This is a genomic window from Dechloromonas denitrificans (assembly GCF_020510685.1).
In the GTDB taxonomy this organism is placed as follows: domain Bacteria; phylum Pseudomonadota; class Gammaproteobacteria; order Burkholderiales; family Rhodocyclaceae; genus Azonexus; species Azonexus denitrificans_A.
This window is the reverse complement of the sequence record NZ_CP075185.1, coordinates 1,137,606-1,195,018: the sequence shown is the minus strand read 5'-3', so window position 1 is coordinate 1,195,018 and position 57,413 is coordinate 1,137,606. Positions and strand designations below refer to the sequence as shown.

At 63.5% G+C, this 57,413-nt stretch carries 54 protein-coding genes (2 of these 54 cut by a window edge); 26 read left to right on the top strand and 28 right to left on the bottom strand.

Annotated features, from left to right (window positions below; translation table 11 throughout):
* From KI611_RS05775 to secF, 9 genes are all read left to right on the top strand, one after another.
* Nucleotides 1-546 carry the end of a TolC family protein gene (locus KI611_RS05775; RefSeq protein WP_226418875.1) on the top strand. The gene continues 696 nt to the left of window position 1, outside the view, so only the last 546 of its 1,242 coding nucleotides appear in the window; the start codon falls outside the window, past its left edge; its stop codon occupies nt 544-546.
* Entirely contained in the window at nt 543-1,667 is a 1,125-nt protein-coding gene (locus KI611_RS05770; protein WP_226418874.1) for an efflux RND transporter periplasmic adaptor subunit, read from the top strand. The genes KI611_RS05775 and KI611_RS05770 overlap by 4 nt, the downstream gene beginning before the upstream one ends.
* The gene (locus KI611_RS05765) at nt 1,664-4,753 is read left to right on the top strand and encodes an efflux RND transporter permease subunit (RefSeq protein WP_226418873.1); all 3,090 of its coding nucleotides are present in this window, start codon (nt 1,664-1,666) and stop codon (nt 4,751-4,753) included. The genes KI611_RS05770 and KI611_RS05765 overlap by 4 nt, the downstream gene beginning before the upstream one ends.
* Nucleotides 4,750-5,322 carry an SRPBCC family protein gene (locus KI611_RS05760; protein ID WP_226418872.1) on the top strand — a complete coding sequence of 191 codons (573 nt, stop codon included), beginning with the start codon at nt 4,750-4,752 and terminating at the stop codon, nt 5,320-5,322. The genes KI611_RS05765 and KI611_RS05760 overlap by 4 nt, the downstream gene beginning before the upstream one ends.
* A gap of 243 nt (nt 5,323-5,565) precedes the next feature.
* Entirely contained in the window at nt 5,566-6,624 is a 1,059-nt protein-coding gene (queA, locus tag KI611_RS05755) for a tRNA preQ1(34) S-adenosylmethionine ribosyltransferase-isomerase QueA (RefSeq protein WP_226418871.1), read from the top strand.
* Nucleotides 6,614-7,723, top strand: a complete 1,110-nt coding sequence (tgt, locus tag KI611_RS05750; protein ID WP_226418870.1) for a tRNA guanosine(34) transglycosylase Tgt — start codon at nt 6,614-6,616, stop codon at nt 7,721-7,723. Before queA ends, tgt begins: the two co-directional genes overlap by 11 nt.
* 46 nt (nt 7,724-7,769) lie before the next feature.
* Complete coding sequence (yajC, locus tag KI611_RS05745; protein ID WP_226418869.1) at nt 7,770-8,093, top strand: preprotein translocase subunit YajC; 324 nt, start codon at nt 7,770-7,772, stop codon at nt 8,091-8,093.
* Between the two features lie 48 nt (nt 8,094-8,141).
* Nucleotides 8,142-10,019 carry a protein translocase subunit SecD gene (secD, locus tag KI611_RS05740; RefSeq protein WP_226418868.1) on the top strand — a complete coding sequence of 626 codons (1,878 nt, stop codon included), beginning with the start codon at nt 8,142-8,144 and terminating at the stop codon, nt 10,017-10,019.
* 11 nt (nt 10,020-10,030) lie between these two features.
* On the top strand, nt 10,031-10,975 hold the full coding sequence (gene secF / locus KI611_RS05735) for a protein translocase subunit SecF (RefSeq protein WP_226418867.1): 945 nt from the start codon (nt 10,031-10,033) through the stop codon (nt 10,973-10,975).
* A gap of 65 nt (nt 10,976-11,040) precedes the next feature.
* On the opposite strand, the gene KI611_RS05730 is transcribed toward secF, so the two are convergent.
* The 5 genes from KI611_RS05730 to purB form a co-directional block, all read right to left on the bottom strand.
* Nucleotides 11,041-11,730, bottom strand: coding sequence for a cytochrome b/b6 domain-containing protein (locus KI611_RS05730; RefSeq protein ID WP_226418866.1), 690 nt, complete (start codon nt 11,728-11,730; stop codon nt 11,041-11,043).
* A gap of 72 nt (nt 11,731-11,802) precedes the next feature.
* Entirely contained in the window at nt 11,803-12,258 is a 456-nt protein-coding gene (locus KI611_RS05725) for a c-type cytochrome (protein ID WP_226418865.1), read from the bottom strand.
* Nucleotides 12,259-12,391: 133 nt separating this feature from the next.
* Nucleotides 12,392-12,709, bottom strand: coding sequence for a DUF2322 family protein (locus tag KI611_RS05720; RefSeq protein WP_226418864.1), 318 nt, complete (start codon nt 12,707-12,709; stop codon nt 12,392-12,394).
* Complete coding sequence (locus KI611_RS05715; RefSeq protein ID WP_226418863.1) at nt 12,709-12,984, bottom strand: zinc ribbon domain-containing protein; 276 nt, start codon at nt 12,982-12,984, stop codon at nt 12,709-12,711. Before KI611_RS05715 ends, KI611_RS05720 begins: the two co-directional genes overlap by 1 nt.
* A complete protein-coding gene (gene purB, locus KI611_RS05710) occupies nt 12,985-14,367 on the bottom strand; it encodes an adenylosuccinate lyase (RefSeq protein WP_226418862.1) in 1,383 nt (460 codons plus the stop codon).
* 95 nt (nt 14,368-14,462) lie between these two features.
* Here purB and KI611_RS05705 point away from each other — a divergent pair, with 95 nt between their 5' ends.
* The gene (locus KI611_RS05705) at nt 14,463-15,071 is read left to right on the top strand and encodes a glutathione S-transferase (protein ID WP_226418861.1); all 609 of its coding nucleotides are present in this window, start codon (nt 14,463-14,465) and stop codon (nt 15,069-15,071) included.
* 217 nt (nt 15,072-15,288) lie between these two features.
* Complete coding sequence (locus tag KI611_RS05700) at nt 15,289-15,867, top strand: HD-GYP domain-containing protein (protein WP_226418860.1); 579 nt, start codon at nt 15,289-15,291, stop codon at nt 15,865-15,867.
* Between the two features lie 6 nt (nt 15,868-15,873).
* Here the strand turns inward: KI611_RS05700 and mnmA are convergent, their stop codons facing one another.
* The 3 genes from mnmA to KI611_RS05685 are packed head-to-tail and all read right to left on the bottom strand — an operon-like array spanning nt 15,874 to nt 17,964.
* A complete protein-coding gene (gene mnmA, locus KI611_RS05695) occupies nt 15,874-16,971 on the bottom strand; it encodes a tRNA 2-thiouridine(34) synthase MnmA (protein ID WP_226418859.1) in 1,098 nt (365 codons plus the stop codon).
* On the bottom strand, nt 16,964-17,518 hold the full coding sequence (locus KI611_RS05690) for a hypothetical protein (RefSeq protein WP_226418858.1): 555 nt from the start codon (nt 17,516-17,518) through the stop codon (nt 16,964-16,966). The genes mnmA and KI611_RS05690 overlap by 8 nt, the downstream gene beginning before the upstream one ends.
* Complete coding sequence (locus tag KI611_RS05685; RefSeq protein ID WP_226418857.1) at nt 17,518-17,964, bottom strand: NUDIX hydrolase; 447 nt, start codon at nt 17,962-17,964, stop codon at nt 17,518-17,520. The genes KI611_RS05690 and KI611_RS05685 overlap by 1 nt, the downstream gene beginning before the upstream one ends.
* An 89-nt stretch (nt 17,965-18,053) precedes the next feature.
* Between KI611_RS05685 and KI611_RS05680 the strand changes: the two genes are divergently transcribed.
* The 8 genes from KI611_RS05680 to KI611_RS05645 all read left to right on the top strand — a co-directional run bounded on the left by KI611_RS05680 (nt 18,054) and on the right by KI611_RS05645 (nt 24,862).
* Nucleotides 18,054-18,974: a branched-chain amino acid transaminase gene (locus KI611_RS05680; protein WP_226418856.1), complete on the top strand. Its 921-nt coding sequence runs from the start codon at nt 18,054-18,056 to the stop codon at nt 18,972-18,974.
* 16 nt (nt 18,975-18,990) lie between these two features.
* On the top strand, nt 18,991-19,179 hold the full coding sequence (locus KI611_RS05675; protein ID WP_226418855.1) for a zinc-finger domain-containing protein: 189 nt from the start codon (nt 18,991-18,993) through the stop codon (nt 19,177-19,179).
* 73 nt (nt 19,180-19,252) lie between these two features.
* Nucleotides 19,253-20,263, top strand: a complete 1,011-nt coding sequence (gene waaF / locus KI611_RS05670) for a lipopolysaccharide heptosyltransferase II (RefSeq protein WP_226418854.1) — start codon at nt 19,253-19,255, stop codon at nt 20,261-20,263.
* Entirely contained in the window at nt 20,260-20,691 is a 432-nt protein-coding gene (locus KI611_RS05665) for a YybH family protein (protein WP_226418853.1), read from the top strand. Before waaF ends, KI611_RS05665 begins: the two co-directional genes overlap by 4 nt.
* Nucleotides 20,688-21,644 (top strand): YheT family hydrolase, encoded by a 957-nt coding sequence (locus KI611_RS05660; protein WP_226418852.1) that lies wholly within the window; start codon nt 20,688-20,690, stop codon nt 21,642-21,644. Before KI611_RS05665 ends, KI611_RS05660 begins: the two co-directional genes overlap by 4 nt.
* A gap of 104 nt (nt 21,645-21,748) precedes the next feature.
* Complete coding sequence (locus KI611_RS05655; protein WP_226418851.1) at nt 21,749-23,125, top strand: phosphomannomutase/phosphoglucomutase; 1,377 nt, start codon at nt 21,749-21,751, stop codon at nt 23,123-23,125.
* A gap of 9 nt (nt 23,126-23,134) precedes the next feature.
* Entirely contained in the window at nt 23,135-24,379 is a 1,245-nt protein-coding gene (locus tag KI611_RS05650) for an EAL and HDOD domain-containing protein (RefSeq protein ID WP_226418850.1), read from the top strand.
* A gap of 138 nt (nt 24,380-24,517) precedes the next feature.
* A complete protein-coding gene (locus KI611_RS05645) occupies nt 24,518-24,862 on the top strand; it encodes a hypothetical protein (RefSeq protein WP_226418849.1) in 345 nt (114 codons plus the stop codon).
* Nucleotides 24,863-24,920: 58 nt separating this feature from the next.
* Here KI611_RS05645 and KI611_RS05640 read toward each other — a convergent pair whose 3' ends face one another.
* The 5 genes from KI611_RS05640 to KI611_RS05620 form a co-directional block, all read right to left on the bottom strand.
* Nucleotides 24,921-25,517, bottom strand: coding sequence for an OmpW/AlkL family protein (locus KI611_RS05640; protein WP_226418848.1), 597 nt, complete (start codon nt 25,515-25,517; stop codon nt 24,921-24,923).
* A 149-nt stretch (nt 25,518-25,666) separates the two neighbouring features.
* On the bottom strand, nt 25,667-25,975 hold the full coding sequence (locus KI611_RS05635) for a hypothetical protein (protein WP_226418847.1): 309 nt from the start codon (nt 25,973-25,975) through the stop codon (nt 25,667-25,669).
* A complete protein-coding gene (gene alaS / locus KI611_RS05630) occupies nt 25,972-28,593 on the bottom strand; it encodes an alanine--tRNA ligase (RefSeq protein ID WP_226418846.1) in 2,622 nt (873 codons plus the stop codon). The genes KI611_RS05635 and alaS overlap by 4 nt, the downstream gene beginning before the upstream one ends.
* Before the next feature lie 161 nt (nt 28,594-28,754).
* Nucleotides 28,755-29,498 carry a glycerophosphodiester phosphodiesterase gene (ugpQ, locus tag KI611_RS05625; RefSeq protein ID WP_226418845.1) on the bottom strand — a complete coding sequence of 248 codons (744 nt, stop codon included), beginning with the start codon at nt 29,496-29,498 and terminating at the stop codon, nt 28,755-28,757.
* The gene (locus tag KI611_RS05620; RefSeq protein WP_226418844.1) at nt 29,498-30,805 is read right to left on the bottom strand and encodes an extracellular solute-binding protein; all 1,308 of its coding nucleotides are present in this window, start codon (nt 30,803-30,805) and stop codon (nt 29,498-29,500) included. The genes ugpQ and KI611_RS05620 overlap by 1 nt, the downstream gene beginning before the upstream one ends.
* Nucleotides 30,806-30,900: 95 nt before the next feature.
* On the opposite strand from KI611_RS05620, the gene KI611_RS05615 reads away from it, so the two are divergent.
* The 3 genes from KI611_RS05615 to KI611_RS05605 all read left to right on the top strand — a co-directional run bounded on the left by KI611_RS05615 (nt 30,901) and on the right by KI611_RS05605 (nt 33,509).
* Nucleotides 30,901-31,341, top strand: a complete 441-nt coding sequence (locus tag KI611_RS05615; protein WP_226418843.1) for a hypothetical protein — start codon at nt 30,901-30,903, stop codon at nt 31,339-31,341.
* A gap of 202 nt (nt 31,342-31,543) precedes the next feature.
* A complete protein-coding gene (locus tag KI611_RS05610) occupies nt 31,544-31,906 on the top strand; it encodes a response regulator (protein ID WP_226418842.1) in 363 nt (120 codons plus the stop codon).
* A 151-nt stretch (nt 31,907-32,057) separates the two neighbouring features.
* On the top strand, nt 32,058-33,509 hold the full coding sequence (locus tag KI611_RS05605) for a DEAD/DEAH box helicase (protein WP_226419878.1): 1,452 nt from the start codon (nt 32,058-32,060) through the stop codon (nt 33,507-33,509).
* Between the two features lie 61 nt (nt 33,510-33,570).
* Here KI611_RS05605 and KI611_RS05600 read toward each other — a convergent pair whose 3' ends face one another.
* The 6 genes from KI611_RS05600 to hyi all read right to left on the bottom strand — a co-directional run bounded on the left by KI611_RS05600 (nt 33,571) and on the right by hyi (nt 40,293).
* Entirely contained in the window at nt 33,571-34,368 is a 798-nt protein-coding gene (locus KI611_RS05600; protein WP_226418841.1) for a PP2C family protein-serine/threonine phosphatase, read from the bottom strand.
* Between the two features lie 91 nt (nt 34,369-34,459).
* A complete protein-coding gene (gene glcF / locus KI611_RS05595) occupies nt 34,460-35,698 on the bottom strand; it encodes a glycolate oxidase subunit GlcF (protein WP_226418840.1) in 1,239 nt (412 codons plus the stop codon).
* Nucleotides 35,698-36,747, bottom strand: a complete 1,050-nt coding sequence (glcE, locus tag KI611_RS05590) for a glycolate oxidase subunit GlcE (protein WP_226418839.1) — start codon at nt 36,745-36,747, stop codon at nt 35,698-35,700. The genes glcF and glcE overlap by 1 nt, the downstream gene beginning before the upstream one ends.
* Nucleotides 36,747-38,228 carry an FAD-linked oxidase C-terminal domain-containing protein gene (locus tag KI611_RS05585; protein WP_226418838.1) on the bottom strand — a complete coding sequence of 494 codons (1,482 nt, stop codon included), beginning with the start codon at nt 38,226-38,228 and terminating at the stop codon, nt 36,747-36,749. Before KI611_RS05585 ends, glcE begins: the two co-directional genes overlap by 1 nt.
* A 5-nt stretch (nt 38,229-38,233) precedes the next feature.
* Nucleotides 38,234-39,496 (bottom strand): glycerate kinase, encoded by a 1,263-nt coding sequence (locus KI611_RS05580; protein WP_226418837.1) that lies wholly within the window; start codon nt 39,494-39,496, stop codon nt 38,234-38,236.
* The gene (hyi, locus tag KI611_RS05575; RefSeq protein WP_226418836.1) at nt 39,493-40,293 is read right to left on the bottom strand and encodes a hydroxypyruvate isomerase; all 801 of its coding nucleotides are present in this window, start codon (nt 40,291-40,293) and stop codon (nt 39,493-39,495) included. Before hyi ends, KI611_RS05580 begins: the two co-directional genes overlap by 4 nt.
* 62 nt (nt 40,294-40,355) lie before the next feature.
* Here hyi and KI611_RS05570 point away from each other — a divergent pair, with 62 nt between their 5' ends.
* The 3 genes from KI611_RS05570 to KI611_RS05560 are packed head-to-tail and all read left to right on the top strand — an operon-like array spanning nt 40,356 to nt 42,057.
* On the top strand, nt 40,356-40,934 hold the full coding sequence (locus tag KI611_RS05570; RefSeq protein ID WP_226418835.1) for a cob(I)yrinic acid a,c-diamide adenosyltransferase: 579 nt from the start codon (nt 40,356-40,358) through the stop codon (nt 40,932-40,934).
* Entirely contained in the window at nt 40,931-41,218 is a 288-nt protein-coding gene (locus tag KI611_RS05565; RefSeq protein ID WP_226418834.1) for a DUF1330 domain-containing protein, read from the top strand. Before KI611_RS05570 ends, KI611_RS05565 begins: the two co-directional genes overlap by 4 nt.
* A 17-nt stretch (nt 41,219-41,235) precedes the next feature.
* Nucleotides 41,236-42,057 (top strand): crotonase/enoyl-CoA hydratase family protein, encoded by an 822-nt coding sequence (locus KI611_RS05560; protein ID WP_226418833.1) that lies wholly within the window; start codon nt 41,236-41,238, stop codon nt 42,055-42,057.
* Nucleotides 42,058-42,065: 8 nt separating this feature from the next.
* On the opposite strand, the gene KI611_RS05555 is transcribed toward KI611_RS05560, so the two are convergent.
* The 7 genes from KI611_RS05555 to KI611_RS05525 all read right to left on the bottom strand — a co-directional run bounded on the left by KI611_RS05555 (nt 42,066) and on the right by KI611_RS05525 (nt 53,782).
* Complete coding sequence (locus KI611_RS05555; RefSeq protein WP_226418832.1) at nt 42,066-44,720, bottom strand: cation-translocating P-type ATPase; 2,655 nt, start codon at nt 44,718-44,720, stop codon at nt 42,066-42,068.
* A gap of 183 nt (nt 44,721-44,903) precedes the next feature.
* Nucleotides 44,904-45,983 (bottom strand): 3-deoxy-7-phosphoheptulonate synthase AroG, encoded by a 1,080-nt coding sequence (gene aroG / locus KI611_RS05550; RefSeq protein WP_226418831.1) that lies wholly within the window; start codon nt 45,981-45,983, stop codon nt 44,904-44,906.
* A 107-nt stretch (nt 45,984-46,090) separates the two neighbouring features.
* Complete coding sequence (locus KI611_RS05545) at nt 46,091-46,873, bottom strand: type IV pili methyl-accepting chemotaxis transducer N-terminal domain-containing protein (RefSeq protein WP_226418830.1); 783 nt, start codon at nt 46,871-46,873, stop codon at nt 46,091-46,093.
* Nucleotides 46,874-46,977: 104 nt separating this feature from the next.
* A complete protein-coding gene (locus KI611_RS05540; RefSeq protein WP_226418829.1) occupies nt 46,978-47,601 on the bottom strand; it encodes a c-type cytochrome in 624 nt (207 codons plus the stop codon).
* A 28-nt stretch (nt 47,602-47,629) separates the two neighbouring features.
* Nucleotides 47,630-49,075, bottom strand: a complete 1,446-nt coding sequence (gene tldD / locus KI611_RS05535; protein ID WP_226418828.1) for a metalloprotease TldD — start codon at nt 49,073-49,075, stop codon at nt 47,630-47,632.
* Nucleotides 49,076-49,085: 10 nt separating this feature from the next.
* Complete coding sequence (locus KI611_RS05530; protein ID WP_226418827.1) at nt 49,086-49,895, bottom strand: carbon-nitrogen hydrolase family protein; 810 nt, start codon at nt 49,893-49,895, stop codon at nt 49,086-49,088.
* Nucleotides 49,892-53,782 carry a YhdP family protein gene (locus KI611_RS05525; RefSeq protein WP_226418826.1) on the bottom strand — a complete coding sequence of 1,297 codons (3,891 nt, stop codon included), beginning with the start codon at nt 53,780-53,782 and terminating at the stop codon, nt 49,892-49,894. The genes KI611_RS05530 and KI611_RS05525 overlap by 4 nt, the downstream gene beginning before the upstream one ends.
* Before the next feature lie 102 nt (nt 53,783-53,884).
* Between KI611_RS05525 and glnE the strand changes: the two genes are divergently transcribed.
* A complete protein-coding gene (glnE, locus tag KI611_RS05520; RefSeq protein WP_226418825.1) occupies nt 53,885-56,593 on the top strand; it encodes a bifunctional [glutamate--ammonia ligase]-adenylyl-L-tyrosine phosphorylase/[glutamate--ammonia-ligase] adenylyltransferase in 2,709 nt (902 codons plus the stop codon).
* 75 nt (nt 56,594-56,668) lie between these two features.
* On the opposite strand, the gene mscL is transcribed toward glnE, so the two are convergent.
* Entirely contained in the window at nt 56,669-57,094 is a 426-nt protein-coding gene (mscL, locus tag KI611_RS05515) for a large conductance mechanosensitive channel protein MscL (protein WP_226418824.1), read from the bottom strand.
* Between the two features lie 80 nt (nt 57,095-57,174).
* Nucleotides 57,175-57,413 carry the 3' portion of a pyridoxal phosphate-dependent aminotransferase gene (locus KI611_RS05510; protein ID WP_226418823.1) on the bottom strand. Its footprint extends 937 nt past the window's final position, so 239 of the gene's 1,176 nt are visible here — the last part of the coding sequence; the start codon falls outside the window, past its right edge; it ends in the stop codon at nt 57,175-57,177.

Sequence of the window (57,413 nt, the reverse complement as noted above, 5' to 3'; positions counted from 1 at the left end):
AGTCAGGCACCGCTCGACCAGCGCCCCGACCTGGCCGCCGCCCAGCGCCGCCTGGCCGCCGCCGAGGCCGAGCGCGACCTGGCCAAGGCCAAGAAGAGCCGCGACGTGACGATCGGCGTCCAGTACGAACACAACCTGCAGAATGCGCCGACCAACAGCTACGGCTTAGGGGTCAGCGTGCCGCTCTTCATCTGGCACGAATACGAAGGCGACATCGCCCGAGCCGAGGCCGATCTCGACGTCGCCCGACTGCAATACGAACAGCAGCAGGCGCAGGCGCAAGGCCAGGTGGCGCAGGCGAAGAATGCCCTGCTCTCGGCGCGCGACCGTTACCAGCGGCTGGAAGGCGGCCTGCTGGCCGATGCCGAACGGGTCGCCAAGGCTGCCGAATTTGCCTACAACAAGGGCGCCATGGGCCTGATGGACCTGCTCGACGCCCGGCGCACCTTGCGCCAGATCCAGATCGAGGCCGCCAGTGCGCGCGCCGATTACGCCAAAGCATTGTCGGACTGGCAGATCCAGGCCGAATTCAGGAAACTCAAATGAAGCAGAATCTGATTCTCATCGCCGTGATGCTCGCGCTGGCCGGCTGCTCCGGCGAACCGGAAGCCGTCAAGGAAGCCACGATCAAGGTCGACGGCGAACACGTCATCCTCAGCGAGCCGGACAAGGCGACCTTCCTCAAGGTGGCGACGGTCGACCAGGACAAGGGCGGCATGCTGCGCCTGCCCGGCCGGCTGGTCTGGAACGAGGAAAAAACCGTCCGCGTCTTTCCGCAACTGGCTGGCCGGGTGCTCAGCATTGCGGTCGATGTCGGGGCGACGGTAAAGGCCGGCCAGCCGCTGGCCGTGCTCAGTTCTCCCGATTACGGCCAGGCGCTGGCCGACGCCCGCAAGGCCAAGGCCGATGCCCAGGTGGCGACGCAGGCGCTGGAGCGCAATCGCCAGTTGCGCGAAGCCGGCGTTATTGCCGAGAAGGACTGGCAGCAAGCTGAAGCCAGCGCGGTAGCGGCACGCGCCGAAGCCGAGCGGGCCGGCCGCCGGCTGGCCGGCCTGGGTGGCGACGGTGACGGTTCCTACGTGCTGCGCAGCCCGCTGGCCGGGGTGGTCGTCGAACGCAACCTCAATCCCGGCATGGAATTCCGCCCGGAACAAGCGGCCGCCGCGCTGTTCGTGATCACCGATCCGGCCAGTTTGTGGGTCCAGGTCGCTGCCGGCGAAGCCGATCTGGCCAACCTGAAAAAAGGCGAGACGCTGTTGATCGAGTCGAAGCAGTACCCGGGCGAGCGCTTCACGGGCACCATTCGCCATGTCGCCGATTTCGTCGATCCGGCGAGCCGGACGATCAAGGTGCGAGGTGAGTTGCCGAATGCCGACCGCCGCCTGAAGGGCGAAATGTTCGTCAATGCCCTGGTCGAACTGCCGCTCAGCTCGGCGCTGCGCGCCCCGGCGGCGGCGGTTTTCCTGTTCAGCGACCAGCGCTATGTCTTTGTCGAAGAGGCACCGGGCCACTATCGACGCCAGCCGGTCGAGGCCGGCGCCGAGCGCGACGGCTGGATCGACATCCACAGCGGCGTGCACGCAGGCGACAAGGTGGTTACTGAAGGCAACCTGCATCTGCTCAAGTTCTTCAAGCCGCAGGTCGCCGACAAACAGGCTACCAAATGATCAAGCGCATTGTCCATTTCGCGCTCAATCAGCCGCTCTTCATCATTCTCGGGCTGGTGCTGTTCATCGGCATCGGCACCGTCGCTTTCAAGAACCTGCCGATCGAAGCGTTTCCCGATGTGACCGACACCCAGGTCACGGTCATCTCGCTCAATCCCGGACGAGCCCCGGAAGAGGTCGAGAAGCAAGTCACCATTCCGCTCGAAATCGCCCTCTCCGGCGTGCCAAATTCGATCCGCATGTTCTCGCACACGCAGTTCGGCCTTTCCTTCATCGTCGTCACCTTCGACGAAAAACCCAGCCTGTTCATGGCCCGCCAATTGGTCGAGGAACGCCTGCGCGGCCTTGACCTGCCCCCCGGCGTCGAGCCGGAACTGGCGCCGCCGGCGACGGCGACCGGCGAAATTTTCCGTTATCGCCTCGACGCTCCCGGCCTGAAGCCCAGCGAAGTACGCGCCATTCAGGACTGGACCGTGGCCCGCCAGATCAAGCAGGTATCGGGCATTGCCGACGTGGTGTCGCTCGGCGGCCCGATCCGCCAGTACGAGGTGCAACCGAATCTGGCCAAGCTGCGCGATTACAAGATCACCATCGGCCAGTTGTTCACCGCCTTGCAGCGGGCCAACGCCAACGCCGGCGGCGGTTCGGTGGCGCAAGGGCGGCAGCAGTTCCTGATCCGGTCGCTTGGCCTGTTGCGCTCCTCGGCCGATATCGGTCAGGTGGTCGTCGCCGAAAACAGCGGCACACCGGTGCTGGTTCGCGACATCGCCAATGTGGTCGAATCGCGGGTCCCGGAACAGGGTATCGTCGGCATCAGCGACGCCAACGGCGACCAGGACGACGTGGTGTCCGGCATCGTGCTGCTGCGCAAGGACGAGAACCCCTCACTGGTGCTCGATGCGCTGAAAGCCCGGGTCGATACGCTGAACGCCGGCGGCCTGCCGCCGGGCGTCAAGATCGTGCCGTTCTACGACCGCTCATGGCTGATCAGCAAGACGCTGAAAACCGTCTTCATGAACCTGCTCGAAGGCGCGCTGCTGGTCACGCTGGTGCTTTATCTCTTCCTCGCCGATTTGCGGGCGGCAGCCATTGTCGCCTCGATCATTCCGCTGGCCCTGCTCGGCACCTTCATCGGCCTCTCGGCGGTTGGCATTCCGGCCAACCTGCTGTCCTTGGGGGCGATGGACTTCGGGATCATCGTCGACGGTGCGGTGATCGTCATCGAGAACATTTTCCGCCGGCTCGGCGAAGCCAAGCAGAACCAGGATCACCGACCGCATACCCGGACCATTCAGGAAGCGGTGGTCGAAATCGGCCGGCCGACGGTGTTCTCGATGGTCATCATCATGGTTGCCCACCTGCCGATCTTCACGATGCAGCGCCATGAAGGCAAGATTTTTGCGCCGATGGCCTATTCGGTCGTTGCAGCGCTGATCACCTCGCTGGTCCTGTCGCTGACCCTGGTGCCCTTCCTGAGCAAGATCGCCTTCAAGAACAACGTGCCGCACGAAGAAACCAAGCTGATGCACTGGTTCATGCAGAAGTACGAACCGGCGCTGAAGTGGGTCCTGGCCAATACCAAGCGCGTGCTACTGATCGCCCTTGGCGCGCTCGCCATTACCGCGGCGATGGTGCCGCAGCTCGGCACGGAATTCCTGCCCGAACTGAACGAAGGTTCGATCTGGATCAACATCACGCTGCCGACGTCGGTTTCCGTCACTGAAGCAAAAGCCGAACTGCGCCAGCTGCGCCGGATCATTGCCGACTTCCCCGAGGTCAACGCGGTGATTTCCAAGGGCGGCCGGCCGGAAGACGGGACCGATCCGAAGAACATCAACATGACCGAAATGCTCGTCGACCTGAAACCCGACTCGGCCTGGCGCAAGGGCATGACCAAGGAACAGCTGGTGCGCGAGATGGAGGACAAGCTGAACGACGTGCCGGGCATCGAGCCGACCTTCAGCCAGCCGGTGCGCGACCAGATTCTCGAATCGATCTCGCAGATCGACGGGCAGATCGTCGTCAAGCTGTTTGGCGACGACACCGCCACGCTGAAACTGCACGCCAACCAGCTGCTCGACAAGATCGGCAAGGTGCCGGGCGTCGTCCGCGCCTTCATCGACCGCGACGGCGATCTGCCGCAATACCGGCTGGAAATCGATCGGGCCGCCGCCGCCCGCTACGGCCTGAACGTGATGGACGTCCAGGACGTGGTCGAAACGGCGCTGGCCGGCAAGGCCGCCACCGAGTTGTGGGAAGGCGACCGGCATTTCAGCGTCGTCCTTCGTCTCGACGAACCGTCCCGCCAGCTCGACAAGCTGAAGGACGTGCTGGTGCCGACGCCGTCCGGGGCGCAGGTGCCCTTGTCGGCGCTGGTCGATTTCAAGATGGGCAGCGGCGCCATGAACATCGCCCGGGAATCCGGCCAGCGCGTCGTCGCCATCGGCGTCTTCATCCGCGATCGTGATATGGGCAGCGTCGTTGCCGACATGCAGGTGCAGGCCCAGGACATCAAGTTGCCGCAGGGTTACTCGATCACCTGGTCGGGCGAGTTCGAGAACCAGGAGCGGGCGATGAAGCGCCTGATGCTGGTGGTGCCGCTCTCCATCCTGTTCATTTTCGTACTGCTGTTCGATGCCTTCGAGTCCTTCCGCGACGCGCTGATCATCATCTGCAACATTCCCTTCGCGCTGATCGGCGGCATTTTCGCGCTGCTCATCTCGGGCATCCCGCTCTCGGTGTCGGCGGCGATCGGCTTCATCGCGCTGTTCGGGCAGGCGGTGCTGAACGGCGTGGTGATGGTCAGCTACATCAACCAGCTGAAGCAGCAGAAGCTCGACAGCTACCAGGCGGTCTTCCAGGGCGCCCTGTCCCGCCTGCGCACGGTGCTGATGACCGCCATGCTGGCCATGCTCGGCCTGTTGCCGATGGCGCTGTCGCACGGCATCGGCTCGGAAACCCAGCGGCCGCTGGCGCTGGTCGTCATCGGCGGCCTGATCTCGGCGACCCTGCTGACGCTGTTCGTGCTACCGGCACTCTATTACTACGTGGCGACCCACCCACGGCTGGCCAAGGCCCTGCATTGAACCTCGGCAAGCTCGGCCTGGTGGCGCTGGTCCTGCAGGCGGTCAGCCTCGGCCCGGCGCTCGCGGCCGCTGCCGTCGACTACGATGACGTGGTCGTCGAGCAGCGGGAGGGGGTCTATCACGGCAACTTCAGCCTGCAGATTGCCGTGCCGCCGGCCGTCGCGCTCGAGGTGTTGACCGATTTCGAGCACATGGCCGAATTCGTGCCCAACCTGAGCGCCAGCCATATCATTTCGCGCGCCGGCAACGTCTATCGGATCGCCCAGCAGGGCAAGGCGCGTTTCGGCCCGTTCGGCTACCCCTTTGAATCGGAACGCCAGATCGAGGTCTTACCGGACGGCCGCATCCTCTCGAAGGCGCTGTCGGGCTCGACCAAGTACATGCGCAGCGAAATGCGGCTGCAGGCCAGCAGCGGCGGCACCCGGCTGGATTACCGGATCGAGATGATTCCCGACCGCTGGGCGCCGGCGCTGCTCGGCGTCGGCTTTCTGCGCCACGAACTGGCCGAGCAATTTTCCGCGCTGATCAACGAGATGCAGCGCCGCCAGGCCAACCGGCCGGTCCGTTAAGCAAGGCGGCGCCGCGTGACGCCGGACAACGAACCCGATTTTTCACCCTGATATAATTCGCCGCCTTCAACCCTGTCAAAAGCCAAGCACGCTGGCCTTGGTCGGGACAATTCCAAAATTTCAAAAAGCCAAACACCTGTCCTGCCATGGAAAGCGATGCTTGTCCGGTGCCCTCCCGGCCCGGCACGCCAGCAGCGCTCCTGCCCGGAAAGCCGTTTCGCTTGTAACTCCGGACCTTAGCCCATGTCGTTCTCCGTCGACGACTTCGACTTCCCCCTGCCACCCGAACTGATCGCCCAGCACCCGGCGCCCGAACGCGCCGGCAGCAGGCTGCTCCACGTCTGCGGCGAACAGCTCGTCGACCGCCGCTTCGCCGCCTTGCCGGAACTGCTGCGGGCCGGCGACCTGCTGGTTTTCAACGACACCCGGGTGATCAAGGCCCGGTTTTTCGGACAGAAGGACACGGGCGGACAGATCGAGGTTCTGCTCGAGCGGATCATCGATGCGACGCACGCCATCGCCCAGGTGCGGGCCAGCAAGTCGCCCAAACCGGGCACCCGGTTGATGCTGGCCGACGCGTTCACCGTCGTCGTCACCGGCCGGGCCGGGGCCAGCGGCGAATTCTTCGCGCTGGAACTGGCGCCGCCGGCGATCGGCGGCAGCGACCTGTGGGAACTGGCCGAGCGCCATGGCAAGCTGCCGCTGCCGCCTTATATCGAACACCCGGCCGAAGGCGCCGACGAGACGCGCTACCAGACCGTCTATGCCCGCGAACCGGGGGCCGTGGCGGCACCGACCGCCGGCCTGCATTTCGACGAAGCGATGCTCGAAACGCTGCGCGCCGGCGGGGTGCACACCGCCTTCCTGACCCTGCACGTCGGCGCCGGCACCTACCAGCCGGTGCGCGTCGACAAGATCGCCGAGCACCGGATGCACAGCGAGCGTTTCGACATCCCAGCCGCCACGGCGGAAGCCATCGCCGCCACCCGCGCTGCCGGCGGCCGCATCATCGCCGTCGGCACGACCAGCCTGCGCGCCCTCGAATCGGCCGGCAATGCCGATGGCACGGTCAACGCCGGCCCGGCCGAAACGGCGATTTTCATCACGCCCGGTTACCGCTTCAAAGTCGTCGACCGGCTGATCACCAATTTTCATCTGCCGAAATCGACCCTGCTCATGCTCGTCTCGGCCTTTGCCGGCTACGACCACATCCGCGCCGCCTATGCCCACGCCGTAGCCGAGCGCTACCGCTTCTTCAGCTATGGCGATGCCATGCTCCTGGAAAAATCCGATGCAATTTGAACTCCTGAAAACCGATGGCGCCGCCCGCCGCGGCACCCTGACGCTGGCCCATGGCCAGGTCCAGACCCCCGTCTTCATGCCGGTCGGCACCTACGGCACGGTCAAGGCGATGACGCCGCAAGGCCTGCACGACATCGGCGCGCAGATCTGCCTGGGCAACACCTTCCACCTCTGGCTACGCCCGGGCCTCGAGGTGGTCGCCGCCCACCACGGGCTGCACGACTTCATGAACTGGCAAAAGCCGATCCTCACCGATTCCGGCGGCTTCCAGGTCTTTTCGCTGGGCGCCATGCGCAAGATCACCGAGGAAGGCGTCAAGTTCAGCTCGCCGCACGACGGCGCCAAGCTCTTCCTGACCCCGGAAATCTCGATGCAGATTCAGAAGGTCCTGAATTCCGACATCGTGATGATCTTCGACGAATGCACCCCCTACCCGGCCAGCTACGACGAAGCCGCCAAGTCGATGCGCCTGTCGATGCGCTGGGCGCAGCGTTCGCGCGACGAACACAACAAGCTGGAAAACCCTAACGCGCTGTTCGGCATCGTCCAGGGCGGCATGCACGAAGCGCTGCGCGACGAGTCGCTGGCCGGCCTCGACGACATCGGTTTCGACGGCATGGCGATCGGCGGCCTCTCGGTCGGCGAACCGAAGGAGGACATGGTGCGTATCCTCGCCCACACCGCACCGAAGATGCCGACCGACAAGCCGCGCTACCTGATGGGCGTCGGCACGCCGGAAGACCTGGTGCATTCGGTACAAGCCGGCATCGACATGTTCGACTGCGTGATGCCGACGCGCAATGCCCGCAATGGCCACCTGTTCACCCGCTTCGGCGACGTCAAGATCAAGAATGCCCGGCACAAGACCGACACCGGGCCGCTCGACCCGTCCTGCTCCTGCTACACCTGCAGCCAGTTCAGCCGCGCTTACCTGCACCACCTGTTCCGGACCGGCGAGATCCTTGGCAGCATGCTCAACACCATCCACAACCTGCAGTTCTATCAAACCATCATGGCCGAAATGCGCGCCGCCATCGAGGCCGGCACGCTGCGCGAATGGGCGTCGAGCTTTGCCCGCGACCGTTCCTCGGGCGGGTGATAGAATCTTGCGTTCTGATTTTCTTTAGCTTCCCCGGAGTAATTCAATGATTAGTCTTGCCCACGCTCAAACCGCCGGCGCCGCCGACCCGACCAGTGGTCTCATGCAAATTCTGCCGATGATCCTGATGTTCGTCGTGCTGTGGTTCCTGATGATTCGCCCGCAGATGAAGAAGGCCAAGGAACACAAGGCACTGATCGCTGCCATTGCCAAGGGCGACGAAGTCGTCACCGGCGGCGGGTTGGTCGGCAAGGTTGTCAAGGTCGGCGACAGCTACGTCACGCTGGAAATCGCCGAAGGCACGGAAGTCGTCGTGCAGAAGCCGGCCATTGGTCTGGTACTGCCGAAGGGCACGCTGAAGTCGCTGTAATCACCCCAGAAGGCGGCCGCTGGCCGCCTTTTTAGCTTTAAAGCCACTATGAATCGCTACCCACTCTGGAAGTACATCATCGTCGCCGTGGCGCTGGTGCTGGGCTTCATCTACACCCTGCCCAATTTCTTCGGCGAATCGCCGGCCGTCCAGGTTTCCAGCGCCAAGGCCACCATCAAGGTCGATGACAAGGCGAAAAGCCGCGTCGAGGAAGCCCTGAAGGCTGCCGGGATCGCCCATGACGGCATCCAGCTCGACAACGTCGGCGTCAAGGCCCGGTTCAAGAATACCGACACCCAGCTGAAGGCCAAGGATATCCTGGAAAAGACCTTCAACCCGGATGCCGCCGAACCGCAATACGTCATTGCGCTGAACCTGCTGGCCGCCTCGCCGAGCTGGCTGACCGCCCTGCATGCGCTGCCGATGTACCTCGGCCTCGACCTGCGCGGCGGCGTGCACTTCCTGCTCCAGGTGGACATGAAGGGCGCGCTGACCAAGCGCCTCGACTCGACCTCCGGCGACCTGCGCACCGTGCTGCGCGACAAGAACCTGCGCCATGCCGGCATCAGCCGCGAAGGCGACCGTCTGGTCGTCCGCTTCCGCGAGGCCGACGTCCGCAGCAAGGCGAAAAGCGCCATCGGCGACAGCCAGCCCGACCTGCTGATCACCGAGCAGGACGACGGCACCGACCTCAAGCTGGTCGCCATGCTGAAGCCGGAAGCGCAGAAGAAGATCGGCGAATTCGCGCTCAAGCAGAACATCACCACGCTGCACAACCGGATCAACGAACTCGGCGTCGCCGAGCCGGTGATCCAGCAGCAGGGCGCCGACCGCATCGTCGTCCAGTTGCCCGGCGTGCAGGATACGGCCAAGGCCAAAGACATCCTCGGCCGCACCGCGACCCTGGAAATCCGCATGGTCGACGATTCCCCCGGCGCGCTCGAAGCCGCGCTGGCCGGCAATCCGCCGTTCGGCACCGAGGTGTACAACGAACGCGGCGGCCAGCCGCTGCTCGTCAAGAAGCAGGTCGTCCTGACCGGCGACCGCCTGACCGACGCCCAGCCCGGCTTCGATCACCAGACCAACGAAGCCGCCGTGCACCTGACGCTCGACTCGGCCGGCGCCCGCATTTTCAAGGACGTCACCCGCGAAAACATCAACAAGCGGATGGCCATCCTGCTCATCGAAAAGGGCAAGGGCGAAGTCGTTACCGCACCGGTCATCCGCAGCGAAATTGGCGGCGGCCGCGTGCAGATCTCCGGCCGCATGACGACCAGCGAAGCCAACGATACCGCGCTGCTGCTGCGCGCCGGTTCGCTGGCCGCGCCGATGGACATCATCGAGGAACGGACCATCGGCCCCAGCCTCGGCGCCGACAACATCCAGAAGGGCTTCCATTCGACGCTCTGGGGTTTTGCCGCAATTGCCGTTTTCATGATCATCTATTACCAGGTCTTCGGCGTCGTTTCGGTACTCGCCCTGGCCGCCAACCTGCTCTTCCTGATCGCCCTGCTGTCGCTGCTGCAAGCCACGCTGACCCTGCCCGGCATCGCCGCCATCGCACTGGCGCTCGGTATGGCCATCGACTCCAACGTGCTGATCAACGAACGCATCCGCGAAGAGTTACGTGCCGGCATGCCGGCCCAGGGGGCCATTTTTGAAGGCTACGAGCGCGCCTTCGGGACCATTCTCGACTCCAACGTCACCACGCTGATCGTCGGCCTGATGCTGCTCATCTTCGGTTCCGGCCCGATCCGCGGCTTTGCCGTGGTGCACTGCCTCGGCATCCTGACCTCGATCTTCTCCTCGGTCGTCGTCTCCCGCGCCCTGGTCAACCTGATCTACGGCCACCAGAAGAAGCTGGGCAAAGTCGCCATCGGCCAGATCTGGAAGCCCGGCATCGCAGCGACAAACGGTCAGAAATAAGGAACACGACCATGGAATTTTTCCGCATCCACAAAGACATTCCGTTCATGCGCCATGCGCTGACGTTCAATGTCATCTCGTTGATCACCTTTGTCCTCGCCGTGGTCTTCCTGTTCAGCAAGGGCCTGCACCTGTCGGTCGAATTCACCGGCGGCACGCTGATCGAAGTCGCCTACCAGCAGACCGCCGACCTTGAAAAAGTGCGCGGCTCGCTCGGCAAGGCCGGCTTTACCGACTACGCGGTGCAGAACTTCGGCTCCTCGCAGGACGTCATGATCCGCCTGCCGCTGAAAGGCGACCAGAACACCGCCCAACTCGGCGAAGCGGTGATGAAATCGCTGGAAGCCGACGCGCCGGGCGCCAGCCTGCGCCGCGTCGAGTTCGTCGGCCCGCAGGTCGGCAAGGAACTGGCCGAAAACGGCGCACTGGCCCTGCTGCTGGTCGTCATCGGCATCGTCATCTACCTGGCGTTCCGCTTCGAATGGCGCTTTTCGGTCTCGGCGATCATCGCCAACCTGCACGACGTGGTGATCATCCTCGGCTTCTTTGCCTTCTTCCAGTGGGAGTTCTCGCTGTCGGTACTGGCGGCGGTGCTGGCGGTGCTCGGATACTCGGTGAACGAATCGGTCGTCGTCTTCGACCGGGTCCGCGAAACCTTCAAGCGGGTACGCGGCATGACCACGCCACAGGTTCTCGACCACGCCATCACCAGCACCATTTCGCGGACGATCATCACCCACGGCTGTACCCAGATGATGGTGCTGTCGATGCTGGTCTTCGGCGGCGAAACCCTGCACTACTTCGCCATGGCGCTAACCATCGGCATCCTCTTCGGCATCTACTCCTCGGTCCTGGTCGCCAGCCCGCTGGTCATGTGGCTGGGCGTCTCGCGCGAGCAATTCGCCATCCAGAAGAAGGTTATCGAAGGCGCCAACGAGGACGGCGCGGTCGTTTAAGCGAGGTCTTTGGCCGACGCAAAAAAGCCGCCAGTCTGGCGGCTTTTTCTTTGCTCAGGCGCTTTCTACCAGCTCGGCGTTTCGGCGGCAGGCGGCGGAGGCGGCGGTTCCGGCAACCAGGCACCGCTGGCGCCATAGACGCCAGCGCCGGCAAGCACCAGCGCGACGATCAAGGCAAGCCAGCCACCACCGCTGGCCGACTCGCCCTCGCCTTGTTTCCAGCCGGTGATCATCGGCTTGACCAGCGATTGCTTCTTGACCCGCGCATAGAAGGCGATGGCAGCGACGTGCAGCACGACCAGCGCAATCAGCAGATTGGAAAGCAGATGATGGATGCCGGTCAGGCGATTGCTCAGATTCTTGCTGACCAGATCGAACAACGGCCCGACAAAAGCAATGTCGTCATTGCTGAACAGCCCACTCAAGACCTGCGCGATGAGCAGGCCCAACAGGCCAAAAACAGCCAGTGCGCCGAGCGGGTTATGACCTTCGCCCTGCCACTCGCCGCGCAGATAAGCCTTGATCCTGGCCGGTGTCGGAACGAATTGCCGGAACCGCGCATAGGTCGACCCGACGATGCCCCAGACCAGCCGAAAAACCAGCAAGCCGACGATCAGCAGGCCGATCCTGCCATGCCAGTCGATCAGGTTGCCGCCGAGCTGCCCGCTGACCACGGCGGCCAGCACACAGAGCACCAGCAACCAGTGAAAGAGCCGGGTTGGCAGATCCCACAAACGAATTTTTTTGCTGTTCATATCCAGACCTTTTCTTATGGGTAAAAAAACAGGCACCCGCAGGTGCCTGTCGATGACTACGCCAAGCCCTGCTTACTTCTTGGCCTTGAAATCGTCGTGGCAGCCCTTGCAGGTGCCACCCAGCTTGCCTAATTGGGCACCAACGGCGGCAGCATCGCCGCTGGCGGCAACCTTGGCCATTTCGTTGGCTTCCTTGTTGAAGGCCATGGCGACCTTGGTGACGCCGTCCTTGTTGGTGAAGAATTCCGGCTTGACGCGGGTCGCTTCCCAGCCCGTTCCCTTGTCGGAACCCTGCGGATAGAGGGCGCCCATACCGGAGTTGGCAATCGCCTGAATGGCGTTGGCCGCCTTGATGACCTCATCCTTGTTGTACTGACCTTCGACGTTGGCCTTGATGCGGCCCATGTTCCAGGCCATGAAGCCGTAACCGGACTGGCGGAACTTGATGGCGTCGTCGGTCTTGACCTGGGCCGCGGCCGTACCGGCCAGGGTGACGGTCAGCAGGGCGAGCAAGAGCTTGGATTTCATTCTGTTTTCTCCGTTGTTGTTGAGAGGAAGGACATTGCAACGTGGCTAACGACAAGCGTGTCGAATTTATTCCGCCAAAATTATAACCGGCGGATATGACATTCAATCGATCGGGGGCGCCCCCGGGCTGCTCTCAAACGGCGAAAACGTGCTTGACGCGCAGCGCCGGCTGGCCGCCTTCGACCGCCAGCAAACGATCGATATTCGGGTGCTTGCCAGCATGCAGGCGGGCATCTTCGGTATGTTCGGCGAAGATTTCCAGGCCTTTTTTCGCCGCCTCGGCATTGATCGAGCCATAGGTCTGGGCAAGATGGTTGTACACGGCCAGCGAGCCCTGGCTGCCCGGCTTGTTTTCGATGGCGGCGATCAGCTTGCCTTCGGCATCGAGCAGGTTGATGGCGGCCAGATGGGAAATACCCGGCAGTTTTTTCAGATTTTCAGCAAAAGACATTATTTCCAGTCCCGTTTGGCTTTGACCAGCCCAATGATCAGTCCGGTCGTGAAAGTGGCCACCGGCACGGCAAAGACGATCGCCTTGATACCGCGCTCGGGACCATAGATGTAGAGAAGCACCAGCATCGGCAGCGCGCCGATCAGCAGGCCGAGCAAACCGCCCTTGATGCCGCCGCGGATGACTTCGCCATCCGTGGTCTGGCGCTCGCCGGTGCAGTGCGGGCAATAGATGGCGTCAGCCGGCACATCCTGCCCGCATTTGCTGCATTTCATCTAGATGCGCTTCGCCAGCTCGGCCGCCTTGCCGGTGTAATCCCACGGCGTCAGCTTGAGCAGTTCGGCCTTGGCGGCTTCCGGAATTTCCAGCGTGGATACGAAAGCCTGCATGCCGTCGCGCGACACGCGGGTACCGCGGGTCAGTTCCTTGAGCTTTTCGTAGGCGTTCGGTACGGCGTAGCGGCGCATCACCGTCTGGATCGGCTCGGCGAGCAGTTCCCAGTTGGCGTCAAGATCGGCCTTCATCAGGTCGGCGTTCACTTCCAGCTTGGACAAACCCTTCAACAGCGAATCGTAGCCGAGCAGCGCGTAGCCGAGGCCGACGCCCATGTTGCGCAGCACCGTCGAATCGGTCAGGTCGCGCTGCCAGCGCGAAACCGGCAGCTTCTCGGCGAGGTGCTTGAGCAGCGCGTTGGCCAGGCCGAGGTTGCCTTCGGAGTTCTCGAAGTCGATCGGATTGACCTTGTGCGGCATGGTCGACGAGCCGATTTCGCCGGCCTTGACCCGCTGCTTGAAGAAACCGAGGGAGATGTAGCCCCATATATCGCGATCGAGGTCGATCAGGATGCTGTTGGTCCGCGCGAAGGCATCGAACAGCTCGGCCAGCGCGTCGTGCGGTTCGATCTGGATGGTGTACGGATTGAAGGTCAGGCCGAGCGACTCGACGAAGCGCTTGGCGAAGCCTTCCCAGTCGAACCCGGGGTAGGCCGTCAGGTGGGCGTTGTAGTTGCCGACCGCGCCGTTGATCTTGCCGAGCAGTTCGACGGCGACGATGCGGGCACGGGCGCGCTGCAGGCGGTAGGCGACGTTGGCCATTTCCTTGCCGAGCGTCGTCGGGGTGGCCGGCTGGCCGTGCGTGCGGCTCATCATCGGCACTTCGGCATTGACGTGGGCCAGTTCGCGCAGGCGCTCGATCAGTTTGTCGAGCATCGGCAGCATGCCCTGCTCGCGGGCGCCCTTGCACATCAGCGCGTGCGACAGGTTGTTGATGTCTTCGGACGTGCAGGCGAAATGGATGAACTCGCCGACCTTGGTGACTTCGGCGTTGGCCTTGGTCTTGTCCTTGATCCAGTATTCCAGCGCCTTGACGTCGTGGTTGGTGGTGGCTTCGATGGCTTTCACCTCGGCCGCCTGCTCGGGCCCGAAATTGCTCACCAGCGCGTCGAGTTCAGCGATGGTGGCCGGCGAAAAGGCGGGGATTTCAGCAAAATGCGGCTCGGCGGCGAGCGCCTTCAGCCATTCGATCTCGACCTGCAGGCGGCGACGGATCAGGCCGTATTCGGAAAAATGTTCGCGCAGGGCATCGACCTTGCCGGCGTAACGGCCGTCAAGCGGGGAGAGCGCAGTCAGAAGATTGGCGGTCACGGGATTGAAAGTCATAAACACATCCTTTTCGGTAAGCCCGCAATTTTACCCGTCCGACGGAGCCAAGCGCCATACGCTATAATCCAACTCCCCAAATCAGAGAGCATGTGATGAAGCTGATCGGCTCCCACACCAGCCCGTTTGTCCGCAAAGTCCGCATTGTGCTGGCCGAAAAGAAAATCGAATACGATTTCGTGATCGATTCGCCCTGGCTGGAAGACAGCAAAGTGCCGACCATCAATCCGCTCGGAAAAATCCCCGTGCTGGTGCTCGATGACGCGACCCCGCTTTTCGACTCCCGGGTCATCGTCGAGTACATCGACAACGTCACCCCGAACAACAAGCTGTTCCCCGCCCCCAATCGCGAGCGGACCGAAGTCAAGCGCTGGGAAGCGCTCGCCGACGGCATCTGCGATGCCGCCGCGACCGCCTATCTCGAAGCCAAACGCCCGCTGGCCAAGCAAAACAGCGAGTGGATTCAGCGCCAGCGCGACAAAGTCACGCGCGGCCTGGAATTCATGGCCGAACAACTGGGGGAAACGCCTTTCTGCATGGGTACGCATTTCTCGATGGCCGATATCGCCGTCGGTTCTGCCCTCGGCTATCTGAATTTCCGCTTTGCCGACATCAATTGGCAGGAAAGCCACGCCAATCTGGGCAGACTGCACGCCAAGCTGATCCAGCGCCCGTCGTTCGCGGACACCCTGCCGCACGACTGAATGACACACCGGCGAGCCCTGCTCGACCGGTTCTTGCCGACTGCAGCGCCGGCCCCACCAAGCGGTGGGCGCGGCGCAATCCGGCAAAAACGAATATCCCGGGAAATTTTGCTGCGTTGGTGCGAACCCTTGCGCCCAATTTCTGGTCCAACCGGCAGATCTGTCGCCCTTCGCGGAGCAAACAACAGCCTTGATGCAAAAAGACGAGAGTGTGACCATGGAAAACATTGTCCGATCCCTGACCGTCGCCCTGGGCGAACGCGACCATCACACCCGCCTGCATTCGGAACGCGTGGTCCGCCTGGCGGCCGAGCTGGGTTGCCACATCGATCTCTCGGAAAAAGAACTGGCCCTGCTTTCGCTGGGCGCCCAGTTTCACGATATTGGCAAGATCGGGATTCCCGACAGCGTTCTCGGCAAACCGGCGCCTTTTGAGGAAGAGGAATGGGAGTGCATGAAGCAGCATCCGATGATCGGCGAACGCATCATCCTCGCAATCGGCGCCAACGGCTCCAGCGACGTCGCCCGCATCGTCCGCCATCACCATGAGAACTTCGATGGTTCGGGCTACCCGGACGGGCTGAAGGGGATCGACATCCCGCTTTTTTCGCGAATCATTTCACTGACCGACAATTACGACGCGATGGCGGCCAGCCGCCCCTATCACACCTCCCGCCGCCACCAGGCGGTGATGGACATCATGGTCAGCGAGGGCGGCATCAAACACGACCCCGACCTGCTCCATGCCTTCTCGGCAATTATCGAGAAGTCCGAGATGCGAGCCCGCGACGACTGATCGCCGTTAGCGGATAACCCCGCCCCCCAGGCACACCCGGCTCTCGTAGAGGACTACCGACTGACCCGGCGTCAGCGCCCATTGCGGCTCGGCAAAACGGATTTCGCAGGTTTCGCCATCGACGCGCTCGACTTCGCAAGGCTGGTCGGCGGTGCGATAACGCGGCTTGGCGGTATAGACCCAGTGTGGATGCGGCGCCCGGCCGGATACCCAGGATAGCTGTTCGGCGGTCAGCGCATCGCTGAACAAGGCCGGATGATCATGCCCCTGCACCACGTAGAGGATGTTCTGCTCCATGTCCTTGCCGGCGACGAACCATGCATCGTGATCGCCGCCACCGGCCCGGCCCTTTTCCTTGATGCCGCCGATATGCAAGCCCTTGCGCTGACCGAGCGTGTGGAACATCAGCCCGTCGTGCTCGCCCATCACCTTGCCGTCGTCGAGGCGGCGAATCTCGCCTTTCTTCGGCGGCAGATAGCGACTGAGAAAATCCTTGAACGGCCGTTCGCCGATAAAGCAAATGCCCGTCGAATCCTTCTTGGTGGCCACGTGCAGGCCCTCGGCCTCGGCGATCTTGCGCACTTCGCGCTTGTAGAGATCGGCCAGCGGAAACAGGGTTTTCGCCAGCTGCGCCTGGTTCAGGCGATACAGGAAGTAGCTCTGATCCTTGGTACCGTCCTCGGCCTTCAGCAACTGGTACTCGCCATTGAACTCGCGGACGCCGGCATAGTGGCCGGTGGCGATCTTGTCGGCGCCAAGCTGCATGGCGTGGTCGAGAAAAGCCTTGAACTTGATTTCCGAATTGCACAGGATGTCGGGATTCGGCGTCCGCCCGGCCTGGTATTCGCGGAGGAACTCGGCAAAGACCCGGTCGCGGTATTCGGCGGCAAAATTGACCACCTCGACATCGATACCGATCCGGTCGGCGACGCTCATCACATCGATCAGATCCTGGCGCGACGAACAGTATTCCTCGGTGTCGTCATCTTCCCAGTTCTTCATGAACAGGCCGATCACTTTCCAGCCCTGCCGCTTCAGCAGCAAGGCGGCAACGGAAGAATCGACCCCGCCGGACAAGCCGACGACTACAGTTTTCTCAGACATCGGGCCCAGCCCCTTTTTTCCAGTCGGCCAGCGGCAAAATCACCGCCGGCTGTCCATTATCGACAAACCAGCTATCGACGACGAAGCGCGCCGCTTCGCCATCCATTTTCTCTTCGATCACCGCCGAATAATGCGCCGGGAACAGCAACGCCCAATAACGGACGTCGGCACCCAACACTCGGTGCCACCGCAGATAGCCGCGGGCGTCGAGCAGTTGCAACAGGCGCGTCGTCGAGGTCGAATGATCGATACAGTCCATCTTGCCGGAAATACCGGCATCGGCGAAATTGCCGCCGCGGTCATTGTGGATATCGGACTGCTCGCCAGCCAAAGCGTAAAGCCGCCCGACGGCCTGCGCCAGCAATTTGCGCTCGTCGGCGGCATCCAGCGCTGCCGATAACAGCCGGTCAACATCGCCTAGCTGCCGCTCCGTGTACCGAATATCGGCCTGCACCAGGCAACCGTAGCCATAGCAGATGCGCACCTGCTCGTCGGCCGCGGCGGCGCCAGCCAGCACCAGCAGAACGGCGAGCAGCCAGCGACGCATCAGCCGTAATGGACCAGCAGATCGAGCGGATACGACTTGCCGGCGACCATGTCTTCGATACAGCGCAGGATCAGCGGGCTGCGATGCCGGCCTTGCGTCGCCTTCACTTCGTCGAGGGTCAGCCAGCGGGCGGCAACGATGCCTTCATCGAGCTTGCGTTCCGCCTCAAAGCCGCGCAACTCGCCGCCGAAGGCAAAGCGCAGATAGGTCACGTCCTTGCTCGGATGCTTCCAGTTATAGACGCCGATCAGATGCGTCGGCTTGAAATGGTAGGCCGTTTCCTCGAGCGCCTCGCGCACGACTGCGTCGATCAACGACTCGCCTTCCTCAAGGTGACCGGCCGGCTGGTTGAAAGCCAGCCCGCTATCGGTTTCTTCCTCGACCAGCAGAAATTTTCCGTCGCGCTGCACGACAGCGGCAACGGTCACATTCGGTTTCCAGATCATGATACGGCTCAATCGTCAAAAGCGTTATTTTAACGTCTGAATTGGGCTAGAATTATGGGCTTTCACAGGCGCAACACGGAGAATCGAACATGTCCATGTCGGATCGCGACGGCTTTATTTGGCAAGACGGCAAGCTGGTGCCCTGGCGCGAAGCCACCACCCACGTCCTCACCCACTCACTGCACTACGGCATGAGCGTATTCGAGGGCGTCCGTGCCTATAAGACCGAACGCGGCACCGCGATCTTCCGCCTGGAAGACCACACCGACCGCCTGTTCAATTCCTCGCACATCTTCCAGATGGGCATGCCGTTCGACAAGGCCACCATCAACGAAGCGCAGAAGGAAGTGATCCGCGCCAACAATCTGGAATCCGGCTACATCCGCCCGATCGCCTTCTACGGCTCGGAAAAGATGGGCGTTTCGCCGAAGGGCGCCAAGGTGCACGTCGTTATCGCCGCCTGGCCTTGGGGCGCCTACCTCGGCGAGGAAGGCATGCAGCGCGGCATCCGCATCAAGACTTCGTCCTTCACCCGCCACCACGTGAACATCACCATGGTGCGGGCCAAGTCCTCCGGCAACTACATGAACTCCATCCTCGCCAACAACGAGGCGCTGACCGACGGCTACGACGAAGCCATGCTGCTCGATCCGGAAGGCTATGTCTGCGAAGGCGCCGGCGAGAACATCTTCATCGTCAAGAAGGGCAAGCTGTACACGCCGGACCTGACGGCCTGCCTGGAAGGCATCACCCGCGCCACGGTCATTCAGCTGGCCAGCGAGCTGGGCATCGAAGTGATCGAAAAGCGCATCACGCGTGACGAAGTCTACTGCGCCGACGAAGCCTTCTTCACCGGCACCGCCGCCGAAGTGACGCCGATCCGCGAACTCGACAACCGCCAGATCGGCGCCGGCTTCCGTGGCCCGATCACCAAGGCGCTGCAGGACAAGTATTTCGACGTGGTCAACGGCCGCTCGGCAGCCCACGCCGATTGGCTGGCCTACATCTAAGTTCAGGGAGCACACGATGTCCGACAACAAGACCGTAGAAATCACTGCCCACGACCTGCCGCTGCACTGCCCACAGCCCGCTGCACCGCTGTGGAGCCAGCACCCGCGCGTCTTCCTCGATGTGCTGGCGAGCGGTGAAGTGGTTTGCCCCTACTGCAGCACCAAATACGTCTTCAAGGGCGAAGCGCCCAAGGGACATCATTAGTCGGTAGTTGCCAGTCGTTAGTCGCTAGCGGGTTTTGCTAACAACTAATGACCAGCGACTAATAACCGCTCTTATGAAGGCTCTCATCGTCGCCCCCTCGTGGATCGGCGACACCATCATGGCGCAGCCGCTGTTCGCGCGACTGCACGCCAGGCATCCGGGCCTCCAGCTCGATGCCTTGGCGCCGCGCTGGGTTGCCCCGGTTCTGCAGCGCATGGCCGAAATCGGCGAAGTGATCGACAACCCCTTCGCCCATGGCCAGCTCTCGCTGAAAGCGCGCTGGCAGCTTGGCCGCGACCTTGCCCGGCGCGGCTATGACGCCGCCTACATCCTGCCCAATTCGCTGAAGTCAGCACTCGTCCCCTTCCTGGCCGGCATCCCGCAACGCATTGGCTTTACCGGCGAAGCGCGCTACGGCCTGATCAACATCCATCACCGCCTCGACAAAGCGGCCTTGCCGCTGATGGTCGAACGTTTCGCCCAGTTGGCCGAAGCCCCCGGCGTTGCGCCGAGCAAACCGATTGCTTACCCGAGAATTCGGTCGTCGGCCGCCGATCAGCAAAGAACACTGGGCGAACTGGCGCTGCAACGGCCAGCGCGTATCGTCGCCTTCTGCCCGGGTGCCGAATACGGCCCGGCCAAGCGCTGGCCGGCTGCCCACTTCGCTGCGCTGGCACGGAAACTGGCCGAGCAGGGCTGCGCCATCTGGCTGTTCGGCTCGCCCAAGGATCACGCCGTCGCCGAGGAAATCGCCCAACTCGCTCCCGGCCTCTGCCGCAACCTGTGCGGCGCCACCTCGCTCGGCCAGGCGGTCGACCTGCTGGCCATGACCGACCTCGTCGTCTGCAACGACTCCGGCCTGATGCATATCGCGGCAGCGCTCAACCGTCCACTGGTCACGCTCTACGGCTCGTCCTCCCCGGGCTTCACGCCGCCGCTCTCCGACCGGGCCGCCATCCTCAGCCTGAAACTCGCGTGCAGCCCCTGTTTCAAGCGCGAATGTCCGCTCGGCCATCTCGACTGCCTCAACAAGCTCTCGCCAGACATGGTTTTTGAAGCCGCACTGAAACGGATAGCCGCATGAGCACACCAGCCAGCTTTGCCTCGCCCGAAGATGTCGAACACGCCTTCTACGACAGCATCGTCAAAGGTGATGCCGATCTGTTGATCCAGCTCTGGGCCGAAGATGAGGAAACGCTCTGCGTGCACCCGACCGGGGTTCGGCTGACCGGCATCGTGCCGATTCGCGAAAGCTGGCGCAATATCTTCACGACCGCCCGAATTCGTGTCCAGGCCGAACAGATCACCCATTGGCAATGCTCGGTGCTGGCCATTCATCACCTGACCGAAGTGCTGTTCGTCGGCGACGACCCAAGCCCGCACGGCCCGTTGCACGTAACGCACGTGTACAGCCGTGGCGCCCACGGTTGGCGCCTGGTCAGCCGGCACGCCTCGGCGGCCGATGACAGCCACCAGGCCATGGCGGACGCTGTGCCGCATACCCTGCATTGAAGCCCTACCAAGCGCCGGCCTGGTTGCCCGGCGGCCAGGCACAAACCCTCTGGCCGCTGCTGATCAAGCCACAGCCGCTAAAACTGCGGCGCGAACGGTGGACCACCCCGGATGGCGACTTCATCGATGTCGATCATCTCGATGGCCCGCCCGACGCTCCCTGGCTGGTGCTCTTCCACGGCCTCGAAGGCAGCGCCCGCAGCCACTACGCCATATCCACCGCCTACGCCTGCCAGGCCGCCGGCTGGCGTCTGGCCCTGCCGCACTTCCGCGGCTGCTCCGGCGAGTTGAACCGCCGGCCGCGGGCCTACCACTCCGGCGACTCGGCAGAAATCGACTGGATCCTGCGCCGCCTGCACACCGCCAACCACGGCCGGCCGCTACATGCGGCCGGCGTTTCGCTGGGCGGCAACGCGCTGCTCAAATGGGCTGGCGAACGCGGCAGCACTGCCGCCGAGCTGGTTACCGGCGTCGCCGGCATGTGCGCGCCGCTCGACCTGGCGGCCTGCGGCCACCATCTGGCGCACGGCTTCAACCGCGTTTACACGCAGCATTTCCTGAAAACCCTGAAAGCCGTTTCGGCCGCCCGTCTGCGCCGATTCCCCGGGCTGTTCGATGAAATACGCATGCGCCAGGCGAGCAACCTGTACCAGTTCGACGATGCCGTCACCGCACCCCTGCACGGTTTCGCCGGCGCCGACGATTACTGGCAACGTGCTTCAGCCAAGCCGTGGTTGAAATCGATTGCCGTGCCGGCCCTGGCAGTCAATCCGACAAACGATCCATTCTTCCCGGCCAGCCATCTGCCCGGCGCTGCCGACGTCAGCCCGCTCGTCAAACTGGAACAACCGGCCGGCGGCGGCCATGTCGGCTTTGTCAGTGACGGTTTCCCGGGCAACCTGGACTGGTTGCCACAACGCCTGCTGCATTTCTTTCTTTTTGAAACCACATAAACTCGTGCACTCGAGGTGAGCTTGGGTCTGACGCAAAGAAACCGCAACGAAACCCGCGCATTCTTGGCCCTTCGCCCGCTTTCAACCTCTCGACTGGATAACCAATGAGCCAACTTCCCGCTGAAATCTTCAAGGCCTACGACATTCGCGGCATCGTGAACAAATCCCTGACCGCCGACGTCGTCCGCCGGATCGGCCACGCCCTCGGCTCGCTGGCCGCCGAACAGGGCCAGACGGCCATCGCCGTCGGCCGCGACGGCCGCCTCTCCGGCCCCGAACTGGCTGGCGCCCTGATGGATGGCATCTGCGCCGCCGGGATCGATGCGATCGATGTCGGTTGCGTGCCGACTCCGGTCACCTATTTCGCCGCCTACGAACTCGGCTGCCACTCCTGTGTGTCGGTGACCGGCAGCCACAACCCGCCGGACTACAACGGCCTGAAGATGGTCATCGGCGGTACGACGCTGGCCCTCGATGCCATTCAGGATCTGAAGCGGCGCGCCGAGTCCGGCAAGCTGCAGCATGGTCAGGGCAAACGACGCACGGCTGACGTGATGTCCGCCTACATCGAGAAAATCGTCGGCGACGTCAAGCTGGCCCGTCCGATGAAGATCGTCATGGACTGTGGCAACGGCGTCGCCGGGGCGATTGCACCGGAATTGTTCAAGCGCCTCGGCTGCGAAATCGTGCCGCTGTTCTGCGAGGTCGACGGCAACTTCCCGAATCACCACCCCGATCCGTCGAAGCCGGAGAACCTGGCCGACGTCATCCGCGCCCTGCAGGAAACCGACGCAGAACTCGGCATCGCCTTCGACGGCGACGGCGACCGGCTGGGTGTCGTCACCAAGGACGGCGAAATCATCTTCCCGGATCGCCAATTGATGCTGTTCGCGGCCGACGTGCTGTCCCGCGTACCGGGTGGTCAGATCATTTACGACGTCAAATGCACCCGCCTCCTCGCCCCGTGGATCCGCCAGCACGGCGGCGTACCGCTGATGTGGAACACCGGCCACGCCCTGATCAAGGCCAAACTGAAGGAAACCGGTGCCCCGCTGGCCGGCGAAATGAGCGGCCACTGCTTCTTCAAGGAACGCTGGTACGGCTTTGACGACGGCCTGTACACCGGCGCCCGCCTGCTCGAAATCCTGGCGCGTGCAAGCGACGGCAATCCGCTGCTGAAAGACCTGCCGAATTCGCCATCGACCCCGGAATTGAATATCAAGATGGCCGAAGGCGAACCCTTCACGCTGATCGACAAGCTGAAAGCCGCCGGCCAGTTCGCCGGTGCCGAGCAGATCATCACCATCGACGGCGTGCGGGTAGAATACGCTGATGGGTTCGGCCTGGCCCGGCCGTCGAACACCACTCCGGTCGTCGTGCTGCGCTTCGAGGCGGATGACGCGGTCGCCCTGGAACGGATTCAAGCCGACTTCCGACAGGCCCTGAATGCCGTCTGGCCGGGGATTAAACTACCGTTTTAAGGAGTATTCGTGAGCGAAGATGCCGCCGATCAGTTATTTCTCGGACGCCAGCCCATTCTCGACCGCGAGCAGCGGCTCGTCGCCTACGAACTCCTGTTCCGTAACGGAACACGCAATGCCGCCGAAGTCACCGATGATGTACAAGCCACCGCCACGGTCATTGCCAACGCGTTCTCCGAACTGGGTGTCGAGGCGGCACTGGGCACCTGCCGCGGCTTCATCAATGTCGACGAGCAGTTCCTGTTCAGCGACATGCTGGAACTGCTGCCCCGCCACTGCGTGGTTCTTGAAATTCTCGAGACCGTGCCGCCCAGCCCGGCCGTCGTCGAACGCTGCAAGGCGCTGAAGGCGGCGGGCTTCACGCTGGCCCTCGATGACGTCATCCAGCTCCAGCCGGAATTCGTCGAGCTGCTCACCCTGGTCGAAATCGTCAAGGTCGATATCCAGCCGCTGTCGCGCGTCCAGCTGATGCAACTGGTGATTAAACTGAAACCACTGGGCAAACAATTGCTGGCCGAGAAGGTGGATTCCCGCGAGCAGATGGAACTCTGTCTGAAACTGGGGTTTTCGCTGTTCCAGGGCTACTATTTTGCCAAGCCGACGATCATTGCCGGCCGCAAGCTCGATCATTCGCAAGTATCGCTGATGAAGTTGATGGGCCTGCTGCTTGGCGATGCCGATACCGGCGAACTCGAAGAAGCCTTGAAACCGGAGCCGGGCCTGACGGTCAACCTGCTGCGCATGACCAACTCGGTCGGCTCCGGAACCACCGAAACGATTACCTCGCTGCGCCACGCGATCACCGTGCTCGGCCGCCGCCAGCTGCAGCGCTGGCTGCAACTGCTGGTTTTCGCCTCCGGCAAGCAGCCGGGAACCAGCAACCCCCTGCTGCTCATCGCGGCGACGCGTGGCCGACTGATGGAACTGCTGGCCGAGGAAATGCGGGCCGGAGACGCGCCATTTGCCGACAAGGCTTTCATGACCGGCATCATGTCACTGATGCCGGCGCTGATCGGCCTGCCGATCAGCGAACTGATCGCCTCACTCGGACTCAACCCCGAATTGCGCGAAGCCCTGTGCGCCGGCAGCGGTCCGCTCGGCGACCTGCTCCGCCTGGCGGAAAGCAGCGAGGGCGGCAATCTTGAGCAACTGGCCGAAAATCTGGGCCGACTTCCCGGCCTGACCCCGAAGGCACTCAATCGCGCCCAGACCAGTGCCCTGCACTGGGCCAACTGCATCGGGCAGGACAAATGATCGCGGTGCAGTAAGCTGCGTGCAGTTCGATTACAGGCCGTGACAAAGGGATGACAGTCGCGACACAGACAGACTGGAACAAACCCGGCACGATTGTCGCCCGGCCCCTACTTTCGCCGGAACTTATCCAGGAGCAGCATGACCGCCAACGAAAACGCCCATAGCGAATCGACGATGAATCAACAAACACGCCATCACTTCGCCAACACCGGGCGACCGGCCACCGGATTCCTGGGCAAGGTGCTGGCCTTCCTGCTCAGTGCCGGCCTGTTGGTTCTGGGATTCATTTTTTCGCTGGCCGCACTGGCTGTCGTTGCCGTCGTCGGGATTAGTTTGGCCGGCTGGCTGTGGTGGAAAACGCGTGCCATCCGCAAGCAGCTTCGCACCATGCCCCATACCGAATATGGCGGCGGCCAGATCATCGAAGGCGAAGTCGTGCGCGATGCCGATCAGCCGACGGCTAGCGGCCGACTATTGCCCTGACCAAAAAAGAAGAGGGGCGCCCCCTTGACGCCCCTCATCGCAGATCGCTACAGATACCTCAGAAGCGATAGCCGATGCCGACACCCGCGGTAATCGGGTTGAGATCCAGCGTACCAATCTTGTTGCCGCCAACCTTTACGTCGGTATCCATCTGGATGTACTTGACGTCCAGATTGAGCGCAACGTTCTTGGTCAGCATGTAGTCGAAACCAACCTGGGCAGCCAGACCCCAGCTGGAACCGTCAACCGAAGCAGCGCCACCAAGAATGTTCCGCGTCTTGGTGAAAATGGTGTAGTTCAGGCCCAGACCGACGTAAGGCTTGAAGGCACCCAGTTCGGTGACGTGGTACTGGAACATCAGCGAAGGCGGCAGCGCCTTGATGGTTCCCTGCTTGTCACCGTTCACCTTGATGTCGATGTTTTGCGGATAGGTCAGGACCAGTTCGGTCGCAAAATTCGGGGTGAAGAAGTAGCTGATATCGACTTCAGGAATCCAGCGGTTATCTGCTTCAACCTTGGCAGCCAGATCATTCTGGCCGTTCTTGAAATCGAGAAATACCGCACGCGCCCTGACCATCAGCGGACCTTCGGCCTGAGCGACGTTCGCCGACAGAACACCAACCGCCAACGCAGCAACAAGAATCTTCCTTTGCATAAACACACCCTCCGCACTTCGTTGAAAGAAGGGGATGTTACTGCCGGCCAATATCGACAATTTGACCTGCATCAATATAACCACATTATTTGAATGGTCAATTTCAGCATCAGATCCTGAGCGGCCGCACCAAAAAAAACCGACCTCGTTCAGCGTATCTTCGGATTCAGCGAACCGCGGTTGTAATCCTTGTCACCGGGCATGATGGTGCGGCCGATGCCGCCGAACAATCCACCCTGCGCCTCGATCGGCCGCGTCTTGTTTTCCGGGTACTGAGCTGCCACTTCGTTGGCTGCCGCGGCCTTGGCGGCGTCGACATATTCCCAGCGGCCGTTGGGGAACAGATGCACTTTCTGGCCATCAACGGTGAGCGCCTCGAGCGGCACGCGGTCCAGCTCGGCAGCCAGGCCGGGACCGGCCACCGTAGCCAAAATCAGGATTAACGCGGCGGCTTTCACAGCTTGCCTTCGACCCAGGCGGCCACCGAGGCGAGCGCTACCGGCAGATTTTCCGGTTGCGTACCGCCCGCTTGCGCCATGTCCGGACGCCCACCGCCCTTGCCGCCGACTTGCTGAGCCACCATGTTCACCAGCTCGCCGGCCTTGACCTTGCCGGTCAGGTCGGCGGTCACGCCGGCAATCAGCGTTACCTTGCCGTCGAGCACGGAAGCCAGAACGACGGCGGCGCTCTTCAACTTGTCCTTCAATTTGTCCATCGTTTCACGCAAGGCATTGAGGTCAGCCCCTTCGAGCGTCACCGCCAGCACCTTGGCGCCCTTGACCTCAATGGCCTGGCCGAGCATGTCGTCGCCCTGAGCCGACGCCAGCTTGCCCTTGAGGGCGGCCAGTTCGCGCTCCAGCTTGCGCACCTGGTCGAGGACGGCGGTAACGCGGGCCGGCACTTCCTTCGGCAAGACCTTCAGGGTGCCAGCCACGCCGCCGAGGGCGGTTTCCATATCCTGCATGTAGGTCAGCGCGTTATCGCCGGTGACCGCTTCGACCCGGCGCACGCCGGCCGCGACGCCACCTTCGGCGGTGATGCTGAACAGACCGATGTCGCCGGTGCGCGAGACGTGTGTCCCACCGCACAGTTCGCGCGACGAACCGATATCGAGCACCCGCACGCTATCGCCGTATTTTTCGCCGAACAGCATCATGGCCCCCAGTTTCTGGGCTTCGGCAATCGGCAGGACGCGGGTTTCGTTGGCCGTATTGGCCAGAATTTCGGCATTGACGATGTTCTCGACGCGACGGATTTCCTCGTCGCTGAGCGGCTGGTTATGCACGAAGTCGAAACGGGTCTTGTCCGGATCGACCTGCGAGCCCTTCTGCTGGACGTGATCGCCGAGCACTTCGCGCAGCGCCTTGTGCAGCAGGTGGGTGGCCGAGTGATTACGGGCGATCCGCGCCCGCGCCAGCACATCAACCTTGGCGGTGACGCCATTGCCGACGGTGATTGCCCCGGTCTTGACCACACCGTGGTGACCAAAGACCGTCGCCTGGATCTTTTGCGTATCCTCGACAGCGAAAATGCCATGCACCGACTGCAGCACGCCACAATCGCCGACCTGGCCGCCGGATTCGGCGTAGAACGGCGTGTTGTCGAGGACAACGACGCCCATTTCGCCTTCATTCAACTGGTTGACCGCCGTGCCGTCCTTGTACAGCGCCAGCACGTTGCCCTTGAAATCGAGCGCTTCATAGCCGTGGAAGGTCGTGGCCGGACCGCTGTAATCCAGGTTGGTCGCCATCTTGAACTTGCCGGCAGCCCGCGCCTGCTCCTTCTGGCGCGCCATCGCGGCATCGAAGGCGGCGGCATCGACGGTGATGTCGTATTCACGGCAGATATCCTGCGTCAGGTCGAGCGGGAAGCCGTAGGTGTCGTGCAGCTTGAAGGCGGCATCACCGTTGAACACCTTGTTGCCGGCAGTCTTCAACGCGGCGAGTTCGGCTTCGACGATGGCCATGCCGTGCTCGATGGTTTCGAAGAAACGATCCTCTTCCTGCTTCAGCGTGGCGATGATCTTGTGCTGATTCTGCCCCAGCTCCGGGTAGGCGGTGCCCATTTCAGCGACCAGATCGGGCAGCATCTTGTGGAAGAAGGCAGCGCGGGCACCGAGCTTGTAACCGTGGCGGATGGCACGGCGGATGATGCGGCGCAGCACGTAGCCACGACCTTCGTTGCCGGGAATGACACCATCGGCAATCAGGAAGGAACAGGCGCGGATATGGTCGGCCAGCACCTTGAGCGACGGCGAATCCATGTCGGCAGCGGAGGTTTCACGCGCCGCCGCCTTGATCAGGCTCTGGAACAGGTCGATTTCATAGTTGGCATGGACACCCTGCAGCACGGCCGAAATGCGCTCCAGGCCCATGCCGGTATCGACCGAAGGCTTGGGCAGCGGATGCATGACGCCGGCTTCGTCGCGGTTGAACTGCATGAAGACGTTGTTCCAGATCTCGATGAAACGGTCGCCGTCTTCGTCCGGCGATCCCGGAGGGCCGCCCCAGTGCTTTTCGCCGTGGTCGTAGAAAATCTCGGTGCACGGACCGCAAGGACCGGTGTCGCCCATCATCCAAAAATTGTCCGAGGCGTAACGGGCGCCTTTGTTGTCGCCGATGCGGATAACGCGCTCGACCGGCACGCCGATTTCCTTGGTCCAGATGTCGTAGGCCTCGTCGTCCTCGGCATAGACGGTGACCGTCAGCTTGTCCTTGGGCAGTTTGTAGACTTCGGTCAGCAGTTCCCAGGCGTACTTGATGGCATCGCGCTTGAAGTAGTCGCCGAAGCTGAAATTGCCGAGCATTTCGAAAAAGGTGTGGTGACGGGCGGTGTAGCCGACGTTTTCAAGATCGTTGTGCTTGCCGCCGGCCCGCACGCACTTCTGCGAGGTCGTGGCGCGCGTGTAGGGGCGCTTGTCAAAACCGAGGAAAACGTCCTTGAACTGGTTCATCCCGGCATTGGTGAACAGCAGCGTCGGATCCTCGTGCGGCACCAGCGAACTGGAGGAAACGATCTGATGGCCCTTGGAGGCAAAGAAGTCGAGAAACTGCTGGCGGATTTCGGAGCTTTTCATAAGCTGGCGGCCTCAAAGGCGTGGAATTCGAAAGCCGTGATTTTAAATGAAAGCGCCAGGCTTCAGTGAAGGCTCATCTCGGCAAAGCCGACGTAAAGCCGGAAAGCGCCGGCCGGAATGAAAAACCCGCCGAGCCGCTCAAAGGCAAAGCCGATTAAAAATCAGCCGCCTGAATGCAAGCCATCGTCAGCACCGGTTACCGGCGCAAAGAGATCGAGACGATCGGTAAACATCGAGCTGACCCCACGGCCGACAAGCGCCTTCGCGATTTCGGGGCGGTTGACCGTGTAACACAGCACCGGAATGTTGCGGACAGCAGCCTCGGCCAGCACCTCGTCGCCGAGCAATTGGGCATCGCAATGCAGCGAAACGGCTTGCAGGCGCCGCATGTAGTCCAGCCATTGAGCGGGAACCGCCTCAAATAGCACACCACGATCGATTTCCGGTGCCAGATCGCGGGCAATTTCCAGCGCTTCCAGCGAAAACGAGGAAATCAACGGCGGCACCGTGGCGCCGCGCCACAACTCGGCAGTCAAACGTGAGACTACTTCCGCCGTCGCCTGCTCGTGGCCGAACGCCGGTTTGATCTCGACATTGGCGAGCAGGCCAAGCTCGCGGCACAATTCGGCCGCCTCGACAAACCGGGGGATGCGCTCGCCATGGCCGGCATCGAGCACAAACAGAACGGCATCCGAAGTATCGCAGACGCGACCAACACCGTTGGTCGTCCGCTCCAGCGTCTCATCGTGAATCAGGACCGGCGTCCCGTCGCCACTCAACATCACATCGAATTCGACGGCCCGGAAACCCAGCCGAGCTGCCAGCCGGATGCCGGCCAGCGTGTTTTCCGGGGCCAGCGAACCGCCGCCGCGATGGGCAAACCAGCGCGGCAGCGGCTTCCGCATCAGAAGGGCTGTGCCTTCTTCAGCGCCGGCTTGGCAGCCAGCACGGCGTTACCACGGCTAACCGAGATATCGAGCGCGGCCTTGGCTGGTTTCTGGTTGGCCCAGACCGCTTCCATTTCTTCGTCGGTGATCTGGCGAACCGCATCGACATCGGCGACATGGGACACTTGCTTGCCGGCGTTACCCTTCAACGAAGCGTAGGCGACCTCCAGCGTCCTATCGCCATCGTCCTTGAGGATCTTGCTGCGGGCCGCGGCACGTCCGGCGGCGGTAAGCGGCAGGCCGCCATAGACGCGCACCACTTCGACCTGCATTTCGGGCGACAGCAGGAAGGAAACGAACTTCGCCGCCTGCTTGTATTCGGCAGCCGAGCGACCGGCGCCGACCCACAGCGAGGCGCCGTCGGCCAGCGACGGCTGGCGGCCACCATACACATCGTCGTGATAAGGCAACGGCGCGACGCCCAACTCGACACCCCGGGCATCACGGAAATCGATGTGCTCACGGGAATCGGTGCTGATCATCGCGCACTCGCCTTCATGGAATTTCTTGCTGGCTTCGTCACGCCGCCCGAACAGACGGAAATAGCCGGCCTTGCTCCAGGTCGCCATCATCGCGATATGCTTGACCTGCGGCAGGCCGTTGAAAACCAGTTGGCCTTTGTCGCCGGTGGCCGGCGAGCCGGAAATCGCGCTGACATTATCGACATGCACCCAGACCGGCCACGACGAGGTGTAAGGGCAGGCGTAGCCGGCATCCTGCAACTTGTCGAGGACACCCTGCATTTCAAACCAGGTTTTCGGCGGCTGCTCCGGATCGAGCTTGGCCTTGCGGAAAGCATTCTTGTTGTAGAAGAGGACCGGCGTCGAATAAATCAGCGGCAGGGCCACCAGTTTGCCCTTGGCATTGACCACCGTAGCCTTCAGATCAGCCGAAAGTTCGCCGACATTCAGCGGCTGTTTGGCCTTGGCCATCATATCGGCGAGCGGGATGAATTCTTTCGGCTGGCTGAGCACTTCGCTCATGTCGTAGCGGCGCAACAGGTTGAGTCCGGCCGGCTTGTCGCCCTTTTCCAGACGCACCAGCTTCAGGTTTCCACCGTTTTCCTTGTTGAAACGGTCGACCACCGCCTGCAAACGTTCGGCGGCGTCAGGACTGAGGTTGTGGGCGAGTTCGGCGTCGGCGGCAGCAACCGGGGCGACAGCCTTGGCTGCCTGCTTGGTTGCCTTGGCCGGCTTGGCCGCGTGGGCCGAACAGGCGAGGGCCAGAGCAACTGCTGCCACCAAGGGATGAAAACGATACGACATGGGTACTCCCGTGGATCAGAAAGGCAAGGATTATAACGCCCGCCCCCAGCCCGGACGCCCTCCATATTCGCTGCGAATGTGCGAGAATTCGCGCCATGCTCAAGCGCGCGTTACTCATCTCCACCGCCATTCTGGCCCTCGCCGGCTGCGACCAGATCAACCAGAAGCTTGGACTGGAAGATCCTGTCGTCAAAGAAGCCCGCCTCGAAGCCGAAGCCAAGGCGGTCGGCAGCGCCTGCCGACATTCCGGACGGGCCATCGAGGATTGTTACTCGATCTACGGATGGCTCCCCAAGGCCGGCATTTACGCCGGCTGGCGCGAAATGGACGAGTACATGCGGGAAAACAAGATCGAAACGATAACCCCGCAACTGCCCCCGGCCGAACCACCCGGCGCAGCCAAGAAAAAGAAAAAGACAGCAGCACCCGAAGGCGCCGTCGAGGGCGATCCGGCAAAAGCTGGCGAACCCGCCGCAGCCAAAGCTGCCGAGCCGGCAGCGAGCAAAGACGCCGAAAAGAGCAGCGCCAAACACTGAACGCACGGCCTCACGATCGGGGCCGCGGTTGCTCTTGGCGCACGCCCCCAACCGAAAACGGTCTGAGCGGGGAAGCGCTCGGCCCCGGCTAAATGCTGGCGCCGGCCAGGCAAGCGGTGGAATAATCAATGCTCGGTCGATCTCAACCCAACATGCGCCGTTGGCCCGCCCCTCACCATTCACCAGCAACTGGCAATAATTGATGCCTGAACTTCACGCACTGGTCGTCGACGACCACCCGATCAATCGCCTGCTGGCCTGTGCGTTGCTGAAAAAGCTGGGCTGGACGGCGCACGAAGCTGAAACCGGAGAGGCCGCGCTGATCCTCGCGGCGCGCCAGACATTCCAACTCGTCCTGCTCGACATCAGCATGCCGGGACTCTCCGGCGAAGAAACCTGCAGCCAGTTGCGCGAAATCAAAGGCGACAGAAAACTGCGCATTCTGGCCTACACCGCCCATGCCTTCCCGGAAGATCGCGCACGCTTTCTCGCTGCCGGCTTCGACGACATTCTGGTCAAACCGATCAACCGCCAGCGCCTTGAAGAACTGATCGGAGCTGGGTAAGCGGCCCTCCACTGCCAATTTTCCGCGCAGCACCGAGCGGACATATCCGGGTACTCGGGAGCAGGTAAGCGTATAATCCTGCCCCATGTCTGAAATCAATACCTTAGCCGGCGATAGCGCCGTTATAGCCGCTGCCGATGTAGCGCCCGAAATCACCTTTGCCGACCTTGGCCTGGCACCCGAACTGTTGCGTGCCGTGCTTGACGAGGGTTACACCAAACCAACGCCGATCCAGGCCCAGGCGATCCCGCTGGTCATCCGCGGCCAGGACATCATGGGCGGCGCCCAGACCGGCACCGGCAAGACGGCGGCGTTCACGCTGCCGATCCTGCAGCGCATCCTGCCTTTCGCCAGCAGCAGCCCGTCGCCAGCCAAGCACCCGGTGCGCGCGCTGATCCTCGCGCCGACCCGCGAACTGGCCCTGCAGGTCTATGAGTCGGTCAAAGCCTACAGCAAGCATACCCATCTGCGCTCGATGTGCGCCTTCGGCGGCGTCGATATCCGGCCGCAGATCGCCGAACTGAAAAAAGGCGTTGAGATTCTCGTCGCCACGCCAGGCCGCCTGCTCGACCACGTCGAAAACAAGAGCGTCAGCTTCAATTCGGTGCAGGCCCTGGTTCTCGACGAAGCCGACCGCATGCTCGACATGGGCTTCGTACCCGACGTCACCCGTATTCTGAACATGCTGCCGCAACAACGGCAGAGCCTGCTTTTCTCGGCAACCTTCTCGGACGAAATCAAGAAGCTCGCCGATACCATGCTGAAATCGCCGGTGCTGATCGAGGTTGCCCGGCGCAATCAGGTTTCCGACACCATTACGCACCGGGTGCATCCGGTCTCGGAGTTTGGCAAGCGCAATCTGCTGATCAAGCTGCTGAAATCGAGCGAAATCAACCAGTGCCTGGTCTTCATGCGCACCAAGCAAGGCTGCTCGCGGCTGACCCGCGAACTGCAGCGGGCCGGCATCCGGGCCGATGCGATCCACGGCGACAAGAGCCAGCTCGAACGGATCAAGGCGCTCGATGACTTCAAGAGCGGCACGACGGTAGCGCTGATCGCCACCGACGTCGCAGCACGTGGCCTGGATATCGACGACCTGCCGCACGTCATCAACTACGAATTGCCGCACACCCCGGAAGACTACGTGCACCGCATCGGCCGGACCGGCCGGGCCGGCAAGACCGGCAACGCCATTTCGCTGGTCAGCGCACATGAAGTCGGCTATCTGGTCGATATCGAGAAATTGATCAAGCGGCCGATCGAGCAGGTTGAAGTCGCCGGATTCGAGCCGGAACCGGAATACGAATATCCGCCGGGAAACAAGAAGAAGCGTTCCGCCGCAGCACCGGCCAAGGCTCCCGTGGCGCACCGCCCCGAGCGTTCGGAACGTCCGGAGCGCAACGAACGCAGCGAGCGTTCGGACCGTCGCCCGCCCCGCCGCAACCCGATGATTGCTGCGGATGGTTTCGATTTCAGCAAGCCCTACGAAGATGCCGCACCGCGCGGCGAAGTGCCGGACTCGCCGAATGCCCCTGCCAAGGCCGATCCGCACAAGCCGAAACGGGTGGTGGCGGCCTTGCTCGGTGGCATCGGCCGGAAATAAACCACTCCCGGTAAAAAAACAAACGGCGCCTTCGGCGCCGTTTTTATTTGCGTTGCTTCCGCTAACTCTTGGCGCGTGGCACAAAGCCAGCCGGCGGCGTCGGCTTGCTCGATACGGCTTCAACCAGCTTGATGATCGCCAGCGACAGGTTGTCCCCCTCACCGGCCGCTCTTTTGCGCGCCGTGTCGATGAGGATTTCGCAGGCATTGCGGGCCGAATTGTCGGCAACCAGGGTCGCCATTTCGCCATCGTCGAAGTACGCCCAGAGTCCATCCGAACAGAGGACGAAAGCATCGCCGGCCTGGAGGTCGGCCGTGTCCGAGAAATCGAATTTCGGTTCTTCCTGGCCGCCCAACGAGGTCAGCAGCACATTGCGATTGGGATGGGTCAAGGCCTGTTCGGCGGTTATTTTCCCGATAGAAACCAGGTGTTCGACGTAGGAATGATCGACGGTACGGGCCAGCAACTGCTTGCCGCGAAAGTGATAGAGCCGGCTGTCGCCGCAGTGCGCCCAGGTAATCCGTCCGGGCTGCAACAGCAACATCACGGCGGTGCTGTGCGGATCCTTTTCATTCATGAAGCGCGATGCCTTGATCATCGTATGCGCTTCGCGCATGCTGTTTTCCAGCATGCAATGCGGGCTTTCCTCGGCCGGCGCGAAATGGTCGAGATTGTTCTTGGCGGTATGGACCACCTGCTCGGCAGCCAATGCGCCGCCGGTATGGCCGCCCATGCCATCGGCAACGACGGCCAGCGCCACGCCCTTTCGGCGGGCGTGCGGCAAGATCGCGACGCGATCCTGTTGTTCTTTACGGTCCCCTTGATGCTGCGCTGCGCAGGCATCGATTGTTATCGCCATCCGGCCTCCCTGTAGCGGCGAAAGGTTATCACGAAAGTCTTGGAGCGGGCTCACCGCCATGCCCGGGGCGGCAGCTCAGTACGCCTGCCGCTCACCCCAGCACTTCGTCGATCAATTCGATCCAATGCCGCACCGGCAAAAGACTGCCAGCCTGCAGATGGGTCAGACAGCCGATATTGGCCGTGGCAATCGCCTGCGGCGAACCTGCGTTCAAGGCGGCTAGCTTGTCGTGACGCAACCGCGCCGACAACTCCGGCTGGAGAACCGCATAGGTTCCGGCCGAACCGCAACACAGGTGGGCATCACCGACCGGGGTCAGGGCGTAGCCGGCGGCACCGAGAAACTCCTCGATGGTGCCGCGAATCTTCAAACCATGCTGCAGTGTGCACGGCGAATGGAAGGCAAGCTTGCCGCGTTTTCCCTCCACCGCCGCCAACCGGGCGAGCACCGCAGTGCGTTCGGCAACCAGGATTTCCGAAGGATCACGGCACAACGCGCTGATTTTTGCCGCCTTTTCGGCATATGCCGGATCATCAATCAGGGCATGGCCGTAGTCCCTGACCTGCACGCCACAACCGGAGGCGGTGACGACGATTGCCTCGATGCCGGCGTCGACATGCGGCCACCAGGCGTCGATATTGCGCCGCATGTCGGCGCGGCCGGCGGCTTGGTCATTGAGGTGGAAACGCAGGGCGCCACAGCAACCGGCCTTGGCCTCCTCGAACAGTTCGATGCCCAGGCGATCGAGCACGCGGGCCGTCGCCGCATTGATATTCGGCACCAGCGCCGGCTGGACGCAGCCGGCCAGCGCCAGCACCCGTCGCCGGTGCCCGGCTTTTGCCGGCCACGGCCGGGCCTGGCCGGCGGCCTCGGGTGGCAGTTTGTCGGCCAGGGCGCTTGGCAGCAAGGGACGCAGCATCCGGCCGAGTTTGACGGCCGGGCCAAAGAGCGCCGGCCGTGGCAGGATTTCGCGCAGCGCGAAGCGGAGCCAGGCGCCGCCACCTCGGCGCGGCAGTTTTTCCTCGAGCACCTGACGCCCGATATCGAGCAGGTGGCTGTATCTGACACCGGACGGACAGGTCGTCTCGCAAGACCGGCAGGTCAGGCAACGATCGAGATGCAGGCGGGTCTTTTCGCTGACCGCCTGGCCTTCGAGCAATTGCTTGATCAGGTAGATGCGGCCGCGCGGGCCATCCAGTTCGTCGCCCAGCAACTGGTAAGTCGGACAGGTGGCGGTACAGAAACCGCAGTGCACGCAACTGCGCAGAATCGCTTCGGCCTCCTGGCCGGCACGCGTGTCGCGGATGAAATCGGCGAGTCGGGTATCCATCAAAGCTCCGCGTAGAGACGGCCGGGATTGAGAATGCCGTGTGGGTCGAACGATTTTTTCAGGCGCCGGTGCAGGGCCAGCAAAGCCGGCGACAGCGGAGCAAAAGCACCCTCCCGGCAACGCAACGACTCGGGGGCGCGGTACAGCACCGCATGGCCGCCGGCCGCAGTGGCGGCGTCGCGGATGCCAGCCGCCTCGCCGCCATACCAGCGCAGCCCGCCGCCCCACTCGATGGCCCGCAAGCCTGCCAGCCCCGGCACGGCCGCAGTCGACGGCAGGGCCAGCCGCCACAGCACGCCGCCGGCAAAGGCCGGATGGGTCTGCTCGCGGATGACCAGCCACAGTTGTTCCGGGGCGACCGCCGCAGTGCCGCCGAGCATCCGGCACGCCGCCTCGACTGCGGCATGGGTGCCGGCCAGGCGCAGGCTGAGCTGCCCGGCGTGCCAGAACGATGCCGAAATCGGCAGCGGTTGCCCGCCCCACTGGTTGAGCCGGGCAAGCGCCTCGCTTTCGCTCATTTCAAAAAGCAGCGTCTGTTCGGCAACCGGCTTCGGCAACACTTTCAGCGTGACTTCGGCCAGCACGCCCAACGTACCGAGACTGCCGGCGAGCAACCGCGAGACATCGTAACCGGCGACGTTTTTCATCACCTGGCCGCCGAAATCGAGGACCTGGCCGGCACCGTCGATCAGTTTGACGCCCAGGACGAAATCGCGCACCGCCCCGGCTTGCTGCCGGCGCGGACCGGACAGCCCGGCCGCGACGCAGCCGCCGAGCGTCGCGCCCGAAAAGTGCGGCGGCTCGAAGGCCAGCATCTGACCTTTTTCGGCCAGCGCCGCCTCGATCTCGGCGAGCGGTGTGCCGCAACGGGCGGTGATGTACAACTCGGTCGGTTCGTAGGCGACGATGCCGCGATAGGCCGACACGTCGAGCACGTCGCCGGCCAGCATGCCGCCGTAGAAATCCTTGCTGCCGGCACCGCGAATGCGCAGCGGGCTACGGCTATCAGCCGCCAGGCTTAGCGCGTCAACGATGTAATCGAGGCGCATCAGAAACGCTCCAGCTCGGGAAATTTCAAATCGCCGTGATGCACATGCATGCGCCCGTACTCGGCGCAGCGGTGCAGGCTGGGCACGGCCTTGCCCGGATTGAGCAGGCCCTGTTCGTCGAACGCCGTCTTGATGCGGCGGAAGGCTTCGAGTTCCGGCGTCTTGTACTGGACGCACATCTGGTTGATCTTCTCGATGCCGACCCCGTGTTCACCAGTGATCGAGCCGCCAAGCGCCACCGACAACTCGAGGATTTCCGCCCCGAAGGCTTCGGCCCGCGCCCATTCGCCGGCTTGGGCGGCGTCGTACATGATCAGCGGATGCAGGTTGCCGTCGCCGGCATGGAAAACGTTGGCGCAGCGCAGGCGGTATTTCTTTTCCATCTCGGCGATCGCCGCCAGCATTTCGGCCAGCCGTTTGCGCGGAATGGTGCCGTCCATGCAGTAGTAGTCCGGCGTGATCCGCCCGATCGCCGGGAAAGCCGCCTTGCGCCCGGCCCAGAAGCGCAGCCGTTCGGCTTCCGACTGCGAGACGCGGATGTCGCTGGCGCCGGCCGCCGTCAGCACCGCCGTGACGCGGGCGATTTCCTCAGCCACTTCCTCCGGCGTGCCGTCCGACTCGCAGAGCAGAATGGCCGCTGCATCCAGGTCATAGCCGGCCTTGACGTAGGGTTCGACGGCGGCGGTCGCCGGCTTGTCCATCATTTCCAGGCCGGCCGGGATGATGCCGGCGGCGATGATCGCCGCCACCGCGTCGCCGGCCTTGGCGACATCGGCGAAGGAGGCCATGACGACCTGGGCCAGCTCTGGCTTGGGCACCAGCTTGACGGTGACTTCGGTGACCACGCCGAGCATGCCCTCGGAGCCGATGAGCAGGGCCAGCAGGTCGTAGCCCGGGGCGTCGGGGGCCGCCGAGCCGATCTCGAAAATCTCGCCTTCAATGCTGACGACACGGATACGCAGCACGTTATGCACGGTCAGGCCGTATTTCAGGCAATGCACGCCACCCGAGTTCTCGGCGACGTTGCCGCCCAACGTGCAGGCGATCTGCGACGACGGATCGGGCGCGTAATACAGGCCGAACGGGGCCGCCGCTTCCGACACCGCCAGATTGCGCACGCCGGGCTGAACGACGGCGAGACGGGCTTCGCGGTCGACGCGCAGAATCTTGTTGAAACGGGCCAGCGACAGCACGACGCCCTGGGCATGCGGCATTGCGCCGCCCGACAGGCCGGTGCCGGCGCCACGGGCGACGACCGGCACGCCGAGCCGGTGACAGGTGCGCAGCACATCGATCACCTGCCCTTCGTTTTCCGGCAGACAGACGGCGAGCGGCAGTTCGCGGTAGGCGGTGAGGCCGTCGCACTCGTAGGGGCGCAGATCCTCTTCGTCGCTCAGCAGGCAATGCGCCAGCAGCACGTTGCGCAGGTTTGCCGCCAGCAGCTGGCGGTCGGTCGCAAAGGTCGGTTCGCTACTTGGCATGACGGTCATTCTAACCCCACGATAATGGCGCGAAAGTCGTTGACGTTGGTCCGCGTCGGCCCGGTAACCAGCAGGTCGCCGAGCGCCGCGAAGTAGCCCCAGGCATCGTTGTCCGCCAGACGGGCCCGGCCGTCCAGCCCGAGCGCCCGAGCCCGGCCCGGGGTTTCCGGCCCGATGTAGGCGCCGGCATTGTCCTCGGAACCATCGATGCCATCAGTATCGGCGGCCAGCGCATAAATGCCCGGTGCGCCGTCGAGGGCCAGGGCCAGGCCAAGCAGGAATTCCGTATTGCGCCCGCCACGCCCCTGGCCTTTCAGCGTCACCGTCGTTTCCCCGCCGGACAGCAGGACACAGGGCTTGGTAGCGGGAAACCCGTGCCTGGCGCAACTGAGTGCCACACCGGCCAGCACCTTGCCGACTTCGCGCGCTTCGCCCTCAATCGCATCACCGAGAATCAGCGGCGTGATGCCAAGCTGGCGCGCAGCAGCGGCGGCCGCTTCGAGCATCTGGCGCGGACTGGCGATCAGCCGGAAGGCGCTGTTGGCGAGGCGCGGATCGCCCGGTTTCGGCGTTTCGAAGGCGCCCGAGGCCAACCGGGCGCGCAGCGCCGGGGGAACAGCGATGGCGTAGAAATCGAGAATCCGGAGCGCCTCGGCGGCCGACGTCGGATCGGCCACGGTCGGTCCCGAGGCAATGACCGCCGGGTCGTCGCCCGGCACGTCGGAAATCGCCAGGGTCAGGACTTGGGCCGGCCTGGCGGCAGCGGCCAGCCGCCCCCCCTTGATCGCCGAGAGGTGTTTGCGCACGCAGTTGATCTCGCCGATGGCCGCCCCCGACTTGAGGAGCGCCGCGGTGATGACCCGCTTGTCGGCCAGCCCGATGCCGTCGGCCGGAGCCGCCAGCAGCGCCGAGCCGCCGCCGGAAATCAGCGCCAGCACGCGGTCGTTTTCAGCCAAACCGTGAACCTTGGCGAGCATCCGTTGCGCCGCCTGTTCGCCGGCCGCATCGGGCACCGGATGGGCGGCTTCGACAATCTCGATCCGTTCGCACGGCACGCCATGGCCATAGCGGGTGACGACCAGCCCGTCGAGCGGCCCCGACCAGTGCTGCTCGACGGCCCGCGCCATCACCGCCGAAGCCTTGCCGGCGCCGATCACGATCAGCCGGCCGCCGTCATCCGGCGGCAGCTGCGGCGGCACGCACAAGGCCGGATCGGCCGCGGCAATCGCCGCATCGAACAAACGGCGGAGAGTTTCGCGCGGCGTCATGACGCCCTGCCGGCCGCACCGTCGGGCTGCGACAGCCAGCCTAGCCCGGCCTCGGTGCCGGCCAGCGGCCGGTATTCGCAACCAACCCAGCCGGCGTAGCCCAGGCGGTCGAGCAAGGCAAACAGGGCCGGGTAATCGATTTCGCCACTGCCCGGTTCATGCCGGCCGGGAAAGTCGGCAATCTGGATATGGCCGATGCGCTCAATATTGTTTTCCAGCGTGCGTGCCAGGTCGTCGCCCAGCACCTGGGCGTGATAAATGTCGTACTGCACTTTGACATTGCGGCGGTCGATGGTGTCGAGCAGCGCAAAAGCCTTGGCCACGTCATCCAGCCAGTAACCCGGCATGTCGAGCCGGCTGTTGATCGGCTCGATCAGCACGCTGGCGCCGATACTGGCGAAACGGTCGGCGGCATGGCGCAGGTTGGCGATATAGGTCGCCTCGAGTTCGGCCTCGGCGACGCCAGCCGGGCGCAGGCCGGCCATGCAATGGACGCGCCGGCAATCGAGCAGCATGGCGTATTCCAGCGCCTGGTCGACGCTTTCGGCAAACTCGCCGCGGCGCTGGGGCAGGCAGGCCAGGCCGCGCTCGCCGGCCGCCCAGTCGCCGGGCGCCAGGTTGAACAGCACCTGTTCGAGCCCGGCGGTCTGCAGCCATTGCGCCAGCTCGGGCGCCGGCCAGGCATAGGGAAACAGGTATTCGACGCCGGTGAAGCCGGCCGCAGCCGCGCGCTGGAAGCGCTCGGGGAACGCCACGTCGGCAAAAAGAAAACTTAGATTGGCGGCGAACTTTGGCATCGGGGCGACAGTCTTTGGAACGGGCCAAAAGTATAATCCGGCCACTACAAGGAGAGACAACCGTGAGCGAAACCGAAAAAGAACGCAAGGGCAACCGCCTGTCGAAAATCGTCACCCGTACCGGCGATGCCGGCACCACCGGCCTCGGTGATGGCAGCCGGACCACCAAGGACAGCCTGCGCATCGATGCCATCGGCGAAGTCGACGAGCTGAATTCCGGCCTCGGCGTGCTGCTCTGCGAAGAGATGCCGGACAGCGTGCGCACCGCACTGCTCGACATCCAGAACGACCTGTTCGATCTCGGCGGCGAACTCTGCCTGCCCGGCATGGCGGTCATCAAGGACATCCAGGTGGCCCGCCTCGAGGAATTGGCCGACCAGTTCAATGCCGACCTGCCGATGCTCAAGGAATTCATCCTGCCCGGTGGCACCCGCGCCGCCGCCCTCGCCCACCTGAGCCGTACCGTCTGCCGCCGGGCCGAACGCTCGATGGTTCGCCTGCACGGCGCCGAAGGCTTGTCCGAAGCGGCTCGCCGATACATCAACCGGCTGTCCGATCTGCTGTTCATTCTCGGCCGGGCCCTCAACCGGGCCGGCGGCCGCGGCGACGTGTTGTGGCAAAAAGGCAAGAACGCCGCATGAGCGCCTGCGTGATCGGCCACATCACCGTCAAGGATGCCGAAAAATGGGCGCAATACCGCGCCCAGGTGCCGGCGACCCTCGCCCCGTGGGGCGCCGAGCTGCTCTTTCGTGGGCAACTGGCCGACATTCTCGACGGCCGGCATGCTCACACCGACACCGTCGTCATCCGCTTTCCCGATCGCGCCGCGGTCGATGGCTGGCACGACTCAGCCGCCTACCAGGCGCTGATTCCGCTGCGCCGGCAGGCGGCCGATCTCGACCTGCTGACTTTTTCCGACCAATGACGCTTGCGAGCCCCGCGATGACCCTGCCGACCTTTGCCACCCTCGCCCTCAGCCTCGATCAGGGCATCGCCGAAGTCCGCCTGAACCGGCCGGACAAGTCGAACGCGATGAACGATGCGATGTGGCAGGAAATCCGCCAGGCTTTCGAGTGGGTCGATGCCACCCCGGAAGCGCGCGTCGCCATCCTCAGCGGCGCCGGCAAGAACTTTTGCGCCGGCATCGACCTCGCCATGCTCGGCAGCATCCAGCAGCGGATCGCCGGCCCGGACGGGGCGCGCAGCCGCGAAGCCCTGCGCCGCCTGATTCTCGACCTGCAGGATTGCCTCACCGCGATCGAACGCTGCCGCAAGCCGGTACTCGCCGCCATCCACGGCGCCTGCGTCGGCGGCGCGCTGGACCTCGTCACCTGCTGCGACATGCGCTATGCGACGAGCGATGCCATTTTCTCGATCAAGGAAATCGACCTCGCCATGGTCGCCGATGTCGGCACCCTGCAACGCCTGCCCCGCCTGATCGGCGACGGCATGAGCCGCGAGCTGGCCTACACCGGGCGCCATGTCGGGGCGGCCGAGGCGGCAACGCTCGGCCTGATCAACCGCGAGTTTGCCTCGACTGAAGACCTGGTCGCCGCAGTCCGCGAACTGGCCCTCGCCATCGCCGCCAAGTCGCCGTTGGCGATGCGCGGTCTGAAGGAAGTGATGAACTTCAGCCGCGACCATTCGGTCGCCGACGGCCTCAACTTCGTCGCCACCTGGAACGCCGCATTGCTGCTCTCCGGCGATCTCGAGGAAGCGATCGCCGCCCAGCGCGAACGACGGCAACCCCGCTTCGCCGACTGAGCAGGGGCTCAGCCGCGGCGCCGCACCAGGTATTTGCGGCCTTCTTCGAGCAAGCCAAGGCCGAGGGCGAGCAGGACGATCCATAGCCAAACCTGCGGCTCGAAGGCCTGCGTCGCGAACAGTGCATGGCCCGGCGGGCTATAGACGATGAGCAGGATCAAACCCAGTTCGACCGCCACGCCAAGCAGCAACAACGGATTCTGGCGCAGCGAGAAACTCGCGGCGGCTTCCCGCGGATGCCGGCAGACAAAGACATTGACCATCTGCGCGACGACGATGGCCGCCAGACAGGCTGTGGTCGCCTGCAGATAGAGCGGATCCAGCGTGGCGAGCGAGACTCCGTATTGCCAGCCGCCGAGTTGCAGCACACCGAAGAACACGGTCAGCGCCACGCCGGCTTCCAGCATGCCCAGCCAGAGATAGGCGCGGGCCAGCAAGGACCATGACAGCAGGCGCTCTTCGGCCGGCCGCGGCGGCTGCTGCATCAGCTTGGGGTCCGGCCGTTCGGCGCCGAGCGCCAGGGCCGGCAGCATGTCGGTCCCGAGATCGACGGCGAGAATCTGGATGATGGTCAGCGGCAGCGGAATCCGGAACAGCATGTAGGCCAGATAGGGCATCAGCTCGGGAATGTTCGAGGTCAGGATGTAGGTCAGGAATTTCCGGATGTTCTCGAAAACCGCCCGGCCCTCCTCGACGGCATTGACGATACTGGCGAAATTGTCGTCGAGCAGGATCATGTCGGCCGCCGCCTTGGCCACATCGGTCCCGGAAACACCCATGGCGATGCCGATATGGGCGGCCTTCAGGGCCGGCGCATCATTGACGCCATCGCCGGTGACGGCGACGATTTCGCCCTTGTTCTTCAGCGCATTGACGACCAGCATCTTCTGTTCCGCGGTAACGCGGGCAAAGATGATTTCCGGGCTGTCGAGGGCGATCTGCAGTTGCGCCGGCGTCATCTTGCGCAAGCTTTCACCGAGGACCGTCTGCGGCTGCGGCCCCCGCACCAGGCCGATTTCCCGGGCGATGGCGAGGGCCGTATGCGGATGGTCGCCGGTCACCATGATCACCTTGATCCCGGCCGAATGGCAGCGGGCGATGGCTTCCGGCACTTCCGGCCGGGGCGGATCATGCAAGCCGATCAAGCCGGAAAAGACCAGCCCCTGTTCGACCAGCGGCTCGGCCTTGGCCAGCCGGCGCCAGGCAAAGGCGAGGACTCGCAGGCCCTGGTCGGCCATCGCCTCCTGCGCCTTGAGGATGCCTTGCCGGGCAGGATCGTCCAGCGCCATTTCGCGGCCACCGTCCTGTCGCGTCGCACAGAGCTGCAACACCACTTCCGGCGCGCCCTTGCAGTACAGCCAGCGCTCGCCGGCCTGCTCGACGATAACCGACATCCGCCGCCGGTCGCTGTCGAAAGGCAGCTGCCCGAGGATCGGCGTGTCGCCACCAACCCCGGCCTGTTCGGCATAGCTGCGGAGCGCCACTTCCATCGGGTCGCCCAGCCAGACTTCGCAGCCCGCCGCCTGGCTGCGCTTGAGATTGTGGCAATGGTGGATATTGCTGAGCAGATGCCCGGCTCCGGACAGCGCCGCCGGATGCTCGCCCGGCAGCAAGGCACCGTCGACAAAAACCTGGCGGACGCTCATCCGGTTCTCGGTCAGCGTGCCGGTCTTGTCGCTGCAGATGACAGTGGTCGCCCCCAGCGTTTCGACCGCCGGCAGGTGGCGGACCAGGGCGTTGCGCCGGGCCATGCGCTGGGTCGCCATGGCCAGCGACAAGGTGACGGTCGGCAACAGACCTTCCGGCACGTTGGCGACGATGATGCCGATGGCGAACATCAGATTGGTCCAGAACGGCAAGCCGATCACCGTGCCAATGGCGAAGAACACCAGGCCGAGCGTGGTGGCGAAGATGGCCACCAGTTTGGACAGGCGGGCAATCTCCAGTTGCAGATGCGACACCGATTTGGTCGCCGTCTGCGTCAGGTGGGCGATCTTGCCGAACTCGCTGTGCATGCCGGTAGCAAAGACCAGGGCCCGCCCCTGCCCGGAGATCAGCGAGGTGCCGGCGAGCAGCAGATTTTTCGCATCGAACGGCACGTCCCCGCCGACACTTTCCGGCGTGCGCGCCTTGGGCTGCGACTCGCCGGTGATGGTCGAAGTATTGACCCGGACGTCGCTCCCGGCAATCAGGCGACAGTCGGCCGGGACGTTGTCCCCCTCTTCGAGCAGCACGATATCGCCGGGCACCAGGGAAGCGGCCGGCAAGGTGAACAACTGGCCATCGCGCATGACCTTGGCCGACGGCGGCAGCAGCTTGCGCAGCGCGGCAATCGCCTGTTCGGCCCGGTATTCCTGCCAGAAGGAAAAACTGCCATTGATCAGGATCACCGCAACGATGGCTGCGCCCAGTTGCCACATGCCTTCATCCGGGCTTTGCGATTCGGCGAAGAAGGCCAGGCCGGCAGCCACCCACAGGATCAGCGCAAAGAAATGCGAAAACTCCTTGAGAAACTGCCGCCACAGCGGCGCCCGCCGCACTTCGGCGATGGTGTTGGCACCGTACTCGCGCAGGCGTCTTTGCGCCTCGACCGAGCTCAAGCCATCGCTCGAACTGCGCAGGCTGTTCAGGGCATCCGGAACGGAAATATTGGCGATGTGCATTGGCCGGACCAGGTCGTTTTCATCACCTGTTCAGGCTAGCCCAAAAAAAGCCAATTTGAATTAACTAAATCGCCTGTTGGGCAGTAATTGCAGCAATCCCGGACGGGAGGAGGCCACAATGAAAAAGGGGAGGCAATCTGCCTCCCCGTGGTTCGGGCCGCTGACGCGGTGAGCCGGGCCAGCTTACTCGGCCGCTTCGGCCAGCCGCCGGGCGCGCACGGCGGCGGCCAGTTGCTCGAGAACCTTCACGCTGTCGTCCCAGTTGATGCAGGCGTCGGTGATGCTCTGGCCGTAGGTCAGTTCCTTTTCCGGCGCCAGATCCTGGCGGCCTTCGACCAGGTGCGATTCGACCATCACCCCGACGATGCGCTCTTCACCGGCCGCCAGTTGGGCAGCGACACTGTCGCTAACCTCCATCTGCAGCTTGAATTGCTTGCGGCTGTTGCCATGCGAGAAGTCGATCATCAGTCGGGCGGCAAGGCCGGCCTTGGCGATTTCGGTGCAGGCGGCGTCGACGCTGGCCGGATCGAAATTCGGCTCCTTGCCGCCGCGCAGGATGACGTGGCAATCCTCGTTGCCCAGCGTCGAGACGATGGCGGTATGGCCGGTCTTGGTCACCGACAGGAAATGGTGCGGCGAATTGGCCGAGCGGATGGCGTCGACGGCGATGCGCATGTTGCCGTCGGTGCCGTTCTTGAAACCGACCGGGCAGGACAAGCCGGAAGCCAGTTCGCGATGCACCTGCGATTCGGTGGTGCGGGCGCCGATGGCGCCCCAGGCGATCAGGTCGGCGGTGTATTGCGGCGTGATGGTGTCGAGGAACTCGGTGGCACAAGGCAGGTCGAGTTCGTTGATTTCGAGCAGGATGCGGCGAGCCAGGCGAATGCCTTCGTTGATGCGGAAGGTGTTGTCGAGGCGCGGATCGTTGATCAACCCCTTCCAGCCGACCGTAGTGCGCGGCTTTTCGAAATAGACGCGCATCACGACGACCAGGTCGTCGGCGTATTTTTCCGCTTCCTTGGCCAGCTTCCTGGCGTAGTCGATGGCCAAGTCGTAATCGTGGATCGAGCAGGGGCCGATCACCACCAGCAGACGGTCGTCGGCGCCGTGCAGGATGCGGTGGATGGCCTGGCGCGCGGTGTAGGTGGTTTGCGCCGCCCGATTGGATACCGGATATTCGCGGAAGACGTGGGCCGGCGGCACCAGTTCCTTGATTTCCCTGATACGAATGTCGTCGGTATTCGGTTTACTTTGCGGCGTCATGGCCAGCCCCATTCAAGATTGGAGAAAGGCAAGCATTCTACCGGATGGCCAGCGAAGATTTCGCTCTTGCGCGGCCGGGCAAAGCGCGATGCCTCAGGCTGTGCCGCTTACTTTGACAGCTTTTCGTAGAGTCCGACAACGCCTTCCATCTCTTCCAGAATGCGTTCGCTGGTTGTCGCGACCGCCGTTTGCGCGCGCTTGTCGGCCAGCGTCCTTTGGCCCAGCGCACTGTCAAAGAAGAACCACTGCTGCTTGACCAGGTCCAGCGCATCCTTGATCTGGGCGGTATTGGCCTGGGAAGCCAGCAGATCCTGCTGGGCCTCGGTAAATTCCTTGCGCGCTTTGTCCAGGTTGGCGGCACTCTTGTCGTCCGCCACGCCCCAGGCTCCCGCCTGATAGAACTTGGCGATGCGTTGCGACAGCATGCGCTGGCGTCCCGAAACGTTGACCAGTTGACCGGCCAGCGAGCCGGAACGCTTTTCCAGTTGAACGGTTCCCTGCTGGGCCAGCGCCAGCACCTCCTCGGAAATCGCCAGCACCTTGCGGCCATTTTGCGGCGAGGGAGCGGCACCGAGCAGCAGATCCTTGTAAGCCAGCCATGACTTTTCCAGCTTCAGGTAGGTATCCTTGATTTCCGGCGTCGGCGCGTAATTCTTCAACTCGACCAGCTGGCGGTCGAAGGCGGCAATCGACGCATCCATGACGCGCTTGCTGCGCTCCACCTCGATCTGTTGGCCGATCTGAAAATAGGCCTTGGCCATGCGCTGCGACAGCATTCGCTGTCGCCCGGCCTTGTTGATGGCCGAATTGATGTCGCTGATCTGGGCCAGCGCGTCGTTAGCGACTATACCCAGGAAAAATACGAGCAGAACACTGAGAACGGCCTTCAATTTGCCTCCGCCTATGGCTTTTTGCAAGCCCGGAGGATAGCCGTCGGGTAAACCCCACCACCATGATGTGCATCAACAATCTGACCGGCCGGTCAGATCGTCGATCAGCGCAGTTGCGTCAGGTAATTGGCCACGGCGAGGATGTCTTCGTTCTTCAGCGTCGCGGTGGCGATGCTCATCAACTGGTTGTTGCGGATCCCCGTGCCATCGCGATAGCGGGTAATCGAGGTTTGCAGGTAGGGCAGTTTCTGTCCGGCCAGGCGCGGGTAGAGTTCGTTGCCGCGCGCCTGCTCGCCGTGGCAGCGGACGCACAGCTTGGCGAACAGCTCCTTGCCGCGCGCCGCCTGCGCCGCGTCGGCACGCGACGGCGGAACGGTGGTACTGGCGTAGTAGGTGGCGATCTGCACCCGCTCTTCATCCTTGAGCACCTTGATCAGGCCCTGCATGAACGGGTCCTTGCGCTCGCCGGCGCCAAACTTGCGAATCTGCTCGAGCAGATAGGCCGGGTTCTGGCCGGCCAGATTGGGCACTTCGGGCGTCTTGCTGATGCCGTCTTCGCCGTGGCAGTTGGCGCAGAAGAAGGAGACCTTCTTGCCGGAGTCGATTGCTGCCCGCAATGCCACCGGATCGGACCCGATGACTTTGAGCCGCTCCTGCAACGCCGCCGGTGACTCCGCGAAAACCGACGTAGACGCCAGCAGGCCAAGCAGCAAGAACAATCCACGCATCACAATCCCCCTTCAAGTTGTGGTGACATTATGCCGTTCCACCCACCGTCAGTCCATCGATACGCAGGGTTGGCTGGCCGACGCCGACCGGCACGCTCTGGCCTTCCTTGCCGCAAGTACCGACGCCGGGATCGAGTTTGAGGTCGTTGCCGATCATCGACACCCGGGTCAGCACGTCCGGGCCGTTGCCGATCAGCGTCGCGCCCTTGATCGGCCGGGTCACCTTGCCGTCTTCGATCAGATAGGCCTCGCTCATCGAGAAGACGAACTTGCCGCTGGTGATATCGACCTGGCCGCCGCCGAAGTTGGCGGCGTAGATGCCTTTTTTCACCGACTGGATGATTTCCTGCGGATCGTACTGACCGGCCAGCATCATGGTGTTGGTCATGCGCGGCAGCGGCAGGTGGGCAAAGGATTCGCGGCGCCCGTTGCCGGTCGGCGCGACGCCCATCAGGCGGGCATTCAGGCTGTCCTGCAGGTAGCCCTTGAGGATGCCGTCTTCGATCAGCACGGTCCGCTGCGTCGGATTGCCTTCGTCATCGATGTTCAAGGAACCGCGGCGGTCGACAATCGTGCCGTCGTCAATCACCGTGACGCCCTTGGCGGCAACGCGCTGGCCGATCCGGCCAGAGAAGGCGGAACTGCCCTTGCGATTGAAATCGCCCTCCAGGCCGTGGCCAACCGCTTCGTGCAGCAGGATGCCCGGCCAGCCGGCGCCGAGCACCACCGTCATCTGGCCGGCCGGCGTCGCTTCGGCATGGAGATTGATGATCGCCTGATGGACCGCTTCCTGCGCGTAGTGCTGGAGAACTTCGTCGGAGAAATAGGCGAAGTCGAAACGCCCGCCGCCGCCCGCCCCGCCCTGCTCGCGCTTGCCGTTTTCCTCGACCACCACCGACACCGAACAACGGACCAGCGGCCGGATATCGGCCGCCATGCGGCCATCCGAACCGGCCACCATGACCACTTCGTATTCGCCGGCCAGCGAGGCCATGACCTGGATCACGCGCGGATCGAGGGCGCGGGCGAAACCTTCCAGACGCTCGAGCAGCTTGACCTTGGCTTCGGCCGGCAGCGAGGCGATCGGATCATTCGGCACATACAGGCGGTGCCCGGCCGCGCCGTGTTTCAGGGCCGGCAGCGTGCCGCTCTGGCCAACCGAAGCAATCGCCCGGACAGCATTGGCCGCATCGCCGAGAGCCCGCGAACTGATGTCGTCGGAGTAGGCGAAAGCGGTCTTTTCCCCGGAAATGGCCCGCACGCCAACGCCCTGGTCGATATTGAAACTGCCCGACTTGACGATCCCCTCGTCCAGGCTCCAGGCTTCGGAACGCGAATACTGGAAATAGAGATCGGCGTAATCGACCTGGTGCTTCAGGATCTGCCCGAAAGTCCGCGACAGATCGCCCTCGGTCAGCGAAAAAGGGGCGAGCAGCAGGGATTCGGCTTGCGCCAGGGCACTGTTTGGATTCATTGATACTCCGTCAGAGAATTCGGTGGGCAAGGGCCGGCAGGCTCTCGCGAATTTCGGCAATACGGGCGTGGTCGAGATCGGCAATGACGACGCCCGGCCCTTTCATCTTGCGATCGAGGATTTCACCCCAGGGGTCGACGATCATGCTGTTGCCGTGGGTCAGCCGACCATTTTCATGCCTGCCTCCCTGTCCGACCGCCAGCAGGTAGCATTGGTTCTCGATGGCCCGGGCGCGCAGCAGAATTTCCCAGTGGGCGCGGCCGGTGGTATCGGTGAAGGCGGCCGGCATCATGATCAGATCGACCGTCCCGAGGGTCCGGTACAACTCTGGGAAGCGCAGGTCGTAGCAGATCGACAGGGCAATGCGGCCGAACGGCGTATCGACGGCGACCGGTTGCGAGCCGGGCTCGATGAAGGCCGCTTCGTCGTAAGCCTCAAGGCCTTTCCGGAAGCCAAACAGATGAATTTTGTCATAGCGCGCGACGCATTCGCCGGCCGGGTTGTACACCAGACTGGCATTGCGCATTTTATCCGGCACCGAGGCGGCCAGCGGCAGGGAGCCGGCAAAAATCCAGATGCCGTGCCGTGCCGCGGTTTCGGCCAGCCAGTCCTGGACCGGCCCGTGGCCGAAATCCTCGCGCGCCTTGACGCGGTCGGCGTCGGCCGCGCCGATGATCGGAAAATATTCGGGCAGGACGACCAGTTGCGCGCCCTGCGCCACCGCCTCGTCGACCAGCCGGCCGGCGCTCGCCAGGTTATCGGCGACACGCGGCCCGGAGACCATCTGCAATGCGGCAATCCGGCAATTCTGTTTGCTCAAGGTTTGCTTTCCCCTTCATTCTTCGGTTTTGCTTGCGGCGGCGATTCGCCCGCCTTGTCGACTTGCGGATCGCTCCAGCTGCCGGTCACATGATAGCGGTAGCTGAACAGCCGGCTCAGCGGATTTTGCAGAACGGCATTGGCCAGCAGCGTTGCCGCGCCGACCACCGGATTGACCAGCGCGGCGCCCATCGCCGCGGCATTGCCGATTTCCGGCCGGACGACGACCTGCATGTCCTGGGTTTCCGCTTTCAGATCGGTTTCGCCCTGGATCTCGATCTGCGCCGCCGGTCCTTTGATGCGCAGGGGATCGTTTGTGCGCATCACGCCCTTTTTCACCGCCAGCTTGCCCTCGATGCTGTCAAAAGCCAGGCCGTCGCTGAAAATATCGCGAAAATCCAGGGTCAGCCGGCGCGGCAGGGATTGCAGCGAGATCAGGCCGAGCAGCTTGCCGACGCCCGGCTCCAGCTTGTTGAACTGGCCTTTTTCGGCATTGACCGTCATCTGACCGGTCAGCGACGGATAATCGATCCCGGTCAGCGGACCGTTCCACTGCAGGTCGCCGCTCAGTTTGGCTGTCCCCCGGCGGACCGCATCGACGTAGCCGAGACGTTCGAGGAGCTTGCCGACATCCTTGGCCGTCAATTCGAAATCCATCCGCGTCTGATGCTTGCCGGTATTGTTCCAGACCCCCTTGCCTTTCAGGGCACCGTCCGGGTTCTGCAGGCTGAGCAGGTCGAGATTCCAGGCGCCCTTGTCGTTGCGTGCCTTGAGTTCCAGCTTGCCGAGCGCCTTTTCGCCGATACGGAAATCGTCGACGACCAGACTCATGCCCGGCAGGGAGTTGATCAGCGTCGTGCTGCCTTCGGCGACCTCGGCAGCCGGGCGGACGATCAGGCGCTTGAAATTGCCCTCGACCCAGCCCTCGCCGCTACTGCGCCAGAACACGTCGCCGACCGCTTCGCGGGTATTCAGGCCGATCTGCCAGCCGGTATCGCGCGGCCGCAGGCTGACGTCAACCTGGCTGTAATCGCGGCCCATCAAGTGCAGCTGCGGCGTTTTCAGCGTAACCACGTTGAGGCCCAGGCCGCCGCCATTGGCAGCCCCCGGACTGGCGCTGCCATCCGGACTCGCCGCGCCTTCCGGCAGGAAGTTCTTCCAGGCATCGGCGTCGATTTTCGGGGTCGCGACGCGCACCGCCAGGCCTTTATCGGGCAGCCGCGGCTCGGCCTCGCCGACCGCGAAGACGCCGCGCTCCCAGTTGCCCTGCTGACGAATGATCAAGCCCTGGGCGACCTTGCCCAGCGTAATCCGATACTGCTCCCGCGTGGCGTCCGGCGCACTGCGTTCGATGCGCAGCGGCAAAGGCATCGTCGCATTCTTGTTGAGCGGCTCGGGCAGCGGCGAACTGATGCCGAGCAGGTCCGACTCGACGACGATGTCGGCATTGCGCTTGCGGATGCTGATGTCGGCCTTCCAGCCGGTCCGGCCGGTCAGGTGATTGATCAGGGGCCAGCCGAAGTGACTGCTCACGTCCGCCATGTTGGCGGTCCCGCTGGCCAGCACCCCGACCTTGTCGCCGACATTCCGGACCTGGACCTTGAGCGGTCCGCCGAAGACCTTGCCGCTGATGTCCTGGGCCGAAACGCTGTTCTCGGTGATCGACAGCCGGCCATTGACCTGGGTCAGCGGCGGCAAGCCGGCCAGCGGCTGCAACTGATTGTTCTGGAAGCGGTAGTCGCCGCGCACCTTGGTATCCAGCGCGTGGCGCAGCGGAATGTCCAGTTCGAGGTCGAGCCGGCCGTTGCCGCTGGCTTTCATGCCTTCGGTGAAGCGATCGATCGAATCGGCGACCGGGCTGTGATCGATGAAGCGGAAAAACTCGCTGGTCGGCCCCTGGGCCAGCCCGCGGACGAGCAACATTTCCTCGTGCGACTCGAAATCCGGGATTTCGACCGTCACGTCGGACAGCTTGGCGCCGAAAATGCCGCCCTGGCTGGCCGCGATCTTCATGCCAACGCCAAAGGTCATGTCGGCGGCGATATTGTCGATGACCGGCCAGCCCGGCGCGTAATCGACCTTGGCATCGGCCGCCTTGGCGGTGACGATGAACTTGCCGCCGCGCCCGTCGCGGAAAGGGAAATCCTTCAGGTTGCCTTGCAGCACCAGTCGGCCGTCGTAACCGCGGCCGGCGACGATGCCGCGGCGGATCCAGGCACGGGCATCGGCATTGACGGCATGCGGCATGTAACGCCAGACGGCGCGCCCATCGGCGCGGTCCACATGGGCCACCAGGTCGATTTCACCGGGACCGTCGCCGGTGAACCGATAGGTGCCGCGCGCCGAACCGGCGGCATCCGGGCCGGCAAAATCGAGTTTCTCCAGTTTGATATCGACACTGGCACCGACCGTTTTCCAGGTGGTTCTGGCCTTCAGGCTGTCGAAGGCAATATCCGGCTCGGGAAAGACCGCCGGCAGCGACAGCCCGGAAGGCCCCGCGTCGAGCAGCAGTTCGCCACCTTTCTCGGTCAGGTCGATGCTGCCGGACAGGCCGTTCGCTCCGGGAAAATAGCCGCCGGGAAGAATGCCCAGCTGGGCGAAACCGGCTTTCAACGAATAGCGCTTCAAGGCCTCGCCTTCCAGCCCCCAACTAGCGCGCAATTCGCTGATTCGCCCTTGCGGCTGGTGTTTTTGCAGCAATTCGCGGCTCCGCTCGTCAAGCGGCATGTAGGCAGCCAGGCTGGCGAGCGCCGAAAAATCGAGGAAACTGGCACTGGCGCTGCCACTGACGGTGGCCGTTTGCGGATTGCGCCGCCATTCGACCTGAAAATCGGTGGGCGCGACACGGACGCCTTGCTGCGTCAGCAATTCGAGCTTGCGCCCGACGACCGCCCAGACACCGGGCCGATAGCGCCCCTCGAGACGGCCACGCAGGCTGGCCAGATCGAGTTCGGGCAATTTGCTCCCCAGCCCGATCCGCAGTTCTTCCAGCGCCACATCGGCGGTCAGCTTGCCGCCGCCATCTTCCAGATCGCCCCAGACGCGCAGCGCGCCGCGGCCTTGCGGCAGACGCAGCGGATAATCGACCCAGCTCCGCCAGCCGGCCAGGTCGGCGTAGTCGAGCTGGACAAAGACCTTGCCGGAAAGACTGTCCAAGGCATCGCCGAGATCGCCCTTAACCTCGCCACGGATGTCGATACGGGCGGCCAGTTCGTCGGGCGGCGCGGCCGACAAGCCGAAGCGATGGCGACTGCCGCTATTGTCGAGGGCAAACTGCAGATCTTCCAGAATCAACGGCGGCGCCTGCCGCAAGCGGTCGTCCCAGACGATCGTCGCGTTGCGGATGCGGATGCGCCGCTGTTCGAGCACCCATTCGGCAAAAGCCGGGTCGCTCTCGCCTTCCGCCGCCATGCCGGCCACGCTGATCCGGCCGCTGGTATCGCGGCGCACCTGCAGCACCGGGCCTTCAAAGGCGAGCAGCGACAAGGTCGGCCGCAAGCGCCACAACGACTGCCAGGACAGCACGCTCTCGACCCGGGCCAGCGAAAAGGCCAGGCCTCCCTGACGGTCGAGAATCCGCACGTCGTCGAGCACGAGATCCGGGTTCAAGCCCTGCCAGCGCGCCTCGACTCGGCCGATGCTGACCGTTTGCCCGACGGCCCGCGTCGCCGCCTGCTCGATTTCGCTCAGGTAATCGCCGACCTTGGGCAGCACGACATAGCGCAAGGCGAGCACGAGCACGACGAAGGCCAGCCAGGCGACGAACAGCCCCCAGCCGAGCATCCGTACCCCACGGCGAACGGCCGGCTTGGCCAGGATCGGCCACAGCCAGTGCAAGCGGTGATAGAGCGCGCTGCGGAGTTCCGCACGAAGCTGCGGATTACTCACGGATAAAACTGCTTTGCCAGAAAGTGGAATAGGTCACTACAATCAAAAATTCGCCAAAACCGGCATTCTATCCTGTTCGGCAAATGTGCCGATTGAGCAATCATGGACACCACACTCGATCCCCGCTGGCATAACGCCCTCAGCCACAGCCGCTATCTGGCCAACCAGCTGCAGGCCCATCCCGAGATGATTCCGGAATTGGCCGCCAGCTGGCTCCAGCCGCTCTCCGAAGACCTGCTGCTGGCCCCGCTGAAGGTCGCCTTTGCCGACGACGAGGCGGTCAAGTCGGCGCTGCGCCGGCTGCGTCACCGGGCGATGGCCCATATCGCACTGCGCGACCTGTGCGGCCTGGCGCCGCTCGACGAAGTGGTCGAGAGCATGACCCTGCTCGCCGACATCACGACCAATTTTGCGCTCGATTACCACCACCGCCAGCTCGCCCTCACCTACGGCGAGCCGCTCGACCGGGCCGGCCAGCCGCAACGCCTGCTGATCATCGGCATGGGCAAGCTGGGCGGCCGCGAACTGAACGTCTCGTCGGACGTCGATTACATCTTCATCTACCCGGAAGAAGGCGACACCAACGGCAAGAAGAGCATCGAGAACTACGATTTCTTCACCCGCCTCGGCAAGCGGGTGATTTCGGCGCTCGGCGACCTGACCGCCGACGGCCAGGTTTTCCGCGTCGACATGCGGCTGCGGCCGAATGGCGACTCCGGCCCGCTGGTTTGCTCGCTCGACGCGTTGGAAAATTATTTCGTCACCCAGGGCCGCGAGTGGGAACGCTACGCCTGGATCAAGTCGCGGGTCATGAATACCGGCCCGAATGCCGACGGGGCGGCGCTCGGCGAATGGATGACGGCGCTGCGCCGGATCTCGCGGCCTTTCGTCTTCCGTAAATACCTCGATTTCGGGGCGATCAACGCGATGCGCGACCTGCACGCCCAGATCCGCCGCGAAGTGGCGCGCAAGGACATGGCCGACCACGTCAAGCTCGGCCCGGGCGGCATTCGCGAAATCGAGTTCATCGCCCAGGTCTTCCAGCTGATTCGCGGCGGCCGCGACACCACGCTGCAGATTCGCCCGACCCTTTCGGTACTCAAGCTGCTCGTCGAACGCCAATTGCTGCCGGCCGAAAGCGAACAGGAGCTGCACGCCGCCTACGTTTTCCTGCGCCGCCTCGAACACCGGCTGCAATACGTCGAAGACAAGCAGACCCACATGCTGCCGGTGGACGACGCCGGCCGGGCGATCATCGCCCGCAGCATGGATTTTCCCGACTGGGCCGCGATGCTGGCGGTGCTCAACGGCCATCGGGAAAAGGTCGCCCGGCACTTCGAACAGATTTTTTCGGACCCGGAAGCCGGCGAGCATCCGCTGACCGGATTGTGGCTGAGTCAGCTCGAAGAAGAGACGGCCATCGAAGCCTTCGGCAACCTCGGCTTTCGCCAACCGCGGGAAGCCATCCGGCGCCTGGCCGAATTGCGCGCCTCGAACCGCTACCAGCAACTGCCGAGCACCAACCGCTCACGGCTCGACGCTGTCGGCCCGCGTCTGATCGAAGCGGCCGGGGCGACCAGCGCACCGGACCTGACGCTGGTCCGCGGCCTGACCTTCCTCGAATGCATCGCCCGCCGCGGCTCCTACCTGGCGCTGCTGCAACAGTACCCGATGGCACTGCGCCGCGTCGCCGACGTGATCTGCGCCTCGAACTGGGCGGCCGACTACCTGAACCACTACCCGCTGCTGCTCGACGAGCTGCTCGACCCGCGCCTCTACGAAATCGCCACCAACTGGGCCGGCTTCCGCGATGAGCTGAAGCGCAACCTGGCTGACCACGCCGGCGACACCGAGCGCGAAATGGACATCCTGCGCGAAGTGCACCACGCCCAGGTGTTCCGGCTGCTGGCCCAGGATCTGGCCGGCCTGCAGACCATCGAAACGCTCTCCGACCACCTCACCGAACTGGCCGACACCATCGTCCAGGAGACCTTGCCGCTGTGCTGGAGCACGATCAAGAAACGCCACTGCGCGGTGCCGAAATTCGCCGTCATCGGTTACGGCAAAATGGGCGGCAAGGAACTCGGCTACGCCTCCGACCTCGATCTGGTCTACCTGTTCGACGACGATTCGCAGGAAGCGGCGGAAAATTACACCCGCCTCGGCCAGCGCCTGAACACCTGGCTGTCGAGCCAGACCTCGGCCGGCATCCTGTTCGAAACCGACCTCCGCCTGCGGCCGAATGGCGACTCCGGCCTGCTCGCGGTATCGGTCGATTCCTTCCGCGACTACCAGCTGAAAAACGCCTGGGTCTGGGAACACCAGGCGCTCACCCGGGCCCGCTTCTGCGCCGGCGATCCGGCGGTCGGTGCCCGTTTCGAGGCAATCCGCTGCGAAATCCTGCGCCAGCCGCGCGATCTTGCGACGCTGCGGGACGAAGTCGTCGCCATGCGCAAGAAGATGGTCGATGCCCATGCCTCGAACAGCGAGACCGAGTTCGACCTGAAGCACGATCGCGGCGGCATCGTCGATGTCGAGTTCATCGTGCAGTACCTGATACTCGCGTTTGCCAACCAGCACGCCAGCCTGACCGGCAATCTCGGCAACATCGCGCTACTCCGGATGGCCGGCGAACTCGGCCTGATCGAGCCGCAACTCGGCCAGGCGGCCGGCAACGCCTATCGCGAATACCGCCGCCTGCAACACGCCAAGCGCCTGACGGCGACGCCGAAGGCGCTGGTCCCGCGCGATGCTATCGAAAAGCACATCGGCGCGGTCAGCGCGCTGTGGCAGGCGGTTTTCGGCAGCTGAGCCGGACGGCCAGGGCCCGTCCTCCGCAAGAAAAAAGCCGCATCGAGCGGCTTTTTTTACGGTTTGCGGAAATCCTTACTTCTTCAGCGAATCGCGGATTTCGCGCAGCAGCAGCACGTCTTCCGGCGTCTCCGGGGCGGCCGGTTCGGCGGCCGGGGCAGCCGGACGCAAACGGTTCATCTGCTTGATCATGATGAAGATGATGAAGGCGAGAATGACGAAATTGACCAGGATGGTCAGAAAGGAACCGTAGGCGAAGACCGGAATGCCGGCCTTCTTGATCTCGGCCAGCGCGACCAGCTTGTTCGGGTTGTCGCCAAGCACGACAAAAAGGTTGGAAAAATCGAGATTGCCGATGACCCGGCCAACCAGCGGCATGATCAGGTCGCCGACGATGGAATCGACGATCTTGCCGAAGGCCCCGCCGATGATGACGCCGACCGCCAGATCCATCGCGTTGCCCTTGACGGCGAATTCCTTGAATTCCTGCAGCATGCTCATGACCACTCCTTTATCCATGACTGTTGATTGGGCTAATTATTCGCACCGGGCGGCGCCAGCGTCAAGCTGAGATTGACCGCTCACGCCGGCCCGGCAAAAGCCTTGTTCAGACGCTCGGCGGCCGCCAGCAGCGTTTCCTCCTTTTTGGCGAAGCAGAAACGGACCACCTGGTCATCCCGCCCGTCGGCATAGAACACCGATACCGGGATCACCGCGACGCCGACCTCACGCGCCATCCATTCGGCAAAGGCACGATCCGGCAAGGCGGAAAGCCCGGCGTAGCTGGCCAGCTGGAAATAGGTACCGCGGCAGGGCAACA

Coding starts and splice junctions, on each gene's coding strand:
- KI611_RS05770 (WP_226418874.1), top strand. CDS start 543: ATGAAGCAGAATCTGATTCTCATCGCCGTGATGCTCGCGCTGGCCGGC.
- KI611_RS05765 (WP_226418873.1), top strand. CDS start 1,664: ATGATCAAGCGCATTGTCCATTTCGCGCTCAATCAGCCGCTCTTCATC.
- queA (WP_226418871.1), top strand. CDS start 5,566: ATGTCGTTCTCCGTCGACGACTTCGACTTCCCCCTGCCACCCGAACTG.
- tgt (WP_226418870.1), top strand. CDS start 6,614: ATGCAATTTGAACTCCTGAAAACCGATGGCGCCGCCCGCCGCGGCACC.
- yajC (WP_226418869.1), top strand. CDS start 7,770: ATGATTAGTCTTGCCCACGCTCAAACCGCCGGCGCCGCCGACCCGACC.
- secD (WP_226418868.1), top strand. CDS start 8,142: ATGAATCGCTACCCACTCTGGAAGTACATCATCGTCGCCGTGGCGCTG.
- secF (WP_226418867.1), top strand. CDS start 10,031: ATGGAATTTTTCCGCATCCACAAAGACATTCCGTTCATGCGCCATGCG.
- KI611_RS05730 (WP_226418866.1), bottom strand. CDS start 11,730: ATGAACAGCAAAAAAATTCGTTTGTGGGATCTGCCAACCCGGCTCTTT.
- KI611_RS05725 (WP_226418865.1), bottom strand. CDS start 12,258: ATGAAATCCAAGCTCTTGCTCGCCCTGCTGACCGTCACCCTGGCCGGT.
- KI611_RS05720 (WP_226418864.1), bottom strand. CDS start 12,709: ATGTCTTTTGCTGAAAATCTGAAAAAACTGCCGGGTATTTCCCATCTG.
- KI611_RS05715 (WP_226418863.1), bottom strand. CDS start 12,984: ATGAAATGCAGCAAATGCGGGCAGGATGTGCCGGCTGACGCCATCTAT.
- purB (WP_226418862.1), bottom strand. CDS start 14,367: ATGACTTTCAATCCCGTGACCGCCAATCTTCTGACTGCGCTCTCCCCG.
- KI611_RS05705 (WP_226418861.1), top strand. CDS start 14,463: ATGAAGCTGATCGGCTCCCACACCAGCCCGTTTGTCCGCAAAGTCCGC.
- KI611_RS05700 (WP_226418860.1), top strand. CDS start 15,289: ATGGAAAACATTGTCCGATCCCTGACCGTCGCCCTGGGCGAACGCGAC.
- mnmA (WP_226418859.1), bottom strand. CDS start 16,971: ATGTCTGAGAAAACTGTAGTCGTCGGCTTGTCCGGCGGGGTCGATTCT.
- KI611_RS05690 (WP_226418858.1), bottom strand. CDS start 17,518: ATGCGTCGCTGGCTGCTCGCCGTTCTGCTGGTGCTGGCTGGCGCCGCC.
- KI611_RS05685 (WP_226418857.1), bottom strand. CDS start 17,964: ATGATCTGGAAACCGAATGTGACCGTTGCCGCTGTCGTGCAGCGCGAC.
- KI611_RS05680 (WP_226418856.1), top strand. CDS start 18,054: ATGTCCATGTCGGATCGCGACGGCTTTATTTGGCAAGACGGCAAGCTG.
- KI611_RS05675 (WP_226418855.1), top strand. CDS start 18,991: ATGTCCGACAACAAGACCGTAGAAATCACTGCCCACGACCTGCCGCTG.
- waaF (WP_226418854.1), top strand. CDS start 19,253: ATGAAGGCTCTCATCGTCGCCCCCTCGTGGATCGGCGACACCATCATG.
- KI611_RS05665 (WP_226418853.1), top strand. CDS start 20,260: ATGAGCACACCAGCCAGCTTTGCCTCGCCCGAAGATGTCGAACACGCC.
- KI611_RS05655 (WP_226418851.1), top strand. CDS start 21,749: ATGAGCCAACTTCCCGCTGAAATCTTCAAGGCCTACGACATTCGCGGC.
- KI611_RS05645 (WP_226418849.1), top strand. CDS start 24,518: ATGACCGCCAACGAAAACGCCCATAGCGAATCGACGATGAATCAACAA.
- KI611_RS05640 (WP_226418848.1), bottom strand. CDS start 25,517: ATGCAAAGGAAGATTCTTGTTGCTGCGTTGGCGGTTGGTGTTCTGTCG.
- alaS (WP_226418846.1), bottom strand. CDS start 28,593: ATGAAAAGCTCCGAAATCCGCCAGCAGTTTCTCGACTTCTTTGCCTCC.
- ugpQ (WP_226418845.1), bottom strand. CDS start 29,498: ATGCGGAAGCCGCTGCCGCGCTGGTTTGCCCATCGCGGCGGCGGTTCG.
- KI611_RS05620 (WP_226418844.1), bottom strand. CDS start 30,805: ATGTCGTATCGTTTTCATCCCTTGGTGGCAGCAGTTGCTCTGGCCCTC.
- KI611_RS05615 (WP_226418843.1), top strand. CDS start 30,901: ATGCTCAAGCGCGCGTTACTCATCTCCACCGCCATTCTGGCCCTCGCC.
- KI611_RS05610 (WP_226418842.1), top strand. CDS start 31,544: ATGCCTGAACTTCACGCACTGGTCGTCGACGACCACCCGATCAATCGC.
- KI611_RS05600 (WP_226418841.1), bottom strand. CDS start 34,368: ATGGCGATAACAATCGATGCCTGCGCAGCGCAGCATCAAGGGGACCGT.
- glcF (WP_226418840.1), bottom strand. CDS start 35,698: ATGGATACCCGACTCGCCGATTTCATCCGCGACACGCGTGCCGGCCAG.
- glcE (WP_226418839.1), bottom strand. CDS start 36,747: ATGCGCCTCGATTACATCGTTGACGCGCTAAGCCTGGCGGCTGATAGC.
- KI611_RS05585 (WP_226418838.1), bottom strand. CDS start 38,228: ATGCCAAGTAGCGAACCGACCTTTGCGACCGACCGCCAGCTGCTGGCG.
- KI611_RS05580 (WP_226418837.1), bottom strand. CDS start 39,496: ATGACGCCGCGCGAAACTCTCCGCCGTTTGTTCGATGCGGCGATTGCC.
- hyi (WP_226418836.1), bottom strand. CDS start 40,293: ATGCCAAAGTTCGCCGCCAATCTAAGTTTTCTTTTTGCCGACGTGGCG.
- KI611_RS05565 (WP_226418834.1), top strand. CDS start 40,931: ATGAGCGCCTGCGTGATCGGCCACATCACCGTCAAGGATGCCGAAAAA.
- KI611_RS05560 (WP_226418833.1), top strand. CDS start 41,236: ATGACCCTGCCGACCTTTGCCACCCTCGCCCTCAGCCTCGATCAGGGC.
- KI611_RS05555 (WP_226418832.1), bottom strand. CDS start 44,720: ATGCACATCGCCAATATTTCCGTTCCGGATGCCCTGAACAGCCTGCGC.
- aroG (WP_226418831.1), bottom strand. CDS start 45,983: ATGACGCCGCAAAGTAAACCGAATACCGACGACATTCGTATCAGGGAA.
- KI611_RS05540 (WP_226418829.1), bottom strand. CDS start 47,601: ATGCGTGGATTGTTCTTGCTGCTTGGCCTGCTGGCGTCTACGTCGGTT.
- tldD (WP_226418828.1), bottom strand. CDS start 49,075: ATGAATCCAAACAGTGCCCTGGCGCAAGCCGAATCCCTGCTGCTCGCC.
- glnE (WP_226418825.1), top strand. CDS start 53,885: ATGGACACCACACTCGATCCCCGCTGGCATAACGCCCTCAGCCACAGC.
- mscL (WP_226418824.1), bottom strand. CDS start 57,094: ATGAGCATGCTGCAGGAATTCAAGGAATTCGCCGTCAAGGGCAACGCG.